The organism is Flavobacterium cupreum (genome assembly GCF_003996965.1).
Taxonomy (GTDB): Bacteria; Bacteroidota; Bacteroidia; order Flavobacteriales; family Flavobacteriaceae; genus Flavobacterium; species Flavobacterium cupreum.
On record NZ_QWDM01000015.1, the window covers coordinates 1 to 57,671 of the forward strand.

Genomic DNA, 57,671 nt, shown 5'->3' on the forward strand with positions numbered 1-57,671 from the left:
CCTCTTCCCATCCCGAACAGAGTAGTTAAGCCCGCCTGCGCAGATGGTACTGCAGTTATGTGGGAGAGTATGTCGTCGCCTTTCTTTTAAAAATCCTCATCATTTATTTGATGGGGATTTTTTGTTTTACCGCTGTTTTTAACCGCAAGGTACGCAAAAGAGTTCTTTGGAATACGGTTAGATCGCAAGGTACGCAAAGCTGTTCGGGAAGTATTGGAATTTGGGGCTTGCCCCGATGGCTATTAGGATTGGAATTTTGTATTTATATTGATGCTTGGATTTAATCGCAAGGGCCGAAAAGGTTTTTTGAAATACGGTTAGATTGCAAGGTACGCAAGGCTGTGCAGGGAGTATTGGAATTTGGATCTTTTTCCGATAGCTATCGGGATTGGAATTTTGTATTTATACCTCAGTGCGTTAGGGATCGCAGCGGTATCCTTTTGCGGGAACCCCCAAAGTCCTGAAGTAACAACCAAACCACTCCCGCAAAAGATTTAGCGAAGAGCCCGGCCCGAAGGGAAACGCCCAGATGTAATAGCTGATAATGTATTAAGAAATTATTTTGTTGGATGAATTTAGCCGCAAGGGCCGCAAAGATTTTTTGAAATATGGTTAGATTTCTAGGTGCGCAAAGGCTGTGCGGGAAGTTTTGGAATTTGGGGCTTGTCCCCATGGCGATCTTAATTGGGATTTTGTATCGATACCTCAGTGCGTTAGGGGTCGCAGCGGTATCCTTTTGCGGGAATCCCAAACCTGTGGAGAAGCCGAACTAAAGCAATCCCGCAAAAGATTTAGCGAAGAGCCCGGCCCAAAGGGAAACGCCCAAATGAAATAGCTGATGCTGTACTAAGAATTGATTTTGCTAAATTAGAATTAGATTTTTTTAGCTATTCCGGGTGTAGTAATTAACGATTTGCAAAGGGATAATAAAAATATTCTTAAAATATAAGTAACCGTAAGTATGTAATAAAAAAAACAGCTACAAAAGTATTGTAACTGTCTCATTATTTTTTTTTCAGATTTTACAACTTATTATCGTTGACATCATTGATAAACTGGATAACTCCGCTCATAAAAACTTTTTGATCGTCCCACATGGCCAAGTGACTTCCGTTTGGACAGTATAAATAACGTCCATTCTGAACTAGCTTACTTTGCTCTTCCATTGCTTTAGGATCCATCGTATCATATTTAGCGCCAATCATGAGCGTGGGAATCGTAATTTCGTGCAGGCGATTCTCAATGTCCCATTTGGCTAATCGACCGCTTATGCCAAATTCGCTTGGCCCCTGCATCAATGTATAGATTTCACCATTAACGTGTTTACTGGCGCGGTTTAATCCGTCTGGCCATTCTTTTAATCTGCACAGGTGTTCTTTGTAGAAATTAGGAATTAAAAGTTCCATATAACGTGGATTGTTAAAGTCTTTTTTAGCTTCCAAAGCCCTGATTTCCGCTAATATCTCCGGTTTCATTTGTTTGGCTAATACTTCATCAGCATATTTGCCATATTCCGGAGCACTGGCTACCATATTGGAAACTAATAGTCCTTTTAGATTTTTTTGGTATTTCAGGGCATACTCCATCGCCAGAATACCTCCCCACGAATTTCCCAATACATAAAAATTATTTTTATCTGCTCCAATAGCTTTTCGAACCTGCTCTACTTCTTCCACAAATCTTTCGGTGGTCCATAAGCTGCTGTCCTTTGGCTGATCACTGTAATAGGATCCCAATTGATCGTACTCGTAAAATTCGAAACCTTCACGCTGAAAAAATGTCTCAAAACATTCCATGTATTCATGGGTCATTGCTGGTCCTCCGTGTAATAATAATACTTTTATTTTTGGATTACTACCGAAACGTTTTGTCCAGACTTTGAATTCTCCAACAGGTGTTTTAATTGGAATCATTTTTACACCGGCTGATTCTACAGCGCCCTCCTGCTTATAGGTGAAATAGTTGGAAAGGGTATCTGATTTGGGTTCGTTTTTGCAGGAACTAAAAACTAAGAGTACTAATAAGAGGAGAGTGGAACGCATATTTTTTGAAATTAAAAGGATTGAGGATTGAATTTCTTTTAAACTAAATTACAAATTAAATTGATAAATAACTGTGCTATTAAGTAGCCATTCTTTTTGTTTGATATAATAAAATCTATATGTTTTCTAAAAAAGTTACCAAGTTAATATCTTCATTTTGGATATTGAGTTTCTTTCTCAACCTTGCCCTTGCCACATTCAGACTGTTATAGGATTGACGTGTCAGTGCGCAGATTTCTTTTGTGGTCATGTTTAACCTTAAAAAAGCACAAATCCTTTTCTCATTGAGTGTCAAGTCCGGATATTTAGTGTTTAATCGTTCATAAAATTCGTTATAAACCTGACTAAATCGAACTTCAAATTCTTTCCAGATATCGTCATCCTGGGCGTTTTTAATGTCTATTATTATCTTTTGAATAACTTCCTGATCATTTTTCTTCATTTGCTTTTTCAACTCCATTAAACGATTTGAAATTTCAGTATTGAACTCGTTCTTTTTTAGGAGGTACATGATGTTTGTTGTAAGCTCTTTATTCTTAAATTCTAATTCTCTTTTTAAAGTGCTTTCCCGTAATGAAAGTTCCTTGTTACTCAATTCTGCACTTTCTTTTGCCAACTGCTGAATTTTGGCTTTGGTTTCCTGAAGCCGATACATAATGATAGCGATAATGATTCCCAGAATTAAAACAATAGCGATAATAGAATACACAAGTTCTTTTTGGCTTTGCGCTATTTTTGCAGTTTGGGTTTCTTTATCAAATTTATACTGCATTTCGGCGCGCGTAATTTTTTTTTGATTTTCTTTATTAAAGAGGCTGTCACTTAAGGACTTATAGGCTAGATGGTACTTGTAGGCATTTTCGTAATCTCCTTTTCCGGCCATTACAAGACTGAGTTCATCTAACACAGATGCTCTTGAAGACGATGAATTCGCTTGTTTACATAGCGTAAGACTTTTAAGCAAATACTCTTGTGCTTTATCGAATTGTTTTTTTTCCTTATAAAGCCTTCCTAAATGGTAATTGGATTTACATAGCCCAAATATATCGGCCTCTTTTTTTCGGATATTAAGTGCTTCTATAAAAATGGCTTCAGCGAGGTCATAGCGTTTTCCTTTGAGATAAATTATTCCCATATTGGAATATAAAGAGGACAGATTTTCATTATCCTTTGCCTTTTTGCTGTGCGTCGAGGCCTGCATAAAATATTCAAGGGCAATATCTGTCTGGTTTTTATTATCATAAATAATCCCAATATTATTGAGTACTTTTCCTTTGATCTGGTGCTCTTTGACTGGATTCTTTATGATTTTTTTATCCAGTAAGTCTTCGACCTGCTTGAATTTTACAAGGGCTTTTTCAAAATCTGTCTGATAAAAATAGACTAAGGCAATGCTGTTATAGACTTTTAGGATGTCTTTTTGAGGAGGGTATTGTTCATAAATTTTCAGTGCTTTTAGCTGGTATTCGAGGCAAATATCAATGTTTCCTTTTAAAAGATTAGCATTTCCAATATTGGAATACACCCTCCCTAAAAGGGTGTCTGTAATTTTTTTTTCAAAGGGTAAAGCCTTTTTATAATAGAACAAGGCAGAATCCAGGTCTTTTTTTTCGACTATATGTCCCATTTGAAGCAGCAGATCCACCTTTTTATCGGGTTCGGTACTTTTCTGATATTGAAGTTTAAGACGATCAATATTTTGTGAAAACAGTACTTCACAACAAAACAGTAATATCCCTATATATATCTGTGAATACTTCAATTTAATTTAGTTTTATTGGCTAAACTATGAATTATTTTCGAGTTTTAGCATTATCATTTATGGGATTTGTAAAAACTTTTTTTTAAAATAACAACATCATCACCTGTAAGGTTTTAAAATATACAGCAGATTATTTGTTCCTTATTATTTAACGGGAGAATACCCATTAAAAATAATAGGACCTTATAAAAATGATGATTTTACTACTACTTCCAATTCTAAAATTTCTATTCCGCTATACCAATGCGTAAAAAAGCTTTGCGCAAATAAACTGATTTTAAATAGGCTGAAGTCCTGTTTTAATTCTATATAAGTGAAAGTTTTTAATCCTGTAAAGTTTTTGTTTACAGTCTCTTACGTTTTATTGTTACACAAATGTAATGGTGGTTTATTCTCTATATATAAGATGTAACTATTCTTTAAAGTCTAACTGTTTGATTTTTCCATATTCTTGTTGCGAAACATTTAATGTTTTGTTTAAATAGCTGACTATTTATAAAAATTTAAGAGTAGTATTTGAATTTAAATAGGAGCTATTGCCAATACATTGAATTATTAACTAACCAAAAAACAACTTTAATGACAAATTATTACAAAAAGGGAAATCGATTATTATGGTTTTTTATTTTTTCGCTTTGGTCTGTTTTTTCTTTTGGTCAGCAAGCGACCTTTAAAGAAGGTGTCAAACAAGGTTCTGTAAAGATTAAATTTTCAGGGCAATTGTCACAAACTTTAAAGAAGATGAATGTGACTACGGGGAAAAAACTGACAACAGGAATTCAGGCTTTTGACAAGGTCTCTGCTAAAGTTGGAGCCCGAAACATGCATAGGCTGTTTCCTGAAAATCCTAATCCGATATTAGAAGCAAAATTGCGAAAGCATAAACTTGATTTATGGTATGTTGTAGATATTGACGCGAACCAGAGCGTTAAAGAAGCAGTTCAGAAGTATAAAGGAATTGCTGAAATTGAGACTGCTGAAACAGAGAAGCAAAAAGTGCTTTCGGATTATAATTTTACACCAGTTAAAGGTATTCCTAAGAAAACTTCAGGAGCAGCTTCTTATTTTAATGATCCAAGTTTGCCGGATCAATGGCATTATAATAATACAGGACAAACGGGATATCCGAATGGTTCTGACATTAATTTATTTAAAGCGTGGGATGTCGTAAAGGGTAATCCAAATATTATAGTTTCAATACACGATCAGGGAGTAGATATAGAGCACCCGGATTTAAAAGCTAATATCTGGACCAATTTAGCGGAGCTTAATGGGGTTTCCGGTGTTGATGATGACGGAAATGGTTACACGGATGATATTCATGGATGGAATTTTGACAAAAATACCGGAGCTATTGAAGCGCAACCGCACGGAACTCACGTAGCGGGTACAATATCAGCTGTAAACAATAATGGCATAGGTGTTTGTGGTGTTGCCGGAGGCAGTGGTAATAATGATGGTACTAAAATAATGTCAGTGCAGACATTAGCAGGCGGAAGCTTTGAGGAAAGTTATATTTATGCAGCAAATAATGGTTCTGTAATTTCTCAAAACAGTTGGGGATATACCAGTCCGGGAAATTTTGATGAATCAATCAAAGAGGCTATAGACTATTTTATCGCTGAGGCGGGAGATTTTCCAAACAGCCCAATGAAAGGCGGAATTGTAATATTTGCAGCCGGAAATAGTAACTCAGATGCTGATTGGTATCCGGGACATTATGAAAATACTTTATGTGTAAGTTCTATCGGACCAAACTGGGAAAGAGCCAGTTATTCTAATTATGGTACCTGGGTTGATATTGCAGCACCGGGAGGGGAAACGGATTTGGGTTCAAAAAATGGCGTTTTAAGTACATTGCCTAAAAATCAGTACGGTTTTTATCAGGGAACGTCTATGGCCTGCCCACACGTTTCGGGTATTGCAGCATTGGCTTTAGCCAATAGAAAAAGCCAATTAACGCCAGAAGTATTAAGAACCAAACTTGTCACAGGTGTTGTTGATATTGATTCGCACAATCCGGATTATGCCGGTAAATTAGGTTCCGGACATATAGATGCATTTTTGGCCATTCAAAACAATGCAGGTGTTGCTCCAAATGCTATTACTGATTTAGCTTTAAAAGGAATCGCACAGGAATTTGCTAATTTATCATGGACCGTTCCAACTGATACAGATGATACAAAACCTGTTGATTTTCGTATTTACTACAGTACTTCGCCTATAACAAAGAACAATATTGCATCGGCACAATATGATATTATTAAAAATACAGCTTTGCCGGGGGAAATTATTACTCATTCGGTTAACGGACTTTTGGGACTTACATCCTATTATTTTACCGTCATTTCGGGCGACAGATGGAATAATTTATCTGAATTATCAAATATTGCTCAGGGGACTACTAACGAAGGACCAAAAATTGCTGTAGATGATAATAGTAAAGACATTGTAATTAATGTGGATGCCAGCACATCCTTTAAGGGATCACATGAAATGACTGTTTTAAACAACGGAGAAGGTGTTTTGAGATGGGAGTTTGCAGCTCGTCATAAAGATGCTTCTCTTTCCTTTTCTGCAAAAAACATACATTATCCTTCTGCAAAAACAACAAAAGTTGCGGCTGCAGGTAAGGTAGGCAGAAGAAAATCTCAGATTGCAGCAGCTTCTAAAACTGCAACTGCTAAAGCTTCTGAATTTACTCCGCAAGAAAAAAGTTTTTGTGATTACCCTACAGATCTTATTGGAGATACCGATGTGAATATTCCAAATTCAGCTGCCACAAAATACGTGGTCAGCGAAACGGATGGTTTCAATCTGACACAAATCGTAAGTTACCTTCAGGTAGATCCTGCATTAGGTCCTGTAGTTTTTGAGGTTTATAAAGGAACTCAGCTTAAGAAAGAAAATCTGATTTATGCACAGGAATATATGCCTGGAAGTGCCGCTCAGGGTTATGCATATGTTACGTTAAAGGAACAATTGTATTTTCAGCAAGGAGATACTTTTTGGGTTGTGATGCATATTCCGGCAGGAAATCTTTACCCTTTAGCTATTGGTTACGAGAATGCACCGGAAGGATCAGATAATTGTTTTATTTCTTTTGACTCAGGGCAAACCTGGGGACCATTAGGCGTTGCACTGGATACCAATGATTTTGCATGGTTCAGTATTGCAAGAAGCCAAAACAAATATTTAGGCGAATATCTGTCGTTGGATCCTGCTAACGGAGAATTAAACGGAAATACAACACAAAAAGCAACTCTTTCAGCTGATGCATCAAAACTGATTAACGGTACTTATCATGCCAATGCTATTTTAAAATCTAATGATGGAAAGAACAGAGCGCTGAAGCTTCCGGTTACTGTTAATGTAACAGGTCAGCAGGCGGTTCTTAAATCTGTTGAAAAACTGGACTTTTCCAGTGTTTTTAAAGGGACTTCCAAAGAAATGGAATTTGTAGTTAAAAATACAGGATTGGGTAATTTCAATGATATTGCAGTAAATATTTCTAATCCAAATTTCCAGCTTACCAGTTCAGCTCCGAATCAGATTACTGCGGATAGTGAAGTGCTCCTGAAAGTTAAATATACACCAAATGCTACAGGAAACGATAATGATTTTGTAACGCTGACTTCTGCCAGCAGCCAGAAAACATTAAGAGTTATTTTATTCGGCGTAAGTGCTGAACCTGCCAAAATAGTGGTGGAGCCAATGACGCAATTGATTGATAATGTTGCATTGGGAAATCAGGTTACTGCTTCGGTTACCGTTAAAAACGAAGGCCAGGCGGCATTGAAATATTTTATTCCAAAATATGACCAATCCGGAACAAGTGATACGTGGGAAGGCGGTTATCATAAATACGGATATAAATACCGTACAAATTACGCTTCTGAAAGTGCTCCATTAGCTTACGAATATCAGGACATTTCAGGTTCCGGAACAGATATCACCAATTATTTTAAAGCAGAGGCTGACAGGTATTTTCCTGTTGAAATGGGATTTGATTTTCCTTACTATGCTGAAAAAATGAAAAAACTGTATGTGAGTTACAGAGGTTTTACAACTTTTGATGATACCGTAAGGCCTATTAATGCTCCGGATTTAGATGGCGCGCCCTATTCTCCAAAAGGATATATTTCCCCTCTAGGAACTTTTGTTGAATTGGCTGCCGGAGGTACTGTTTATTACAAAGTCGAACCGGATAAAGTGATCGTGCAATATACCAATCTTACCGATGGATCCTCCGGAACTTTAACGGCACAAATGGTATTATTTGCAGATGGTAACATTCGTTTCTATTATGACAATATTACTTTTTCCGACCAGGATTTGGCTTATCTGAACATTTTGATCGAAGATTATGCGCAGACAGATGGGATCTTGGTAAATAATTATAATAAAACAACCAAAATTTACTCAGGACTGGCTTTAGGATTTGATTATCCGGGACCGGATATGATTGCTTCTGTCAGTAATGCCGGAGGTATTTTGTTACCGGGGGAATCTGCTAAGATGGATGTTGTTATGGAAACAGCTGCTTTGCATGAAGGGACCATCAACCGATATTTAAATGTTGTTTCTACAGATCCGTTAAATACTCAGGTTAATCCTTTGATTCAAATTAACATCACAAGCGGCGGTAAAGCCGAGCTTGCTGTCTCTCATACAGCGATTAATTTTGGAGATGTCTTTCAGGGAGCCGTTGCTGCACGAAAATTTGATATTAAAAATAACGGTACTGCACCAGTAACCTTAACAGGATTTGCTTTAGACAATGCTAAATTTCAGGTTACCGGCGAAACAACTGCAACTATCGCACCTGGATTTAGTAAAGTGTATGAGGTAATTATGCCGACAAATCTAGTGGCTGATTTAAGTGATGTATTGCGAATTACAGATAATAAAGGGGGTAGTTATACGATCACACTTTCAGGAAAAGTATTAGATCCTCCTGGTATTACTGTTACAGATTTAGATCCGATCACGACGACTTTACAATATGGACAAACGGCTAAGTTTCCATTAAAAATAGAGAATACAGGGATTGCCGATCTTGAAGTAGTGGCTACAGGAACGAGCTGGCTGACTGCCTCTGTGCCGATAAGTCCTGCAGAAGCTATTCCAAATTTTACCTATAGTTATGAAACTTTTAATGACGGAACAAATTATCACTGGATTGATATCCGTAAAACAGGAACTCACCTGCCATTACCGGAAGATATTTTTGATGTCGATCAGTATTGGAATAAAATATCATTACCGTGGTCTTTTAATTTTTATGGTAAAGAGTATACGGATATAAATGTTGGTACTACGGGATTATTGACTTTTGATACACCGGAAGACAGTGCCGCAATGAATGATATGATCCCAACGGATTTGTTTAAAACCCTTATTGCTCCTTATTGGACATTTGGTGCCTTTGATACGACAACATATCCGGCAGATGAAGTAGGCGTTTTCTATTATAGTGATGCTGAAAAGATGATTATCTCATGGGAATATTTTTCAAATTTCTTTGGAGGCTTGGGAGATCCGACTTCGGCAGAAGTTATCTTTTATAAAAACGGGACGATGAAGTTTCAATATAAAGTGAATGGAACTTCAGATCTGACCACTAATTTAACTGCAATCGGACTTCAGAATGGCGATCATTCCGATTTTGTTGTTATGTCTAATCGTGCAAATGTTAATCACGGAAAAGGATTGGCTTATGTCATTAATCCGGCGCAAAAACATGTTATCCCGGCAGGCACTACTTTAAATGCTCAGATTGATATTGATGCACGTAATATCTATGCCGGCGAATATTCATCTAACTTAAAATTGCGTACCAATGTTCCTGGTAAAGAATGGCTTGAAAAACCAATTAAATTAACGGTAACAGGGGCACCAGTTATTACTTCAAATCCTGAAGAAATAAATTACGGTGAAATAATGGTTAATCCTGCTGCGAGCTACGCGCGTGAGTTTTTAATTCAAAATTCAGGTGCTGAAAACCTTTCGATAACTGCTATCGCTATAGAAAGTGGTGCTGCGGAATATACCCTTGAGACCTATGCCTTTTTTGAAGACTGGTTTGGGGGAGGGTACTGGAGCTGGGCCAATATAAATGACCTTGCAGGCAATTACCCGGCAATACTGCCGGGAGAAAACTCTAAATTCAGAATTACATATGCCCCGACGGCAGCTGGTTCTGTAATTGATCATATTGTTATTGAAAGCAATGCAACAGTAGCAAAAATGAGGCTTCCAATAAAAGCGGAAGTGATCTTACCTCCGGCTTTAGCAGTACAAACGAATGAAGTTAATAGTGTTGTTAATTATTTAACGGACACCGATACACAATTTGCGACTTTTAGTAATAGCAATGGTGAAGGGACTTTAAAATATGAATTGAGTATTGACTACTTAAGAAAAGCCGCAGCTGGTATCACTTCACGTCCTGAAACAATGGCAAAAAAGGCAAAAACCGCCAAAGTTTCTTCTATCGTACGATCTTCTCCTGCGCCTAAAGGAGGAACTGCAGTATACGCTGATCCTGCCTTTAACAGAGTTTTGGCTCACGAGGATAAGATGGCTGCAGATACTCATTTTGGTTATGACGGTGGAGAGCCTTTCACAGCGGCAACACGATTTAATGCCGGGAAGGACGGCTTTACTTTATCACATTTCCAGACTTTCATGTTTGCAATAGATAAACCAGCAGGAACAATTGCTTACGAAATACGTGCAGGTGGTTCTTCTGTTGCCGAAGCGACTATAATTGATCAGGGTTATGTGGATTATGTATATGAAGGAGATAAAAACGGGGCATGGGTAACATTGCCTATTAAAGAGCCAAAAGGAATTTATCCGAACGAAGACTTTTACGTTGTCATAACGTATCCTTATGAATTGCCTTTTGTACAAGGTGCGGTCGAAGGAATTACAGACACACCCGGAAGATACACTTTGGTGGATGGTGAAGGTAAATGGTATGATTTGCAGGATGCTGATTTATACCCTGGTCATGGATGGATGGTTAGGGCAGGTGAGGAAAAATACACTTCTAATGCCTGGGTTTCAATTAATGGCCTTCCAGACGGTGCTGTGCTCCGGGTGGGAAAAAAGAGGTGCAATTGGATTTTACTGCTGCTAATGGAGTACGTGGAGACCAGCATGCTGTTTTAAAAGTAAGAACCAACGATCCTGTAAATACAGTGGGTCAGATTCCGGTTAACTTACATATTAATGAAGCGCCTGTTTTCTCTAATGTACCTGAGGAAGTTACAGTGGTTAATGAGGCTTCTGAAGTAATCGTAAACATTGGCCTGACCGATACAGAAAATCATAAAATTACAGTTACATCTCCAAACGCACCTACATGGGCAACATTTGAAGTGACTGGTGGCGAACTTGCAATAAAACTTGCTCCGGGTTATGAAACTGCCGGAACTTATACCTTGAATTATACTGCTATTGATGAGCTTGGAGCAGCTGCAGAAATGGCGTTCGAAGTGAAGGTTTTGAAAACCAACAGGGCACCGGTAGTGATTTCGTCTGAAGAATTGGTTTATTCTAAACTGAACTATTTTGATGTACGTCAGTTTGCGGCTTATTTCTCAGAACCGGATGCCGATAAAATGACTTTCAATGCTACAGTAGCAAATGAAAATATTGTGTCAGTTACAATAGGACAGGAACTTGGTCAATATGTCATTGAAACACATGCTGCGGGTGAAACCCTATTAACGCTGACAGCGACAGATATTTTCGGATTAAGCACTGTACAGCAAATAAAAGTTACCGTAGTAAATAATCGTGCTCCTCTAGCGCTTGGTGCACAATCAATTGTGTTTAACAAATTATCCGTACAGGAAGCCTATAATTTTGATACTTATTTCAAAGATCCCGACGGAGATCAACTGACCTTTATGGCGACTGTGGCAGATCCGGCAATTGCATCAATAGCCACATCAGGAAATGGTTTTACAGTTGAAAGTATTTCAAACGGAGAAACAGAACTGCTTTTAACAGCTACAGATATTTACGGGGCAACTGCAGAACAGCGTGTAACGGTAATTGTGAACCAGTCTGAAGTTATGGAGCTTAATATATTCCCTAATCCTGTCGTAAACATAGTAAATATCAAATGGACAAACCGTTGGGCCGGAGATGTAACTATTGATGTAGTAGCTCTGAACGGTTCAACTGTGCGCCAGTTTAACATTGAAGATGTGCAGCTTAAAACGTACAGCCAGTTAGATTTGAGCACTTTACCAACAGGAGCCTATTTTCTGCATGTGAGCGGAAAAGAGGGAACATCTTCAGTTTTCAAATTTATAAAAAGATAGGGGAAGTAAATAATGAAATGAAATAATGAAATGCGCAGCGATACAAGATGTAATGTTTTATAGAAATTCTTCTTTATTCCATGCAACAGATTTTGTATCGCAGGGCGTATTCCGATTTCAGTCAAAAAATAATTAACAGATACACATGAAAAAAATATTTCTTTTATTTTCACTACTACTTGGAGTTGGAAATTTAGTTGCACAAGGACAAAATAAGGCAATTACTACGGGAGTTCCTTTTTTACAAGTCTCGGCAGATGCCAGAGCATCCGGTATCGGAGATATGGGAGTTGCAACATCAGCAGATGTTTATTCGCAACAATGGAATGCGGCAAAATATCCTTTTTCCGAAAATAAATTTGGTGTTGGACTGAGCTACACGCCGTATCTGTCCTCTTTATCACATGATACAGGGCTGCTGAATTTAAATTTTTTCAATAAGATCAACGAAAGAAGTTCGTATGCCTTCAGTCTGAGGTATTTTGGATTAGGGGAAACCGTATTCAAACAAAATGAAGAGGAGCAGGGCCAGATTATGAAACCAAATGAATTGGCTTTTGATGGATCTTACTCCCTAAAATTAAGTGAAAAATTTGCAATGTCCGTGACGGGTAGATACATCCATTCGAATTTACAAATTCAGGAAGCCAATCCTGATGCGCGTGCTTCGGGTTCATTTGCCGTTGATATTGCAGGATTTTACCAGACACCAGAAATGGCTTTCAAGAGATTCAACGGGATTTGGCGAGGTGGATTTAATATTTCAAATCTTGGACCTAAGCTGAAATACAACGGGGATACCGCATCTGAAAGTTTTTTACCGGCCAATTTGAAATTAGGAGGAGGTTTTGATTTTATTTTTAGTCAGGATCATACGTTAGCCACTTCTGTAGAGTTTAATAAACTGTTGGTCCCGTCTCCACAGGATAACCAGACCAATGCAGTATATCAAAAAGCAGGCTTTGTAAAGGGAGCATTTAACTCGTTTACCGATGCACCGGGAGGTTTTAGCGAAGAAGTAAAGGAAGTAACCTGGGCACTTGGACTTGAATATTTATACCAAAAATCTTTTGCATTACGAACAGGGTATTTTCATGAAAGCAGTGAAAAAGGCAATCGTAAGTACTTTACCCTTGGAACCGGATTTCAATATAAGAAGGTTAAATTTGACTTTTCCTATCTGAGCTCCGCTTCTAAGCAGAATACCGCATTGAATAATGTATTGCGGTTTTCATTATCCTTTGCTATTGGTGACACTATTCTGGAGCATAAGGAAGAAAAGGAAAAAATTAATGACTAAGGCAGTCAGTACTATTTTGTATTGAGGTTGGTATAAATCATCCCTATAGAACAGTTTGTTTAAAAGAAAAGACTGTTTTATAGGGAATTTTCCAAAGACATAATGCCTGGTGTGAATCAATAGCATTATACGATAGTATCGGTCTCCTCCAAAAAAAAGAATAAGGACAAACAAATAAATGTATCAGATGAAAGTAGGTATCATTGGAGTATGCAGCATTACGTTGGATTATGCCGACAAAGCGGCCAGATCGGGACATGAAGTACTGATAAGCCATATTCGCAACAACAGTTGTTTTAAAGAGGTCGTTCAAAGAATCGGCAGCAATGCAAAATTGGTAAGTGTAAACGAAGCGGCGAAATCGGATATTATAATCCTGTTTATTCCCCGCGAAGATATTGATGCTTTAATGCATGATTTACCGGATATGACAGGAAAAATAGTATTGCACACCAATAATCTAATTTTAAATTTAGATGTTCCTGCAGAAAAAACAGGAATAAAATCTTCAAGCGAAACAATAGCTTCCCTATTGCCAACAGCACATGTGGTAAAAATATTTAATGTATTAGAACTACATAAGCAAAACCAAAATAAGTACGAAATCTTTGATACGGCAGCTGATCAGGAAATAAAAGACCGGGTGATTGGTTTTTTAGAATCTTTAAATTTTATCAGACCAGATGTTTCAGAATTATAGTTGTAATTCTTTCCTGAAGTGATGCGAAATGTTATATCGTAAAAGATTAAGGTGTCAAAGCCATCTGCTGAGAACGGATAAATCGTATTCTTTTGTTTTTAGCTCCGGAAGTTACTTTTTTTAAGGGATGCCCCATGTACAATTCATATTGTGGAAGAGAATCTCCTTTGAAAATCAGCCTTTCTACCTGTGTAATTTGATCAGGGATATTAGCCCCGTACCATAACGAATCTGCTTTTTGCCTCCAGATAACTTCATATAATACGGCTCCTTTGGGATAAACACCATTTACGGCTACAGAAGCATGATCAAAGGCTATTTTATTGCCATATAAAGTCGACATCGATGCCTTATCCGGATCAATAGAAAATGTAATAGGGGCCAATAGAAGAGGATTTTCAGGCAGTCCATCCAATGCTGAGACAGATGCTTTTTCATTACTATTATTTTTAGTATTTCTGTTACAACCTGACAATACAAGGACAGCTGCGATGATGATGAAGTGAAGTGGTTTCATATTTATTTACTTTTATTGTAACTATTAAATTTTTTGAGACGCAAGGGAGTGGTAAAAACGTAATCATTATTCTTAACAGGATTATGGCAGGCGATACATTCCTGATCAAAGTTGGCATTATCTCCGTATGGTTTCAGGTCATTTCCTTTCCATCTTGCCCATCCCCATCCTTTTGTAGACTGATATTTTTTTGAATCTTTTATCATGAATTCCACCTGAATAAAGGCTCCGGCAGACACTGTTCCGTCTTTTTCTGTTTTTTGTTTCCAGGCTGTTTTTGCAAAAATGGCACCATCCGGCCAGGGATTCGTTTGATTTTCTTCAATAGCTTTTACCGCGACGCTGTTTCCAAAAATAATGCGCATGCTCCCGTTGTCAAAACGATCCGAAGTACTAACGGCTTTCCAGTTTCTGAAATCCGGTATGTATGAAATTTTATTCAGCGCCGGTTTTACTTTGGTATAATCGGTTATTGTTTTATGGAGTATTATGTTGTCCTGATCTGCAGCACTGGTAAGAGGCGAGATTTCCGGTTTTATTTTTCTTACTGCTTTTGAGCTGACATAATTTTTTAATATGGCTATCGAACGATCATCTAACCGGGCAGAGGGATGTAAAGCAGTGTAACTTTTAAGCGGCATTTCGCCCGATAGTATTTTGTTGAAAGCATAAAAAAGTAGCGAATTTTGCTTTTGTTTATTTAAATTATCCCAATCAGAAAAATTCAGGACCTTTCTGGCATCATTAATATGCGAACTAACTATAAAATTAGCCGGAGTTATTTTGTCAAACCAGCTAAGATTTGTGGTATTAGAATGACAGTCAAAACACGAATTCCTTAAAATGGTATTTACCTCTTCGGGAACATCCGTTAAGTTTTTTGTTGGAGTACTATATTCAATTTCTGCAGGTCTCCAGAACTGTACAGCAATAAATGCTAACAACATAATTGCGGCTATTTTAATTCCCTTTTTCATTCGTTTTATTTTTAGATGTAATACATTAGCAGATCAAAATTAGACGTAATTCCGCTGCTGTAGCTGCTTTAATTAGCTGAAAGGGATTTTTTTGACTTTTAAGCCGAATTTTTAAAGCTAAATAAATTGCTTACTTTAGCCCCGATGTAGATTTCTAAATTAGTTCCATTTAAGGATTATAAAAACACATGAAAAAAGCGCGGCTCTACACTTTGACACTTGCAGGCATTAGTATTGTTGTTCTGATTATTAGTTTGATATCTTCCGGTTATCTTTATTCTTCAGCCAAAGAAAAGTTATGGAATAGTAAATTGGAATCCGGAGAGCGGGAAGCCCGGGAAATTTCGCGTCTTTTAGAACAGCAGCTTCACAGCGGATTGTCTAAAAGCCAGGTGATCCGTAATCTGCAGATAAGCATTGAAAATACCGATATAAAAAGTGATTTTATTTGTATGTACGACCGGAAAGGAATTGAGCTTTGCCATCCTAATCCGGCATTTGTCGGGCAAAAAATTCAGGAGAATAATTCTCAGGTAAGCGGACTATCGGATAAAAAAATAAAAACGTTGAGCGCTGTTTTGGAGCAGGGAAAAAAAACGGGAGGGATGCGCCTATTTCCTAACAATCCAAAAAGAAATTCGGAAATCGTAAATATAAATCCTGTCTCGGGAACTGACTGGATGGTAGCTTCGCACGCCAATTTAGCTGTCCTGGAAGAACAATTATCTGATTTGTACCTGCAATTTGTGCTAAGTTTACTTTTAAGTACACTATTTATCAGTGGTTGCTGCTACACAATGATACGGCTCATATACCGAAAGTACGAAGCAGTTTCAGATCTTGAAAAGAAAGAGCTGAATGACAAAGTCAATGAACTTAAGGTATTAAATTTACAGTTGAACGCTAATCAGCAGAAATTGCAAAATGTGCCCGATACGTTAGTTAATGATACCGCAAAAGAGCCGGAAATCACAAAAAAGAGAATTCTTACCTATCATAAAGATGAGCTCATAAAACTGGATACCGATGATATTGCCTACATTGTGCTGGATACCGGAATTACTTATATCTATACCTTTGACAATCGTCAATTCAACAGTAATAACAGTCTGGACGAGATCATGAAATGGCTGGATCCATCTGCTTTTTACAGGGCCAACAGACAGTTTGTAGTGAATATCAGGGCTATTACGACCATATTGCTTTATGGAAAAAATCAGTTGAAACTAATTATAAAGCCTGATCTGAAGACAGATGTTCTTATCAGTAAAAATAAAGTTTCAGAATTTAAGAATTGGCTGGACCAGTAAAACGAATACGCAATAGCAAGTCCGGTATTCATTAAAGACAGTACTAATTTTTATTGCCGAACGTTGTAGTTTTCTTTTGAAAATTTAAATTTTGGATGTCCCATTTGCCAAAGAGCATAGGCAAATTCATCTGCATAATTATTGTATAGCTGTAAATTGGAGCTGTTTATTCCGTGGCCGGCATCATAGTTTACGGCAAAAAGGATTTCGTTTTTAGAAGATTTAATACTTTCCAGTTTCGCTACAAATTTGGCGGACATCCAGGGAGCTACCCTGGCATCATTCATCCCTACAGAGATAAGGCACGCAGGATAATTTATACCTTCCTGAAGATGATGAAAAGAATCTATTTCGGCCAGCATATCCAGTTCGGCCTTAATGAGAGGATCTCCGAGCTCTTTCATGCTGTTTGGGCCATTAGGCGCTTTGGCAATTCTAAGCGGATTAAGAAAGCCATCATAACAAATCATCACTTTAAATAAATCCGGGCGTTCGGTTACGGCCCTGCCCACGAGAATTCCTCCGGCGCTTCCACTTAAGACAGCTATTCTGTCTTTTGTAGTTATGTCACTTTTGATAAGATATTCGGCGGTAGCAATAAAATCTTTCCAGGTATTTGGTTTATTTTTTTTCATTCCGCTTTCATGCCATTCGTCTCCTTTTTCCCCTCCGCCTCTTACATGTGATATGACGTATATACCGCCATTGAGGACCCAGGTTAGTAATGTTGGCTGAAATCGGGGACTTTTGGAAATTCCGTAAACACCATAACCATCCAGCATGACATAGTTTTTCTTATCCCGTTTTAATTTCTTTTTGTAGATTATACTGACAGGAACCAAAACCCCGTCATAGGAAGGAATTTCAATTTCGGCGACAGTAAAATCATCAAATTCCGGGTAGGACACCACTGGAGCTGTTTTGTATTCAATGAGCTTGTTTTCAGAAGATTTGTAGTTAAAAATTCTGTTTGATTCCAGCCATCCGCTTGTCGTTATGCGTAAGCCAGTACTATATTTATCAGTTGAAGTAAGGTATATATTCCCTGCTTTTACAGGCAGATCAATATTTTTTATTTTACCGTTTTTTACCAAATATAATTTGGCTTCAACTCCATTTTTTTTAGTCGAATAAAATAGGCCGTCGCTATTTACAACGAAATCATCTATAATTTCTTTAGTATTTTCTTTTACGATTACTTCAGGAGCATTAAAATTAATAGTAGAGATTTTAGTACTAATAATTTTAAAATTCGAAGCGTTATTTGCGGAAATGCAATATAGGTCATCATTTATCAATAAAGGATTTAATAAACGATCACTTTTCTTGTATAATGCTTTCCATTCTATTTTTGGTTTTTTTAAATCATTGATATCGGCATAATAATAATCCAGGTATATTGCTGCCCCGCTCAGGGAAGCTAAGATATATTTATCTTTCAAATCTATTTTTTTAATAATCGGAAAGTCAGATCTTACGATTTGTAGCTCAGGATTGTTTTTTTTTGAAAAAAGAACCCTATGTCCGGACGCGTCATCTCCAATTTTATAAAGAACAGCTTCTGTGTCTAAAAGATAATTAGAGGATTTTGTGTCAATATCGGGTATGTTTACGTAGATTATTCCGCTGTCGTCCGGTAGCCAATTAATTCCACCTATTTCAGAGGGCCAGCAATTTGAAATAATTGTTGGTAATAATTTTTTTGTTTTAAGGTCAAGAAAGGCTATTTCTGCAATTTCTTCCCCATTTTTAGTAAAACTTAGTGCAATTTTGGTCGCATTCCAGGATGGTTTAAGATAAGAAATGGTATAAATATTTCCTGTTTCTTTTTTATAGTCTGCGGCATCGAAAAGTAAAACTTCTTCTTTTCCTGTTTCTTTTAAGTAAAGCTTGTCTGATTTGTCTGTAAGGGATCTTTTTAAATAATAAAAAGAATTGTTTTCTGAAATCGTTAATAATGCTACACTAAATGATTTTCTTTTTTCAAATTCAATGAATTTTTCAACCAATTCATTTCTTCCTGAAATATTGTCAAGCACATATCTTGCTCTGTTATTATGATCTTTGAACCATTTTTGGACTGTATCATTTTGTAAATTTTCTAAATATTGAAAATTATCCATAATTTTAGTATTTGAACGGCTGTCTTCATTTAGCTTCTCACTTACAGTTAAATCCTGGGAAAAAACAGGAAATGAGAAACTTAATAAAAACATCAGATGCAGGAGTGCTATTTTTTCTATCATTTAGTGTAACATTGTTTTTTTTAAGGTTAATTTTAAAGTATAGCATTCCCCCTTACGGTAGTTGTAGTAATTGGCGGATCTATGGCACCACCTACAATAACATTTTTATTTTTAATTTCTGCAACTTTGAATTTTTCTAAAGAAATTCCTTTTCCTTCACTTTTTAATCTTTTTTTCATCTTGTTTATATTTTGGTTAATACTTTGGTAAATGTATAATATGAGTTTATTCAAAAATATTACAGTTACTCCATATTTATAAATATAGACAAATTTCTTTTTTTAAATTATTGATTATAAGTGATTTATACCGTTTGACTTTCGTTTTCTTCTATTTTTTTTATAAAATAAGACGGTTGTAAACCCGTATTATTGTAAAATGCCTTAGCAAATGATTCCGAATTACTAAAGCCAACTTCCTCAGAAATAGCTTTAATCGTATACATTCTAAATTTTTTATCGCTTTTTATTTTAGTTATTGCATAAATAATCCGCATATCATTTATATACTGACTGAAATTTTTGCCTTTATAAAAATTAATAATTTTAGATAAATAACTGCTATTGCTTCCAAATTCCTTAGCGAGATCCGTTTGTTTTAAATTTGGCGTGAGGTATCCGTGTTTATTTTCAAACTCCACTAACTTTTTCATTATCTGATTTACTATTTCAAGAGGTAAATCGATTTCATTTTCTTCTTCCTGTGATTTTATTGCTATAACTGCTTCACTGCTTGAGTTATCTAAAAGCGGCGCTTCCATTAGTTCATTAAAACGCTGTTCAAAAAAGATCTTTCTGTTTTTTATTTTTATGGCATAATAAATCGCTAGTACGATTCCAATTAACAATAAAAAGGATAAAATGCTAAAGAAATAGTTTTCATTCCTGATTTGTGAAATTAAATTTTCTTTTTCAGTTAACAAATTGGGTGTGTCGTAGCTTTTATTAATACTTTTTGTTAGAATTATATTGTTGAATTTGAAATAATTATCAACTTCGATCAATCTGTTTAGGTAATAAAGTTCCTTTTTTTCATTATTTTGAATTTTACTAATTTCTATCATACGGATATAATTGTCTCTTATATCGCAGGAATATTGTTTCGTTTTAACCAGGATCGAATCGACCTTTTCATAATAAACAATCGCACTGTCAATATTTTTATCTTTTTTAAAAATATTTTCTCCCTGGTAAAAATAACATACAGCCAAGTTTAAGGGGTCATTCGTCTGGTTGATTAAACCAATAGCTTTTTCTAAATACTGCTTACTTTGGTTAAAATCACCTTTAATATTTAAGCATAATCCTTTATACATTATATAATAAGGATAGTAGCGATTTGATTTGTCAAGCGTTTTCAATTCATTATTGAGGTATGAGAATGCAATATCAACCTTATTTAGTCTGATATAAATATCTGATAATACCCACTTTATGAAAATAACATCTAATGTTTTGTTTGGTTTCTTCTTGAAATAATTTAAATTTTCCAGAAATAAAGGCAAAGCTTCGTCGGATCTTCCCAATTCGATTTTTATTAATCCGATATACCTCTTAATTAATAATGTTTGTTCAAAATTCCCCTGGCTTTTGGAAAATTTTTCAGCGATCAGCACATTTTTTAATGCCTGATTTAAATTCATATTCAGTAGAAAATAATTCGCTTTAAGCATATATCCTTTTGCCGGATAAACAGAATCAGGTTTTCTTTTAGTCAGTGAAATGATGGAATCTGCATATTTTAGCTGATTTATCTTTCCTGCATGAATTATTGCTTTGGAATACATTGCATCTGAAATTCTGAAAATATTACCCGACGCTTTAGCCTTTTCATAATAAATATTAGAATAGGCAATTTTTTCGTTTGGATTTAAGCTCGAATTATTAATTTTTTCATCTAACTCTGCGAAACTTAAATTTTTATTTAATACTTTTTTTTCAGAATTATTTTGTTGGGAGAAAATTATTCCGGTAACAAAAAAGAAAATTAATAGATAATAATTTTTCATTTTTTATATATAATATATTTATAATATTTGTTCATAAAATCGTAGCATATAAGTTCATACTCCCTCTGCTTAGATCGAAATGTTCTATTAATATTCATATGAACGAATGATGCAATTAATTCTAAAGTATAATTCCTGTCATCGCTGGGGACATTGTTTAAGATTTTTTTTATTGTTTTTACTTCGTCTGTTTTAAATTTTATTATTTCACTAAGGCCCTCCAGATATTCGGGATCACGTCCTTCTGTTAGAAACAGTAAAATTTCGGACTTATAATTTGAATATAATTGGGTCATTTTCGTTATGTTTTCTTTTTGAATATTATGCTCTTGTTTAAATCCCAAATATTTATCTTCTACAAATTCCTGACGTGCTTCCATAGGTATTTCAAAATATTTTAATAAATTATTAATCATGTGCAATGAACTGAAAATTCTGGCAATCTCATCAAATTCGGGTGTGGTGTTACTGATTAAGGCAATAATTTTTCTGCTGTTATAATAAAATAATTTTTCGGAATCAAGTATTGTATTTTCTCCATATCGTTCTATTTCTCTTTTATAAGTCGGAAGAATAATGTCATAAATAGTATCATTCTGAAGCAATTTAGATAAATGCAATGTTATTAATTCAATTACATCCCTGATAACATTCACATTAGTGAGATGAAAACGTATTCTCAGGTGGTCATCCGGATCGTTATATCGTATAAAAAACCACTGATCAATAAGATTCTGCTTCAATAATTTTTTGACTATCAGTTGAATTTCATTAATCAGAATTTTATCGGCAGTATGGTTACCACAATAAATTTTATAGTAGAGCCACTCTTCACCCACGATAAAATTTCTTTTTATTTTGCTCATTTTTTAATCCATATTATAAGATTTAAGGCCCACTAAAAATTGATTTGAAAAATGGTCATTTTTAGCTGTAATAACTTTTTCTGAAGGAAACAGGAATTCTTCTAAAATAAATTTTTTCCGATTTTTAATAGTGGCGAATAACATTTCCAGGCTTGTTGTATTTTGCATATTTACTAATAAAGTGTTATCCCCATCTAGTAATGAGACATATTGAGGCAATGGTTTCTGTTTTACAGAAGAAAGCATGTTATGCGCAAGACCCACTGCCTCTTCATTATCAATTTTATACTCTTTATTCAGATAGTTAAAAAAGTGAGGGTTTCGTTCTTCAGTAAATATCCATGTTGCTTTTGACACGATACAGCTGCCTGTGGTTATTCTTGGCAGAAAATCATACAGCAATTCTAAATTATTTTTATTGATTCCTATATCAGCCTTGCAATTTTCAAATTGCATGTCGCACAAAAAATGGTAGATAGGTAATGCTTTGTTAGAAAAATTATGGGCGTTGGTTAACCTTGGAATAATTTCCCTGTTATGTTTTTTGCTCCATAAAGTAAGACGGCCATAATTCATCTTCAGCATAATATCTTCAATACTAATTTGATTTGCCGCAGCGACATTGGATTGCGCTAAATACGGAATCTCATATTCCCTGAAAGTTGGCCTTCTTAGTACATTTCCTGTCCTTGCTTCAGGCAAATGAATAATTTCGGCAATAATTTTATCACCGCAATTTTCTGATTCATATGTCGTGATTTCATTGGCAAAATCGTTGATATCGGAATTACCGTAACAAAACCGGGCCATTATATTGGCAGCGCCAGAGCCTCCAATGCTTTGAATGACAAGCCATTCTTTTTCATTCTCCTGAACAATTTCAAAAATACATGAAAATGTGATTGGGAGGTTTTCATTAGAGAAATCAGTGTCAGCAAAATCATTAAAAGTTATTGCAAAGCTATTTTTATTATTGATCAGTGCGTTTTTAATTTTTTCATGTATTATTTTTTCTACATCGTCTAAAATAATGTTTGGGATGTTAGATTTTCTTTTTAAATCTATGCTGTCCAATAAAGGTGATACATCATAATTTTCACTCTCTGAGCCGTATCGTATTCCTGTTTCAAAATCTAATGCTTTAACTAAGGGTATCGCTTCATCTTCATACCGCCTGATAAATGCTTTTTTAAAATTTTCAAGGGATGTCTTTTTTGGTTTTGCTGAGATTTTGTTTAAAAGCTTTATCGCATTCAATAATTCATTTTTGTACTTCTCATCTAACTGGAATTCATTTGAGTTTAAAAACAAATCGGTCTGAAATAAATATTTCTCGTTAACTGTAACTTTTTTATTTCTTAAAGTTTCAGAAATATTTTGATAATGGTTTTGTTGAAATTCTTTCAGTTTGTCAATTTTAGACAGTTTTCCGGATAAGGTTTTAAGATCTAAACACAAATCGGTATCCTCTTTACGAAGCATGGTTTTATTCTTTTTTGCCAAAGCGGCATTTTTTGGATATTTTTTAAAATCCTGTACATTCACCAGTCTATTCGTGAAATCATCACCGGTAAGTGTGATTTCGAGCTCTGAAACCAATATTTGATTACTGATTAATTCAAATATAAAGGCTGCTGCTTCAGGCTCTTTTATTTTTTTTGATTCTAAAACTTTGACTAAATCCAGTTTTGATATTCCAAAAGCCGATTTATCGAGAACCAAATCTAAATAGGTACTCCGCTTCACTGCCTGAAGGGAATATTTTCTAGTATCCAGATTCAGATCGTACTGAACATACCGGTAATAATCGCCTAATTTGTATAAGGTTGTATTGGGATAAAAAAGTAATTCATTTTGAAGTACTGAATTGGTTTGTAGTTCATTTCCCAGATTTGCGAGGAACTGCATATCAAAACGTGTTTTCCGATAGAAAGATTTTTCAGGATCAATATTAATTTTTGTCTGATGCCCGAAGGTTCCGAAACCTGTACCTGAAAAAAGGCCAAATGGTGTACTTCTGGTTGACATACGAATAAGATACTTTAAAATCGAAAGTTTAATTTTATTATGTTTTTTACTATTGTAATCCTCAAATGTGATCCATTTTAGCACTTCATTATAAAAATCAGGTGAAGCTAAAAACAAAGCCTCACAAATATTCTGGTCTTTTAGGGTTTCAATTATGGTATCACGCTCAATAATAGATGCTTCAGTAAGTTTAGTATAAAAATTAATAGGATAGGATGGAGTTCTTACTACAAAAGAAGAAAAAAAACTATAACCTATTTCTGATTTACACATAAATTTAATATAAGAATCGGATGTCAAAAATAAATATTTAATTTATCAATTTAACATTATTTATAGAAATAAAGTTATTATTTCTGTAAACATTTTTCCATTTCCAATAATATATGGTAATTTGAGATTATAAAACCATCTTTTTTAACATTATCGGAAAAGCAAAACTTTTCAGAACAATCATTAAGTGATTTATAAATGTCGACTCCAGATTTATAAATCCGGCCTAACGGTGCTTGTTTCCTGTCTTTTCATGATCTAGTTTTGGCTGCAGGAGAATAATTTTCACGCACCGCCTCAGTTTTAGAATAAACGAACAGTCCTTAAAAAATCAAATAATTTTCAGCTCACTATTTAAATATAATTATGGATTCCATTTTTATAATTAAATCAATACAATCAAATTTAGCCTTCCGGGAAAAACGAGATATAAATGAAATATAATTTCAGTACAAAAACATTTAAATGAAAATGAAAATGAAATATAAATTATCAAATTATTTAGTTTTTTCCCAGCCTATCATAACAAACAAATATGTCTTAGTTTATTCTACTGTTTCGACTACAATGATATTGATACAGCTTGATTTATATCATATTTTAATGACGAATGTATTAGATGAAATTGAACATGATCTTATAGAAAATTTAGTAAAAAATAAAATAATAGTAGCAAACGATTTTGATGAGTTGGATGCTATCATTAAGGATAACAAAGAGGCTATTCACAATGAAACATTACTCTATCAGGTTATCTCGCCCTCTGCCAATTGCCAGCTCGGTTGTGGCTATTGCGGACAGGTTCATACCAAAAATGGTTTGGATGAGAACTTAAACAAAAAAATTGTTGAAAGAATTGCCAAGAATCTAAAAGCAAAAAATTATAAAGAATTAGGGATTAGCTGGTTTGGCGCTGAGCCTTTGATGGGTTTGCTCAATATTAAGAAATTGTCTAAGGAGTTAATCGAACTGGCTTCGAAAAACAATTGCGGTTATTCGGCTAAAATGATTACAAACGGACTGAGTTTAAAAAAAGATATTTTTTTTGATTTAGTTGAAAATTATAAAGTAAAAGATTTCGAGATAACTCTCGACGGTACTGCAGAAAATCACGACTTAAGAAGGCATACTAAACTTAATGAAAAAACATTCGGACTGATCTTTAAAAATCTGAAAGATATCGTCAGTGATCCGAAATTTGATCAGTTAACGTGTTTTATACGAATACGCTGTAATGTTGACGGCTCCAACTACAAAAGTGCATTGGATTTAATTGAATTGCTGGATAAAGAAAAAATCCTTACTAAAATATCATTTTATACGGCACCTATACATTCCTGGGGAAATGATGCGTATTTAAGTTCCTTGTCGCAAAGGGACTATTCTAAGTTTCAGATTGAAGAATATTTGATGTTGATGAAAAAAAATCATTCTATTGCAATTCTTCCCGGAAAGAAAACCAATATTGTGTGTACCAGTTTGCATGAAAATGCCGAAGTATTTGATGCAGACGGTAATGTCTATAATTGTACAGAAATCTCGCAAGTTGAGGTATATAAAGAGGTTGAAGCATACAAAATTGCTAAACTGAATAACGAATCCTACAGTAATACGGAAAGGTCATTCTCTTCCTGGAATGATGATATTTTAAATGGAGAAGTTCCGTGTACGACCTGTCGGATACTACCCATTTGCGGTGGTGCCTGCCCGAAATTATGGAAAGAAGGGATTTCGCCATGTCCTCCTATTAAGTACAATATCGAAGACAGGCTGTTGTTGGAATTTAGTAAAAGAAAAAACGAGTATTTACAAATTAAAGATATTGTTGGCCAAACACTAGGGGGAAGTCGAAAAACCTAAAAAGAGTAGACAAATATTTAAATCATATAAACATGAACGAATTAGAAGATTTGAAAAAAGAGTTAGAAGTAATTGAACTTGAAGAAAGACTGGAAATGGTTCAGCTATTTGCTGCTGATGGTCCGCAAAGCCCAAATGGCAACTCTAGCTGTTGCTTTTCATCAGGCCACTAGAAGTTAAATCTAAACACCTAAGAAACATAATTGTTTCGTAGGTGTTTTTTAGTTCATGCATCCTTTTTTTTAACGATGATCTGAAAATACAGTATAAGGATACGATTCAAAAATGTTGGTTTAAATAAATGGTAATAAAATAGTATATGGAGGATTATTTAAATTTAATTGAGCAAAAAGTAAATGCATTACGATGGGAAGAGGAATCTTCAGAAGACAGGATAGAGTTTTTAAAAGTAGCTGCGAATGGCAAAAAGATAAAAAATATAGAAGACGATTTATTTTTTAAAAACTATTCGATACAAAAAAGATTGACCATTAATGAAATTAATAATTTTTCAATTTTATATAACGCAGGAAAAATTAAGATTTACGGAGAGGAAAATTTGATTTTAAACGGTCCGGCTTTTTACAGCTCATTTCATATTGGTGCCTACATGACGATCCCCATTTTACTGGCTTTGAAAAAAATTACTTTTTCGGTGGTCATGGACGACTATTCTTTTCAGAGAAAGCTTCGATATGAGAACCCCAATATCAATCCTGAAACATCGGGAATTGACTTAAACTTAAAAATAAATCCGGATTTCTTAAATGCTGAAGATACCAGGTCAATTTTTAAGATGATGCGAAACATTAAAGAAAATAAGAGCCTGTTTTCTTATCTCGATGGGAATACTACCACGATCAATGATCAAAAACATTCTTTGAAAGTAAAATTCATGAACAATGAAATCAGTACTCAAAAAGGAATTCCTTATTTATGTCATTTACTCAAAATACCCTTAATTCCAATTTTCGCTTACAGGGAAGATAATCTCATTAAAGTGGTGATAGAAAAACCCATTTATCCTGTAGAAGACAAAGATGTATTTTGTGAACAGTCTTTACATCAGTGCTGGAGCATGTTCGAAAAAGTGCTGGCTAAGTTTACGGAACAGTATGAGTTTTTAAATAAAAATATTTTTATTTCAAATCAGGAACATACAAAAGCAAAGGAATTGGAATCCAGAGCAGCTGATTATGCTTACCAATTTAATTCGCAACGCTATAATTTTTATATAAAAGGCGAGGATTATCTTTTGTTTAATTACGATTCAATGCATTCACTAAAAATCAATAAGGGATTGTATACTTTATTACGAAAATTAGAAAGTAAAAAATTAAATCTTACGAAGGCGGAACTCATTCAGTTTATTCCGGACCAAAACTTTGTGGAATCCCTGATTCAGAATCAAATTTTAGTGTAAAGAAAATTTTTCAACATAAAAGCCCTATTTTGATAGATAATGATAAAATATATGAGATTGAATTAATAAGAAATAACGAAAGTTATTTGGTATTATTCAGGGAAAATTATTTTTCTGTCAGTAAGTTATTTTATGAATTATTGGAGGAGTTGAAAAATAATAGTCACCAAAAAGAAAAATTTATTGCAGCAAAGAAAATCAGCAGTGCGAATTACGACGAGTTATCCCGTATCGTTTCCGGTAAACTTGACTATATCGTCAGGGAGAAAAAAAGAAAAAAAAGTTATATTAAGCTGGCCATAACTATATTGTCTGGAAAAAGAGTACTGCAGATTTCCCGGTATTTATCGTTTTTCTTTCATAAATCCATTTTCAGGGTATTGTTTCCGATTGTTATTTTCACCGGAATTGCCTCTCAGCTTATTTTAAATTTAAATTATCGAAACCATTCCTTGTTTGCTATGTCATGGCTCGACTATGTATTTGTTTATTTTACTTTGCTGGCCATTATGCTTTTTCATGAACTCGGACATTCATCTGCCAGCCATCATTTTAAAGTTGCGCCCAAAGAGATTGGTTTTGGTTTTTACATCATATTTCCGGTTTTGTATTCGAATGTAACACGCATCTGGAAATTAAATAAAAATGAAAAGGTCATTGTTAATTTAGGCGGAATTTATTTTCAGGGTCTGATCAATTGTTTTTTATTGTTTTTTCTGATCATAAATGAAAACAACAATTCATTTACTTATTTGATGCTGATAATAATAAAAACAAATCTTTTCGTAATGGCTTATTCCCTAATTCCATTCATCAGAAATGATGGCTACTGGATTTTTTCGGATTATTTTAATATCATTGATTTAAATAAAAAATCGTACACCTATATTTTTGATCTGATCAGAGGAAAGGTAAAACTCAAATATTCTTTATTAATTTTTAGTATGGGTCAGTATGCATTTGTTCTTTATGTATGCTCTCACTTTTTACTAGCTATCCCACTTACAATGTCAAAGTTTATATTTTATGTTTTGAATAATGGTTTTTTGAAGTTACTTTCATCAAATACCACGTTATTATTTCAGATGTTATTTTCGCTATTTATTGCAATTATGGCGGTCGTTGCATTTTATAAATTTATTAAACTTCTATTTGAGAAAAAAAAGGAAAGGATTTCATTAAAACTATAATCGCCGAAAGTTTTTTTGATCGATACGGCTTTTCCCCTGATGTTTTAGGCATTAAATTTCCTCAATCCATTCTTTAACTTTTCCACTTCTGCTTTAAGTTTGCATTACAGCAGACAATTCTCTTAAAGTATCTACTGTTTTTTCACGCCGTAAAGGATAGCCCTGAAGAGTTGCTTTAAATTGTCAGTTTTCTGAAATTTAAAACTTTTATTTTCTTCCGTATTTTCAATCCGTCCGACAACTTGATTTTGATTTGTGTTTTGTCATAAATAAGAGACTTCCTGACCTTGAATAATTTCTAAATTTCTGACGTTGTTTTTATTTTTTTAAGAAGAATTAATAGCAGCTTCCCTTCAAAAAAAAGACTCTTACCGTATTTAAAAATTGTAAAATTCATCGCAAGTTTCAATTGTAGTTATCCCGAACTGTCATAAGTCCAAAGATTGTTCTTTCCAGGATCAAAATAAAGGGTGTATTTCTCTATTTACAGGAAGAATAAAGGCTTTTTTATACGAATTATGACGATTTTATTTTTGTTATAATGTATTGATAATTAAACACTTATAATTAATTTATTGCTCATTTTATAAATATCGACACTACATTTATAAATGTCGATTGCTACCATTTGTTTTGAACGACTCCTTCATCTAGTTTTGGATTCAGGTAATAAGAAAACAGCATTTACATGTTTATTTCAAATTAGTACCGGAAAAGAATTTCATCAATATTGAGTATTAAAAATATCCCATAAGTAAAACGACATTCCATTTATCATGATAAATAATATTTTAAACAAAGTAGGCAATACACCGTTAATTTCTCTCCCAATGGAAGAGAATTCAAACCTGAATATTTTCGCCAAATTAGAATTTTATAATCCTACGGGAAGTGTAAAGGACAGAGCTGCCTGTTACATTATTAGTCGTTTATTAAACGAAGGCATCATCAATAAAGACACTATCCTTATTGAATCCTCTTCGGGTAATTTTGGGGTTGCTCTTTCGGCATATGCAAAGCTTAATGGCTTAAAATTTATCTGCGTCATAGACAAGACCACCTTACCGGTTAATGAAATGCTTATTCGTCTTCAGGGTGCTGAAGTAATCTGTATCACAGAGCCGGATCAGCATGGAGGCTACTTAATGAACAGAATTAAAAAAATACAGGAAATACTAAGTACCACAGATAATATTTACTGGATTAATCAATATGGCAATCCACTAAATGCCCAGGCGTATTACAATTCTTTAGGGAAAGAAATTTGTTTTGAAGCGCCCCGACAAAAATTGGATTATTTATTTATGGGAATAAGTTCTGGCGGAACCATTACAGGCGTCTCGCGAAAAGTTAAAGAAATGTATCCTAATGTAAATATTATAGCCGTAGATGTTTACGGATCTGTAATATTTGGCGGAAAAGCACGTAAAAGATTTATTCCCGGCATTGGTTCCAGCATGAGACCTGACATATTAAACGATGCCAGGATAGATGATGTTGTCTATGTAAACGAAGAGGAAACGATAAACTCCTGCAGAGAATTACTGGAAGTACACAATTTATATGCAGGCGGATCTTCGGGCTCCGTTTATGCTGCAATAAAAAAATATTTTGTACAAAACGAAGTTGATTCACAGGTTAATATAATGTGTGTTTTCGCCGACAGAGGCGAAAGATACATCACCACGATCTATGATGACAACTGGTGTGAAATGGTGAAACAGTACAGTTTAAGTACTTCCCTTGAACCAGTTATTGAATAAAACATTAATCCACTACTAAATAAATAAAAATGATATACTTAGGAGATAAAGATGTAAAGCATATTCGTCTTAATTGGGAACAAAACATAGATGTGATTGCCACAGCAACTCAATGTATAAAATCGAAAGATATTGCGCAGCCCGTAAAACCATATTTAAGATATGGCGATCCTAAAAACAGAATTATAGCAATGCCTGCTTTTATTGGAGGGGATATAAACAGATCCGGGATCAAGTGGATTGCCAGTTTTCCTGATAATATTAAAAAAGACATACCACGTGCTCACGGTGTTATAATTCTGAATGAGGCAGAAACAGGACAACCCTTATGTGTCATAAACAGCGGGTCCATATCGGCCATCAGAACAGCTTCAGTAAGTGGTTTGATTGTTCGAAAATTTATGGAGCTTAAAAGACATCATAACCTGAAAATAGGAATCATTGGTTTTGGCCCTATTGGCCAGTATCATCTGAATATGTGCAGTGAGGTATTGGGAGAAAATATTGGCGAAGTGCTGTTGTACGATCTAAATGGTATTGTCCCTCAAAATATTCCTGATGCCATAAAAGATAAGGTAAGAGTGGTAGAAAGCTGGGAAAAAGCATACGTCAATGCAGATATTTTTATTACCTGTACCGTTTCAAAAGAACCTTACATCAACTTAAAACCAAAATTGGGTTCCCTTCATTTAAATGTTTCCTTAAGGGATTATAAAACAGATGTTTTTCCCTGGTTTGTAAAAGGAATGATAGTCGATGACTGGCAGGAAGTGTGTCGGGAAAATACCGACGTTGAAAATTTTAATAAGGTAAATGGATTGCAGGAAAATGATGTCAGGCTTATTCAGGATGTCTTAAATGATTTTCTCTTCACTTTAGATAAAGATCAGCCCATTATGTTTAATCCGATGGGAATGGCAGTCTTCGATATCGCAATCGCCAATCATTATATGGGATTGGCAACGAGAGATAATGTAGGTGTTGTACTGGATGACAGCGTACCACATTTAAATTAAAACAGGATAGCTTTTTATGGTAAGGTATTCACTAAAAAAAAGCTCAGGAATAGTTATCGAATTTTTAATATAACGGGCATTAATTAAAATTTAAACATCATAATTTTTAAACAATGGAGACTTCTTTAAAATCAAAATCTACTCAGGAATTTCAATTTGGTGAAGGAATTATTATAAAAACCGCTTCAAAAGAGAATCCTTTTACGATAAGTTCTACTACACAAAGAGATACTTTAGAATGGGCCGAAGAGCATAAAGACCAGATAAACAGCCTGCTTCTTGAACATGGGGCAATACTTTTAAGGGGATTTAAAATTGACGGCGCAGAAAATTTCAATGAATTATTTTCAACTTTTTCCGGCCAGGCAATAGAGTACAAGAACAGGACTTCACCGAGAGATCAGGTGTATAGCAATGTTTATACCTCGACCAATCACCCAAAGAATCAAACGATTCATATGCATACCGAAAATTCATATTCGAATATCTATAATCGAATAATTGCATTTTACTGTCTGGTACCTGCTCCAATAGGGGGAGAAACCCCAATTGCCGATGAGAGAAAACTTTTGGCCAGTCTGAAAAAAGAAACGATCGAAGAATTTAAGGCAAAAGGCATTCAGTATGTCAGAAATACCATTCCGGGAATAGGATTAAGCTGGGAAACTATTTATCAGACAGAAGATAAGGAGCAGGTCGCTAAAGTCCTTCAGGAAAACGGTCATGATTTTGCCTGGGTAAACAACGATCATTTAAGAATCAAATGGACGCTTCCTGCTTTTCAGGACCATCCTCTTACCGGTCAGGAAATGTGGTTTAACCATATGTTTTTTGGGCACAAAAGCCTTTATGATCCCTCTGTTCTGGAATATTTTGACGAAGAAGATTTGCCATTTGCGACTTATTATGGCGATGGAAGCGAAATCAAACCGGAAGTAATAGAAGAGTTCGTAAACTTTTATAAAGAGCACTCCATCATTTATACCTGGGAAAAAGACGACTTCCTGTTACTGGATAATCTAATGTTTTCACACGGAAGACAGCCATTCAAAGGAGACCGTACCATTTTGACTGCTATGGGACAGCCCCAGCACATGAAAATTTAAGGAAATAAATAAAGAACCAATAAACAGATAATTTTCTTTACTAAAAGCAATCGATAAAAAAAATTAATCAATTAAACAGTAAGATCTAATTCAGGTTAAAATATAAATAAATAATATGGAAAATATAGTTTACAAATTGTATTTGATTAATAGCATAATCGCTTTTATAGGATTGTTATTTTTTGGAGTAGTAATTTTTCAAAAAATAAAGAAGGACAGAACATTGGACTTTTCTTCTAAAAAAGTGTACAGCTATTTTACAGGATTCTTAGTACTCAGCCCGGTGATCCTTGCGCTTTACTATATTCCGGTAGCGCTTTATGACGAAGATTTTTGGCTGGACAATAAATATCAGTATTTACAGGAGCAAAATGCAGTAATGCTTTTAGGGATTATTATTGTGGCTTTTTACGCCTTAGTAAGGATTTCAATGTTCCTTCCGCATAAGAATCAATATTATGATATTGGCTCGCAGTTATTGTTGCTGAGTTTGTTTCCCGGTGTAGCAAGTGCTGTCAATGTTATGATTATCAGTAAGTTTATTACCGACGATATAAAGGCCGGATATTTACTGTTATTCTTTGCGGTAACGACCTTTATTTATATTGTGACCGTTAGGATCAGTAAAAGAAAAACGGCAAGCCTGGGAATTTTATTAGCACATAAATTTAACATAATTATTGCCAGTAAAATATTTAAGATCCCTTTCAGAAAATATGAAAAACTGGCCAAGGGAAAGATTTACACGATCCTAAATGATGATATTAATGCCATTTTTGCTTTTTCGCAAAATGTAGTGAACATCTATACCACGTTTATAACCACGGTAATGGTACTGATCTACATGTTTACTTTAAACATCATCAGCTCACTATTGCTTATAGGAGTAACTATTGTAATCATGGGACTTCTTTTCTTAATGTCCGGACGACTGAAAAGAACAGGACATACAGCAAGAAGAAAAAGAGAACACTACACTAATCTGATCTCCGGCTTGCTTAACGGATTTAAGGAACTTGTTTTGCATAAAGTAAAAAGAGATCGCTTTCAATCCGATTTAGCTAAAGTAAGCAAGGACTATTACGATGCCAGTCAGGCAAATATTAATGTTGGAATTGATGCGGCATTATTTTCAGAACTTTCATTCACAATCGCTGTAGGGGTCTCCTGCCTGCTTTTCCCTGTGATTTTTGATTTCAACAAAGAATTAGTTACGGCTTATGTAATAGCGGTCCTGTTTTTATGGGGTCCTGTGGGAGCTTTGATTAACGGAGTGCCACAAATAATAAATGTACAGGTTTCATGGAAAAGAATTAAGGACTTTCTGGAAAACGCAGACACAGACGAAATATCCTATAATGATACTGCAGAAAATTATGAAACCGTAAAAGTTGAAAAGATAAGTGTCAACAAAGTTTATTTCCAGTATCAGAGTGAAACTGAAAACCAAGACATCACATATGGTATCGGACCCATAAGCTTTGAGGCAGACCGTGGCGAGTTAGTCTTTATAATTGGCGGAAACGGCAGCGGTAAAACGACCTTTTTAAAGTTACTGATCGGTCTTTACGAGCCGGATTCCGGAGAAATCCTGATTAATGGAAAAGCGGTGACTTCAAAAGAATTAAGCGAGTGTTTCTCAGTTATTTATAGCGACTTCTACCTGTTTAAAAAGTTATACGATATACAGGAACACCGATTAGATCAGGTCTATGAGTGGCTGGAAGTACTTCAGCTCTCCGACAAAGTTAAGATTGAAGACGGTGTATTCAGCACCATAGATTTATCTAAAGGGCAATGCAAACGTCTGGCGATCTTAAAATCATATTTAGAAGACAGACCTGTTTATTTCTTCGATGAGGTTGCAGCAGATCTGGATCCTGAATTCAGAAATTTCTTCTATAACGATTTGTTGACAAAAATGAGAAATGAAGGAAAGATATTAATCATAATTACGCATGACGAAAACTATTTTGACATCGCTGATAATATCTACAAAATGGAAATGGGCAACATTGTGCATTTAAATAAAGAAGCTTTCAAACTATCAGAACACATTTAAATTACTAAATATATTAAACATGTTAAAACTTAATTTTTTATTAGTATTAAGACAATTAAAAAAGGATAAAAAGACGTTTTTTATTAATCTTTTAGGAACATCTTTTGGTTTTACAGCTATCCTTTTGATGGCATTATACATATCATATGAAAATAATTATGATTCGTTTAATGAAAATAGTGAAAACCTGTTTAGAGTCGAAAGAACTGTAAATGATAAAAGCCAGAGTCAGATTTTTGATTCTACACCGTATGAACTGGCCAAAGAATTAAAGACGTCATTTCCTGAAATAGCGAACGCTTCCGGTGCCAGAACAGTAAGTAATTATTTATCGGCAAATGAGGAAATATTCCCAAGAAATGAAGGGCTGATTACAGACAGCAATTTCCTGTCTATGTTTAGTTTTGATTTTTTAGAAGGAGACAAGAACAGTGCCCTCAGCCAGCCAATGAGTATTGCACTTTCCAAATCACTGGCAGATAAACTATTCCCAAACGGCACTGCCATTGGAAAAACAGTTTTCGTAAACAAAAAATACAATTTTACGGTGACAGGCGTTTTTGCTGACTATCCAAAAGATTCCCATATGAATATGGAATACATGATTTCGTCCAGTTCATACGAAGGAATTTATGGAATTAAACCTGAAAAAGGATGGGCAGAAAGTTATATGTGCACGTATATATTAGTGAAAGATAAAACGCAGGCTGAACCATTGTCACAAAAAATGGCAAATGTATTAGCGAGTCATGTGGAGGAACAAGAGGGTACTACCGAATTGTTAAGCCTGAGACCAATTACAGATATTTACCTTAAAACATTAGATGTAAGAAGTGATGCGATGGGCGGAATACGAAATAATGTAATTGTTATTTATCTTTTTATAGCTGTAGCATTTTTTACAGGATTTATAACAACTGTAAATTATATTAATCTTACCACTACCCAGTTAGTAAACAGGGAGTTGGAAATAGGAATGAAAAAAGTGCTGGGGATTTCCAAAGCACAGCTGAGGTATCAGTTTATTATCGAATCATTATTGATGGTGTTTGGGGTTATAATCGTGTCCACCATATTAGTGTTTTCTATATTACCTCTTTTTAGCCTGGTGGTAGACAGAAACCTGTCTTTGGGCTTTAGTGGCAATTGGCTGTTCTTTTTAAAGGTATTTGTTATCATTTTATCACTGGGTCTTTTAAGCGGATTGTATCCGGTGCTCTACCTGTCGTCATTAAAAATCAATTCTATTCTGCAGGGAGTTACCTCTATTAAAAGACGTAGTTTTTTGAGAAAAGGGTTAGTGCTTTTTCAACTGCTGATCGCCTTTCCCCTGATATTTCTTTCCGTATTTATCATATCACAAATAACTTATTTAAATAATAAAGATACCGGATTTGAGAAGGAAGATGTTTTGCTGGCCTGGATTAAAACGCCTAAACCGGAAGACAGAGAACTGCTTAAAGTCATAAAAGATAAATTACTCCAAAATCCAAATATTACAGATTATTCGATATCTACAGGCGCTCCCTTTTTTGCTTCCGGTGATGAAATTAAATTAAACTGGGAAGGCGGTGAAGCAAACGACAAGATTTTAATGTCCTCTTATACGGTTGATTACGATTTTCAAAAAACCTTTAAGATAGCAATGCTCAAAGGAAGATGGTTTTCTGAAGATTTTTCTACCGATGCCCAAAATTCCTGCATTATTAATGAGACGGCAGCTTCAATCCTCGGATGGAAAAATCCAATTGGGAAAAAGTTAGACGACGGACGGTTAACAGTGATTGGTGTTGTTAAAGATTTTAACCAATTCTCTTTATTTCAGAAAATACCACCCATGATGCTGTCAATGAACAGTGAGGATCTGGCTTATTCACTGGTGAGTATTAAGACAAGAGCAGAGAACAGATCCGATACTCAGAAGTTTATAAATGAAACTTTTAATACGAATTTCATCGACGTACCTGTAGAATTTAAATTTTTGGACGTTGGATTTGATGAAGGTTTTATGACCGCGCTGCAAAATGTGATGAAAATCTTTATTTTATTCTCAGTCATTTCTATTTTATTGGTAATCATTGGTTTGTATAGCCTGATATCATTTTCATTAACCATGCAGAAGAAAATGATTGCCATAAGAAAAGTATTGGGAGCAAGTACTAAAAGTCTCTTCTTACTTATTTTAAGAGAGTATATGATTTTATACAGTATAGCATTATCGATCAGTCTGCTATTGACCTATTTCACGGTGATACAGGTTTCGAAGGTATTTGCCTATAGCGTAGGGATCACATGGCTTAATTTTCTAAGTGTAATCTTAATGACCCTCATTATTGTACTCTTTACAATATGTGGTAAAATCTGGACGACATCAAGAGAAAATCCTCTAAATGCTATTAGCCGTTCCTAAATAGTTATAGCAGGTTTAAAAAAAAACAGGTTCAGTTAAAAAGTAAAAAAAATGATAATTAATATTTCTGTTCAGGTATCCCCATGGATTACCGATAGTTATACCTATGTCAAAACATTTAGTTGAATTTTAATCTAAACAACTAGTGGTTAGCGGTATAATGAAATGAATTTCAACAAATTTATTACCTACTGACAATATAAAAAAAGTGCAACATTTTCAAAATAAATTATGAAAGATCAAAATAAACCCATCGCAATTGTTGGTATCGGATGTCGATTTCCAGGTTCAGGTTCTTCTCCGGAAAAATTTTGGGAGATGCTATTAAACAGAACAGATGCCATAATAGATGTTCCGTCAAACAGATGGGATAACAGACGTTTTTATGATGATAACGAAAAGAAACCCGGAAAACTGCGCGCTAAGCAAGGTGGATTTTTAAAAGAGGACATCGAGTATTTTGATCCCATGTTTTTTGGAATTTCACCTGTTGAAGCAGAATCTTTGGATCCGCAGGAAAGAATACTGCTCGAAGTGGCTTATGAAGCGCTTGAAGATGCAGGAATGACTCTGGAAGACTTAAAAGGTTCTGATACAGGCGTTTTTGTGGGGGGATTTACGTTTGATAATTACCTGCTAAAAACAGCAAATGAAAACAAGCATCTGGTAAACTCACATACTGCATTAGGAATATCATTAACCATGCTTTCTAATAGATTATCCTACTTCATGGATTTAAAAGGACCATCTATCACTATAGATACAGCATGCTCATCATCTTTAGTAGCAACACATTATGCCTGCCAGAGTATCTGGAGAGGAGAGTCTTCTATGGCTTTGGTCGGAGGGGTTAATTTGCTGCTAAAACCAGAAGTTTCATTAGTCATGAGTAAAGGCCAGTTTCTTTCCAAACATTCCCGTTGTAAAACATTTGATAGTGACGCAGCCGGATATGTAAGAGGAGAAGGGGGCGGAATAGTGGTTTTGAAACCTTACGAGCAAGCTGTAAAAGATGGTGACCAGATCTATGCTTTAATAAACGGAACCGGTGTAAACCAGGACGGGAATACCAATGGTATAACCGTACCAAGTAAAGATTCCCAGAAAAAACTAATAGAAAAAGTATACAAAGAGAGCGGCATAAACAATAAAGACATTCACTATGTGGAAGCGCATGGAACAGGAACTGCCGTAGGCGATGTGATCGAATTCAGCGCGCTTAATGAATCTTTATTAGAGGAAAGAAATAAATGCCTTGTGGGCTCCGTAAAGACTAATATTGGTCATTTGGAGGCCGCTTCAGGGGTTGCAGGATTAATTAAAACGGCATTGTGCCTTAACAAAAATTCGGTTCCTGCCAATTTGCATTTTAACATTCCAAACCCTGCTTTGAATTACGAAAACAGTATTTTAAAAGTACCTACTTCGCTGGAAAAACTTCCTGAAGGTGTAGATTCCTATGCGTCTATAAATTCATTTGGTTATGGCGGTACAAATGCCCATGCCGTTCTAAAACAGTTTTCTTCCGGCAGGGAAGCAGTAGATTATACATTAGAAAAAGAGGATCATTTTATTTTTCCGGTAAGCGCCAGAAGCAAAAATGCTTTAAAAGAACTGGTAACGAAATACAGATTGTTTCTTCAGGACAAAGACAAAAATTTTGCCCAGGTACTTAGTAACGCCATTTACAGACGATCTTTTCATTCCGACCGACTGGCCTTTATCGCCTCTTCAAAAGAGGAGTTAATAGAGAAAATGGAAGCATTTGAAGAAGACATCGTAGTAAAAGGCGTGTCTGAAGGAAATAGTATGGACAAGAAACCAAACGTAGTTTTTGTTTATACAGGAATGGGACCACAGTGGTGGAAAATGGGCAGGGAACTGCTGGAAAAAGAACCAGTTTTTTACAATGCAGTCAAAGAATGCGATGATTGTTTTAAGACCATTTCAGGCTGGTCCATTTTAGAAGAACTTTTAAAACCGGAAGAAACATCCAATATCAAAGAAACGTACATAGCGCAGCCTGCCAACTTTGTAGTTCAGGTTGGGTTGACAAGATTACTGGAGCATTATGGCATTAAAGCAGATGCAGTAGTAGGGCATAGTGTAGGAGAAGTGGCATCTTCTTATATCTCAGGTGCTTTGTCCCTTAAAGATGCCTTATTTGTAAGCTATCACAGAAGTCGTTTACAGCATACAACAGCGGGTAAAGGAACTATGCTGGCCGTTGGACTTTCTGAAAAAGAAGTTAATGAAACTTTCAGGGAGTTTACAGATGTGTCTATAGCAGCCATAAACAGTGTAGAGTCAGTAACATTGGCGGGTAACCAGGAAAGTATTGAAAGACTAATAGAAAAATATGAATCTGCCGGTATATTCCACCGCCAGCTCGATGTTGTGGTTCCTTACCACAGCCCTGTCATGGACCTTATCGAGGAAGAGCTTCTGGAATCTCTTAAAAATATCAAAGGCCAAAAAACGACCACAGATCTTTATTCAACGGTTACCACAAACAAAATTTCCGGTGAACAGATGGATAATTATTACTGGTGGAAAAACGTTCGCGAACCTGTTCTTTTTGCTAAAACAATGGATTCCCTGATCAGCGATAAATACACTGTATTTATTGAAGTTGGACCGCATCCGGTGCTTAAAAACGCAATGATGGATTCCGTTAAGAACAATGAAGTTTGCCATTTTTTACAAACTCTAAATCGTAAAGAATCAGAGCAATTGAACTTTTTCGAAAATATTGCGGGCCTGTTTACGCTTGGACTCCCTTTAAACTGGGAAAGATGGGTCAATAAACTGCCACACCTTTCTTTACCGTCTTACCCATGGCAAAAAGAGCATTATTGGGAAGAGTCTGATGCTTCTATAGAAAACAGACTGGGGCGTAAAGGAAATGTTTTCCTGAACCAACTGGTAAACTCACCACAGTTAACCTACAAAGTAGAGCTGAACAAATATTTTTTCCCTTTTTTAAATGATCACGTGGTTCAGGATAGAATTGTTTTTCCGGGCGCCGGTTATGTGGCTGCCGGTATTGCATTTTACCAGCATGAAATAAGCCAGAAAATCCCTTTCGGACTGGAGAATATAAAGTTTCATCAAATGCTTGTCATCGATAATATGAAAGTACAGGATTTGTATACTTCCTATAATTCCAAAAACGATAATTTTAGTATTGACAGTAAAGACGTTGGTGATGATAATGAATGGATACAACGTGCCACAGGAAAATTCATAATCGGAGATTATAACAAAAGCCCTTTGTCACATGATTTAAAAGCAATATCCGGCCGTTTGGATCAAGTATATTCAGAAGAAAAGTTATATGAAAGACTGAGTAAATCCAAACTCGATTACGGCCCTTACTTCAGAACTATAAAAAATATTGAATTTGGGGAAGATGAGGTAATTGCTCACATAAAAGCGCACGCTGCTATTGAAGATTACAGCAAAGAATTTTTTATTCACCCTACTTTATTAGACGCCTGTTTTCAATCGGTTGTTGTTTTCGATAATTCAGAATTTGTACCCGTTTCGATAGGAAAAATGAACTGTTATTTCTCTCCGGGAACCGAGTTTGTGTGTTATTCTAAATTAATATCCCGTTTGGATAGTTCAGTACTGATCGATCTTTCAATTTGTGATGCGGAAGGTAATGTGGCTATTGAGTTGAAAGATTTCAAATGCCAGGCACTGGGTACAAAAGTAATTGAAGAAGACTCTTATATTGACGATTGCCTTTTTGAAAATAACTGGCTGGAAGAAAAAGTTAGTTTAGATGTAATTCCTGATACTTCAGGTGTAACCTATATTTTCACCGATGATTATTCGTTATGTGCTCCTCTTTTAAAACAATTAGTTGGCCGTGCTGTAGTCATACAAACGGGAACCAGTTTTAAAGAATTAGGTGAAAATTATTATACGGCAAATCCTGAAGATTTAGAAAGTATCCTGGAGATCACAAAAGATGATTTCCAATCCGATATCACGCTAATATACCTGTCCACTACTACAGAAATTAACGATAGCTACATGGTAACGGAGGAATGCATACAGCAGATAAAACCTCTTTTAAGTATTGTTCGTTTTTTCTCTTCAAAATCACAAAACAAACTTACGTTAAATGTAATAACGCAGGGAAGTCAGATTGTTTACGACGAAGACAAAATAGGATCAATAACCGCTACGGTATCACATGGTTTAGGAAGATTAATTGTCAATGAATTACCAAAATGGCAGATTCGATTAATTGATTTTGAGAGAACCTATGTTTCCACTATTTCTAAAGAAGAATGGAAAATTGCACTAAATAAAATGTACAATTCAACAAAATCTTTTGAAGAAATTGCCATCAGACAGGATAAGATTTTTAGAAAAGGCATGAAAAAAAGGGAAGCCAAAGATGCAGAGCTTTCCATGGAAACGGTGTTTTTTAAAGATAGCGCCCTTCAGCTGATTAATCCAAAATCGAACAGAGTAGAAGATTTATGCTTTGAAAATTCGGAAAGAATAGCGCCTAAGAGCGGAGAAATTGAAATTTTAGTCGAAAACACGACTATCAATTTTAAAGATTATTTAAAAGTATCCGGCAAAATCTATCAGGATGCACTGGAAGGAACCCACGGTAAAAATTCAATCGGACATGACTGCGTTGGGATTATTACCCAGGTCGGTAGTGATGTAACCAAGTTTAAAGTGGGTGATAAAGTCATTGCTTTTGCACCGGGTACCTTTCAATCGTACACAACGACTTCTCAACATCTTGCGGTACTGTGCCCTGATAATTTAGTAGAGGCAGAATCGAATGTAGGGTTAAGTTACCTTACTGCGGTATATTGTTTAAGAGACAAGGCAAAACTTGAAAGAGGACAAAGAGTCCTGATACACAATGCCACCGGAGGAGTAGGACTGGCGGCTATTAATTATGCCAATCTGGTAGGTGCAGAAATTTATGCTACTGTTGGTAGTGAAGAAAAAATGAATTATCTGAAATCTATAGGAATCAAACATGTATATAGTTCCAGAACCCTTGACTTTGCAAATGAAATTCTGGAAGTGACCCAGGGCAAAGGGGTCGATGTTGTTTTAAGTGCGTTACCAAAAGAAGCCATGTATCAAAGTATGTCGATCCTGAATTCCTATGGAACGTACCTGGAAATAGGAAAAAAAGATATAACGGACAATTTTTCGCTTTCCATGCATTTTTTCAATAAAAATATCTCCTACGTTGCTGTAGATATGGATAAAATGTTGAGTGAGAGACCGGAGAAAATTGCTTTATTACTGGAAGATATAGCGGCTTACCTAAAATCTGGAGAATTAAATTCCTTACCAGTCACTGTTTACACACCAAACAAAATAGCGGAAGCATTTAAGCTGATAGATGAAGGAAAACACATTGGTAAAATAATTATAGACTTTAAAGATCAGGCAGTAGACGTTCATAAACAAACAGACAGTCTGTTTAAAAACGATAAAACCTATGTCATTACTGGCGGGACAAAAGGTTTAGGTTTTGAAATCGCAAAATGGTTGGTTGAAAATGGGGTTAAAAATCTGGCACTTCTTAGCAGAAGCGGTTTTAGTAACCAGACAGAGAAAGATGCCGTTAGCCAAATGCAAAATGAAGGTGTAAATGTTAAAGTATATGCTGTCGATGTTGCAGAGCTAGACCAGATCACTCATGTGTTTTCTCATATACAAAATGACCTTCCGGATATTGCCAGCATTTTTCACTGTGCCATGGTTCTTGATGACGGTTTCTTAATAGATATGAATGAGGAAAGATTTAGAAAAGTATTAAGCCCGAAAGTCAACGGGGCCATAAATCTTCATCATCTGACTAAAAAAATGGAACTCGATAATTTTGTACTGTTTTCTTCCATATCCTCACTTATTGGAAATGTAGGCCAGGCCAATTACATCGTGGCCAATGCCTTACTGGATTCCTTTGCCCATGTGCGAAAAAGTTCCGGCTTACCGGCAACAACAATTAATCTTGGTGTCCTTTCAGAATCCGGCGTTGTATCCAGAAGCGAGAACCTCGAAATGGTGCTTCAGGGAGTGGGAATCAGAAGTTTTACAAATGATCAGGTTTTGTCCGGATTAGAAAAAATACTTCGTGAAAAACCAGCGCAAATAGGCTTTTTTGACCTGAACTGGGAACTATTAAGTATCAACCTGAAGGACAGCGGACAATATATCTTCGAGGATCTGATAGAAAGTAATATGGGATCTGCTAATGGTCTTAGCCAGGAACAGGGAGCCTGCCTGAATGATTTGCTTTCTTTATCAAGAATTGCACAACAGGAATTTGTGGTGTCATTTTTAAAAGATGAATTATCTAAAATATTGAAAATGCCTAAAGACAGGATCCAATCGGATAAAGGAATAGGTTTCTTAGGAATCGACTCGATTTTATCAATTGAATTACTAAGAGTGATCAATAACAAATTTGCTTTAAAAATGTCTTCGATGGAAATCCTTGCTTTACCTTCTGTAAACGGATTATCCACCATAATAATTGAAATGATTTTGAAATCAGTGAATTTGAAAGTACAAGCTTAAAACGACGAAAATTTTATGGAAATGAACGGACAAACGATACAAAGTATTTTTCTTGACAATATTAAATCAGGGAAAGAAGCCGGAATTACTTTTATTGACGGACCTGACGGACTTGAGTACTTATCTTATAAAAAACTATATCTCGAGGCGGGTTATATATTACATGCTTTACAGGAAAGAGGACTCAATCCCGGCGACGAAGTAATATTTCAATTTCAGTCCAACAGAAGTTTTGTAATTACTTTTTGGGCGTGTGTATTGGGGAATTTTATACCGGTTCCGATCGTGTTGGGAACGACTTCCGATATTGTTCAGAAACTTAATAAAGTATGGCAAAAACTTAAAAATCCGTACCTGATAACCGATGCTCCTTTTTTAGCATCATTAATAGAGGATTTTAATTTTGAAAATGACGGCGAGGCAGAAGAAATTTTATCAAATTTTATCTACTATGCTGAGTTGCCGTATACCCAAAAGGCTGCCGCTGTTCCGGCCACATCTTCTGATCTGGTGTTCATTCAGTTTTCTTCGGGATCTACAGGTTCGCCTAAAGGCGTTATGAACAGACAGGACGGTATTTTGTATAACATCAATATGTCACTGGAAAAGTGTGCCATTCAGGCTTCAGACAAGTTTCTGGGCTGGATGCCGCTTACGCATGACATGGGTTTGGTTTTCTTCCATATTCTACCATTGTTAGCGAATGCGAATCAATATTTAATGCCGCCCATGTTGTTTCTTTCCAGCCCTGAATTATGGCTGAAAAATTTATCGGAACAACAGATCACTATTTCAGGGTCACCAAATTTTGGATATGTACATGTTCTCGAAAATATCGGAAAAGCAAAACTGGACGATCTTTCTTTTGAACCACTGCGATTAATGATTAACAGTGCTGAACCGGTGTCTATTGAAACCTGTAGAAAATTTGCAGAAGCACTTAAACATTACGGGTTCAAAAAAGATTCCATAAGCCCAAGTTATGGCCTTGCCGAAGCAGTATTGGGAGTCTCCTTATATAATGAAGAAGATGGCTTTAAGGAATATTTTTTAAACAGGCATAACTTAAATATCGGAGATAAAGTTGAGTTTCTGGAATCCAATTCTAATGCTTCTGCTTCTTTTGCTGATTTGGGTACATACAATCGTACGGAGATAAAAATCACTAATGAAATTGGCGAAATCTTAGCAGACGATACGCTTGGTATCATCCAGCTAAAAAGTCCTGCCATGACTTTGGGATATTACAATGACGATGAAGCGACCCGCAATGTGATTTCACATGACGGATGGTTCAATACAGGCGATGTAGGGTTTATTCACAACAATCGACTGGTTATAACAGGTCGAAAAAAAGAAATGATAATCATTAACGGGCAGAATTATTTCCCAAATGATTTAGATAATTTAATAGAAGAATTGCCTGAGATAAAATTTCAGCAGGCGGCTTCCTGTAGCGTTTTTAGCGAAGAAAAGCATCAGGACGAGCTGTTCGTATTTGTTCATTATTCAGGATCGGTAAAGGATTTTGTTGTTCTGGCCGATGAGGTTAAAAAATTAATAAGTGAACGCATTGGTGTTACCGTAAAAAATGTAATCGCTGTAGAAAAAATACATAAGACAACAAGCGGAAAAATTCAGCGCTATGTGTTGCGTGATAAGTACCTGAATGGCGAATATAATATGTTTTTACAGGAATTCGAACAGGCGAGAAAAAGTTTCGAAGATGAATCATATGTAGCTCCGGGTACTGATTTGGAGAAAAAATTAGCTAAGGTTTGGGAAGATTTTTTTGGAATGGAGCGAATCGGGATAAAAGATAATTTTTTTCATCTTGGCGGAAATTCTTTGGGTATAGGTATTTTGGCCTTAAAAATCCAGGAGGCATTTGACGTACGTTTAGATGTTAGTGAATTGTTCCGGAATACCAATTTTTCAGATCAGCTGGAAGTTATTAAAAATTCGCTGGGGAAAACTATTGTCGCAATTGAAGCTGCTCCTGTAAAGCCTTTTTATCCTTTATTCAGTACACAAAAAAGATTATTTATTCTGAATCAGATGGACCCGGAATCGATTTCCTATAATACTCCGGTAGTATTGCAGGTAGAAGGCAATCTGGATGTTGCATTATGTGAGGATGTTTTCAAAAAAATAATCAAAAGACATGAAATACTAAGAACTTCTTTTCATGATGTAGATGGAGAAGCAATTCAGAAAATCCATGAGAATGTTGATTTCAGCATTCAATATACAGAAGATGCAGAAGGAGATGTTCAGGAATTGCTAAAAAAGCATATCAAACCTTTTAATTTAAGTGAGCCGCCATTAATCAGAGTACTGATTATTAAGGAAAACGATGCGACTACTAAAATCATATTAGACATTCATCATATTGTTATAGATGCAGCTTCCTTTGAAGTATTGATAGCGGAATTTCAATCCTTATATGGAAAAGGAGAATTAAAAGACTTAACTATTCAGTACAGGGATTTTGTAGTGTGGCAGGAAAATAAGCTTAGGGATAAACAATTAACGACTGAAAGAGAGTTCTGGTTAAGCGAATATAACGTGGTACCTGAACCTTTAAACATGCCCTTCGACTTTCCTAAATCTAATGTAAAAAATGCCGAGGGAAGCACAGTTTCTTTCGAAATCAGCACCGCTAAAAGAGAAAAATTAGAGAACATCTGCAAGCAGCACGGAGTAACGATGTCAGGAATGACACTAACGATTTTTTACGTGCTGTTATCCAAATTAACCAATCAGGAAGATATTATAATTGGTACTTCAACAATTGGTCGCTGGCATAGCGAATTTAAAAATTTAATAGGTTTGTTTATTAATACACTGCCGCTGCGCTGCGCTCCAAAAGGAGATTTGGAATTTTCGGAGTTTCTTGGAAATGTAAAAACGCATGTCCTGGATTGCCTTGCCAATGAAGAATATTCATTTGACCGATTGCTGAATCATTTGGAATTAAAACCGAATGCCAATAGTAATGCCTTATTTAATGTCACATTTGAATACCACAATTTTAACTGGACCGGAGTTGAACTGCCAGATTTACGGCTATCTAAAATAGATCATCCCAATATGTTTTCCAAATTTGATTTGGTATTACGAGTGGTTGAAAAAGAAACCGGCAGTATTTTTAATCTGGATTATCAAACCAATTTATTCAAAAAAGAAACTGTAGAGCGTTTTGCATCCTATTATAACAGAATTATTGACTGGGTTTTAAAAGGTGAAAATAAGCATCTTAAGGATATTGAAATTGTATCGGAAGAAGAGATTTTTCAACTGGTAAAAGAATTTAATGATACCAGTGAAGAATATGAAAAAGAAAAGTCTGTTTTAGAGGTATTTGCAGCGCAGGTTTCAGCAAAGCCGGAATCCACTGCTGTTGTTTTTGGAGAAAAAAGTATTTCTTATCAGGAGCTTGACCAGCAATCTGACTGCTGGGCCGGTTACCTTATTGAAAATAATGTGAAACCCGGAGACGTTGTCGGCCTTATCCTTACGCGATCTGTTGAGATGATTATTGCCATGTTTGCCATCATGAAGGCAGGTGCGTCTTACGTGCCAATAGATCCGGGCCAGCGTATTTCGCGCATCGTTTTTATGCTTGAAGAATGTAAGGCTAAAATGGTTATTTCGAACAGTATAGAAAAACCGGAAGAATTAGCATCCCATACTTATATAACGATTGAAGAATTAAATAATGTAATAACACCTGATTATAAAGCAGCACTACCTAAAATAACAGCGGAAGATTTGATGTACATCATCTTTACTTCGGGATCTACAGGAAAACCAAAAGGCGTAATGATGCGACACAGTAGTGTCATCAATCTCGTAAAAGGATTAAAAAGCCGTGTTTACGGTTCTTACGGAGAAAAACCATTGCATGTAGCATTACTGGCATCATATGCTTTTGATGCTTCTGTTCAGCAAATATATGGAAGTTTGTTACAAGGGCATAGTCTGTATATAACCGATGACGAAACCCGTAAAGACGGTGTTAAACTGCTGTCTTTTTACAATGACAACAAAATAGACTTATCAGACGGAACCCCGACGCATCTTCGATTTTTTGTAGATGCCCTGACAGAAGACAGCACCTTAAATACTTTATCCGGCTGGATACTGGCTGGTGAAATCCTGCAAAAGGAGTTGGTCAGAAGTTTTTATTCAAAACTGGGAACCGGAGTCCAATTATACAATTTTTACGGGCCTACTGAGACTTGTGTAGACTCTACAGGATATAAAATAGATCCCGAGCAATTAGATGTTTATGATTTCATTCCAATTGGAAAACCTTTGCCTAATGAAAGAATCTATATCACAGATCAGTATGGCAACCTGGCTCCAATAGGAACCATAGGCGAATTATGCATAGCCGGAGACGGATTAGCCATAGGTTATGTTGGAGACGCGGAGCTTACTTCTAAAAAATTCGACTCCGAATGGATGTTCAATAAAGAAAGGGTATACCGCACCGGCGACATGGCAAAATGGTTAAGTGATGGTAACTTAGAGTATCACGGCAGAAATGACGACCATGTAAAAATAAGAGGCTATCGTATACACCTTGGAGAAATTGAATCTGCTTTAAATAATTTGGCAGAAATCCAGCAATCGGTAGTGATCGTAAACGAAGATTCCAGTCACAGTAAACAGTTAGTTGCCTATGTAGTTTGCAACGAAGAGGCGGACAGCAAAAAAGTTCAGGAGTTATTAGAGGTTCATTTGCCTGAATATATGGTACCAAGAGTGTATGTTTACCTAACCGCTTTTCCAATGACAGATGGTGGTAAGATTGATAAAAAAGCACTTCCGGTACCGGAAACGGCCACTACTTATGTTGCTCCGACGGGAACATTAGAAATGCAGTTTGCTGAACTTTGGCAAGACCTTTTAGGGGTAGATCAGGTTGGTGTTCATGATAATTTTTATGAACTTGGAGGGGATTCAATTAAAGCCATCCAGTTAGCGAGCCGCAGCAAAGCAATAGGAATCCATTTTCAGGTTAAGGATATATTTAATTACCAGACTATTTATGAGATCGTACTCCATTTAAAAAGTGTGAAAACTGCGATACAGGAAACTGGACTTTTGCTGGGCGAAGTGCCGCTGCATCCCATTCAGAAACTGTTTTTTGAAAGAGGCCATCCGGTAATCAATCACCACAATCAGTCTATATTACTAAAAGTTTCAAAATCTGTTAGCAGTGAAAGTCTTGTGTATGCCTTATCAGAACTGGTGAAACACCATGATGCCCTGCGCCTGCATTTTTCTACAAAAGAGAACGAAGCGTACCCTTCACAACACTATGGTTCTTTTGTTCCAAAACTAATCACAGAGCAGGTAATTTCATTAAATGATATTGCCGCAATATCTTCAAAGTATCAGGCAGGCCTTGATATTTTTAATGGTGACCTGGTGCGTTTTGTATTGTTGGAAACAGCAGAAGCGGAAACCGAAAACAGGCTGTTTATTGCCATACACCATTTGGCTGTAGATGGGGTTTCTTTTAGAATTATAACAGAAGACCTGACAAATCTTATAGAAAATCATTCGTCCGGAAACAGGTTTTCGTTACCTGCCAAAGAGACTTCCTATCGTCAGTGGATCGCACAGGTAAGTGCATATGCCGCTACAGCTGCCCTTGAAAGTGAATACATCTACTGGAAAGAAGTACTGTCGAACTATACACCATTGCCAGTCGATAAAACATACGATAATAAAATCAGCTATCAGGAGACCGGGAATATCAGAGTGTCTTTAGCATCTCCTTTGACTTACTTGCTTGTGCATGAGACAAATAATATGTACGGCACAGAGATTAACGATATTTTAATAAGTGCCTTATCAATGACACTATCAGGGTGGATCGATGCTCCTAAAGTTGTGATTGCTATGGAAGGCCACGGAAGAGAAGAGTTATTTGAAGATGTGGATATTAACAGAACGGTAGGATGGTTTACCAGTGTATATCCGGTTTGTCTGGATATCAGTGAAGCAGACGATATAGGTATTTTGATTGCAGATACAAAAGATATGCTAAGAAGTATCCCGAACAAGGGAATCGGTTATAATCTGCTGCAATTCGAATCGGGCTCCGATAAAATTAAATCTGATTTATCAGTGTTTTATGAAGACCTGATTTTTAATTACCTGGGTGATTTTGATACTAGTTTCTCCAGAGAAAAGGAAAACAAAGTTAGTCTGGCTTTCGAAGCTGCAGGGCCAAATATCGCAACGGACAACGTAAATCCATACAAGATTTCCATCGACAGTATAATCATGGACGGAAGTCTTTACCTGGACTGGAATTATGATGCGAAGCTTTACAAAAAAGAAACCATTCAGACATTAGCAGATAATTATATCGCTGCACTGGAAGATATCCTTTCGCATAGTACTAAAATTTTCAATCAGGATGAAATTCAAACAAAAGATCAGGATTTTGAAATTATCTCTTTATAAATCATAAGATGAAAAGTAAAAATATTTATAAAATTATCGAGCTTCTTACAAGTAATGGAATTACATTATTTGTGAAGGAGAATGAACTCAGGGTGATGAAAAGAACAGATAATAAACTATCTGAAGAGCTTTTGGCTGTAATCAAATCAAATAAGGAGGAATTAATTACTTTTTTAAGTAGTCAGAAAAACAGTCCGGCCAATAAAGTGAAAACAGTTAGTGATTATGGTTTGCCAGCCGGCATCACCAATAAAAAGTTACAGGATTTCTTTGAGTTACCCCTGCATGAAGGCAGGATATCCAACATATATCCATTAACGCCTTTACAAAAAGGGTTTTTATTTCATAATTTATATGATGACAGCAAATCGGCTTACATATGCCAGTTTCACTGTGATTTAAAAGGTACGGTTTCCATGGCGTCTTTCTATAAAAGCTGGACGTACTTAATGCAGCAGCATACCACCTTGCGAACAGCTGTTTTCGGTGAGGATCTGGACGTACCTGTTCAGTGTGTTTATGACCAGGTGCCGTTGCCGGTAAACGAAATGGATTACAGTATATTATCCAAAGAAGATTCCGAACTAGCGTTTGACAGGTTTTTGGCAGAAGATAAAGAAGCCGGATTCCGTTTGGCGGAGGCCCCATTATTCCGAATGACCTTAATTAAGCTTGAGAATGAACTTACAAGGTTTGTATTCACGCACCACCATATTATATTAGACGGTTGGTCTGTTCAGAATATAATGCGAAATTTCCATGATATTTATGTACAGTTAGAAAGAGGCGGAGCATTGCCAGAACTGGCCTTGGATGATTTCGGTTCACATCTTCGTCACATTGCAAATGTAAATGAGGGCAAAGGCCTGTTGTTTTGGAAAACCTATTTAGCAGAATTGCTATTACCAAGTTATGTTCCGTTTGTAAATGATATTTCTTTGCGAAACAAATTATTTGGAAACAAAAAAACAGAGTTTACCGTTAGCGGAGCCATCAAAGCATTTACGAAAAAACACCGCATCACGGAAAATACTTTATTTCAGGCCGCATGGACGTACCTGTTGTCTAAATATACCGGTAATGAAACGGTTGTTTTTGGTGCGATAATCTCAGGAAGAGATTCCAAACAGGAAAGTGTAGAAGAAAAAATAGGGTTGTACATGAATACCATTCCGGTATGCAGCACGCTGAAAAAAGATATCAAAATAGCCGACTGGTTACAGGAGCTACAAAAGGGACATACCACTGCAAGGGAAGAATATGGCGATTTAGCATTAAGCGATACAGAATCTCAAAGTAACCTGAAAGGAGGATTGTTTGATACCATAATTTCTTTTCAAAACTATCTTGAACAGGAAGATTCCTTAAGTGATGCGAATGAACTGAAAATGCAAAATTTAAAGGGTGATACCGACACCAATTATGCCCTTACATTAGATGTTTATGCTGCGGCAGATCAGCTGAAAATTATCATACAATATAATGATACGCTTATTTCAGACGAAAACATAGTAAAGATCAAAGGACATTTAGAAACCGTACTAGAGAGTCTTTTAAGCGATGCCGAATACCTGAAAGACTTAAACTACCTGACTACAGAGGAAGAAGAAGAATTAGTCAGATTCAATAGTACCGAAAAAGAATATGAAACGAGTAAAACGGTTTTAGATTTAATAGCAGAGCAGGTTGCAGCAAAACCCGAAGCAATAGCACTTGTCTTTGAAGACGAACAGCTTACTTATAAAGAGCTCGATTTAAGATCTAAACTTTGGGCGGTGAAGCTTATTGATTTAGGTGTAACACCTGGATCGGTTGTTGCCCTCCGAATGACACGATCTTTAGACATGATCATGGCTATTCTTTCGGTAATGAAAGCAGGAGCTTCCTACATGGTAATTGATCAGAATCTGCCGGACTCCCGCGCAGCCTATATGATGGAAGAAAGTGACTCAAAAATTATTATTACCAACATTGAGGAGCAGCCAGCAGCATTTGAATCGTATTCCTGGATAACGGCCAAAGAATTAAGACAGCAAAAAGAAGCGAATAACGAGGTAAAATTACCCGAAATAACGTCGGAGAGCCAGGCTTATTTGCTCTACACATCCGGTTCTACGGGCAGGCCGAAAGGATGTATGATTTCCCACGGTAATTTATTCAATTTTATTTTTTGGGGAAATACCTTCTACTTTGAAAATTTAGAAGAAGGAAACTGGGGGCTAATAAGTTCCATGTCTTTTGATTTATCCGTAACGGTAATTTTCACAAGTCTTACCAGAGGAAAAAAACTATTTATAGGCAGTGAGGCAAAGAGCATGGACGTATTGTTAGAAGACTGTTTTAACAATCCGGATATCGATACCCTGATGTTAACGCCCACTCACGTAACGATTCTTGATGGCCTGAACATTCAGGACACCAATATCAAAACCATCATTTGTGGAGGAGAAGAATTAAAAAAGAGCCACATTGAGATTATAAAAAATATCAATCCTGATTGCAGAATCTTTAATGAATACGGACCAACTGAAACCACCGTTGGATGTACTGCCATTGAAGTTTCGCCGGAAGATGAAAAAATAACGATAGGACGCCCCATAGCCAATACAAAAATATACATTCTGGATGCCGACTGTAAAGCAGTACCTGTAGGGGTTGCCGGTGAAATTTATATAAATAGTCCGGGCGTATCCAAAGGATATATAGGCAATCCTGTCTTAACAGCAGAGAAATTTGTACCTGTAAACAATTCAAGATGTTACAGAACAGGAGATTTAGCAAGGTGGGATTCCGAAGGAAGAATTGAATATCTGGGAAGAATAGACGATCAGGTTAAAATTAGAGGCCATCGTATCCAGCTCAAAGAAATTGAATCGGTTTTAGATAGTCTGGAAGGCATTCAGGAATCGACAGTTATCACCAGGGAAGATCATGCAAATAGTAAACACTTAGTAGCCTATGTGGTTTCTAAAGAAGAGATTAGTAACAATCTGATCCAAAAATTTCTGGAAACCAAGCTGCCGGAATATATGGTTCCGCGAATATATGTTCGTTTGGATTTCTTTCCAACCACCAGTGCCGGTAAGATAGATCGAAACGCATTGCCAGTGCCCGAAATTGACAGCAATTATGCAGCACCGGAGTCCGATTTGGAAAAACAACTGGTTGCGGTATGGCAAAAACTTTTAGGAATAGAGCAGGTAGGCGTTCATGATAATTTTTATGAACTTGGAGGAGATTCCATTAAGGCGATTCAGTTAGCCAGCCGCAGCAAATCAATCGGTATCCATTTTCAGGTAAAAGATATTTTTAATTACCAGACCATTTCTGAGATCGTACTGCATTTAAAGAGTGCCGATACAGCGATAAAAGAAACCGGACTTTTAGAAGGAGAATTACCCTTACATCCAATTCAGAAAATGTTCTTTAAAAGAGGTTATGAAGCCATTAATCATAGCAATCAGTCGGTATTGCTTAAAGTTTCAAAATCCATTACCAATGAAGCTCTTGTTTTTGCCTTAGCTGAGTTAGTAAAACATCATGATGTTTTGAGAATGAGTTTTTCTAAGAAGGAAGACAGTTTATATCCGTTGCAGCAATACGATTCCTTTATGCCAAAACTACTCATAGATCAGGTAGTTTCTCTAAGTGATATTGATGCAATATGTACAGGGTACCAGGCTGATCTGGACATTTTCAAAGGCGATCTGGTTCGTTTTGTATTGCTTGAAACATCCGAAGAAGAAGTAGAAAATCGTTTGTTTATTGCAATCCATCATCTGGCCGTAGACGGGGTTTCCTGGAGAATCTTAACCGAAGACCTGATAAACCTTATCGAAAACCATTCGTCCGGGAATACATTTTCCCTGCCGGAAAAAGCGACTTCCTACCGTCAATGGGTGGCCCAGCTTAATGCCTACGCCTCTTCGGCTGCTCTGGAAAGCGAATATACTTACTGGAAGGAAATAGTATCTAATTATTCACCATTACCGGTAGACGTAGCCTACAATAAAAAAATCAGTTATTATGAGACAGAGAATATCAGAGTCTCTTTGCCATCGTCTTTAACCCACCTGCTGGTACATGACATGCATACTATGTACGGGACAGAAATCAATGACATTCTCATCAGTGCCTTATCAATAGCCTTATCAGAATGGATCGATGCGCCGAAAGTGGTTATTGCCTTAGAAGGACACGGCAGGGAAGAGTTGTTTGACGATGTAGATATCAACAGAACAACAGGTTGGTTTACCAGTGTATACCCGGTCTGTTTAGATTTAACCGAAGTAGACGATATCGGTATTCTGATTGCAGATACAAAGGATATGCTAAGAAGTATTCCTAATAAGGGAATCGGGTATAATATTTTGCAATTCGAATCGAATTCTGAGAAGATTAAATCTGATTTTTCAATATTCTACGAGGATATAACTTTCAATTATTTAGGAAGTTTTACAAATGTGCTGGATACAAAAAATGGAAGTACAGTTGATTTAGCTTCCGAATCTACAGGATTAAACGTAGCAAAGCAGAACGTAAATCCCCATAAAATTTCCATAGACAGTATCATCATAGATGGAAGCCTGCAGGTAGACTGGAACTACGATGCAAAACGTTACAAAAAAGAAACGATTCAAAAACTGGCCAATGCTTACATAATGGCACTGGAAGATATCCTCTCCCACAGTAATGGGTTTATGGATCAGGAAGAAGATGAAATGGAAGAAGATGATTATAAAATCTCCATTTTATAAATCGCAATTAGTTAAGTCATAATTTATTTAAAGAAATATAAAATGAAAAGTAAAAATATTCACGAAATTATTGAGCTTCTAAAGAGTGACGACATCACGTTATTTGTAAAAGATAATCAGTTAGGCATTAAAAGTAAAAAAACGACCCAATTACCTGAAGCGCTTTTAGCAATGATAAAAGCGAATAAAGAGGAATTGATTACTTTTTTAAACAGTCAGAAAAACACTCCAGTCAGTAAAGTCAGAACCGTTAGTGATTATGGCCTGCCTACCACTATAACCAATAAAAGGCTGAAGGAATTCCTCGAACTTCCTGTACATGAAAGTAAGGTATCCAATATCTATCCGTTAACGCCTTTACAAAAGGGATTTTTATTTCACAATTTATATGACGATAATAAATCAGATTACATATGCCAGTTTCATTGTGATTTAAAAGGAGCAATTTCCAAAGCATCTTTCGATAAGACCTGGACGTACCTGATACAGCAGCATACCATTTTAAGAACAGCTGTTTTCGGACAGGATCTTGATATTCCCGTTCAGTGTGTTTACGATGAGGTGCAGCTGCCTGTCAGAGAAATCGATTACAGTACATTATCCAATGCGGATTTTGAATCGGCATTTGATACATTTTTGACCGAAGATAAAGAAGCCGGTTTCAATTTTGAAAAAGCACCCTTATTTCGAATGACCCTGATTAATCGTGGCGCTGAAAGTACCCGTTTTGTATTTACACATCATCACATTATACTGGACGGATGGTCGGTTCAGAACATAATGAAAAATTTTCATGCAGCTTACCTGCAATTAGAAACAACAGGAACATTACCCGAAGTGGCAGTAGATGATTTTGGATCACATCTTCGTCATATCTCAGGCCTGAATGAGGCCAAAGGAATGTCATACTGGAAAAACTATTTAGCAGCACTTTCATTACCCGGTTATATCCCGTTTGTTAAAGATATTTCCCTTCGTAATAAATTATTTGGAAACAAAAAGATAGAATTTACGATCAACGGTGCCATAAAAGAGTTTACAAAAAAACACCGTATCACCGAAAATACTTTGTTACAAGGCGCATGGGCGTACCTTTTATCTAAATACACAGGAAATGAAACCGTTGCTTTTGGAGCAACTATCCTGGGCAGGGATTCTAAGGAAGAAAATATAGAAACAAAAATAGGTTTATATATCAATACGATTCCCGTATGCAGTACCGTAAAGAATGATACCAAAATAGCCGACTGGTTACAGGAATTACAGAAGGAACATACAATTGGAAGGGAAGAATACGGGCATTTGGCACTAAACGATATCGAATCGCAAAGTAATTTAAGAGGATCATTGTTTGATACTTTAATTTCCTTTCAAAATTATCCGGAAGCAGCGTCTCCGGCAGAAACTGATGCAAAACTAAGCGTAGAGAATATAGAAGGAATCGAAAGTACAAATTACACCATTTCACTAATTGTATATTCTTCTTTAGATAAGCTAAACATCACATTGAAATATAATAACGAATTTATTTCAGATGAGATGGTCCTGAAAATTAAAGGACATTTAGAAATCGTAATACAAAGTCTTTTAAGTGACGTCGGGTACATAAAAGGGCTACATTATCTAACCAAACAGGAAGAGCACCAATTATTGACGGAGTTCAATAATACAAAAAGAGAATACAATAAGAATCAGTCTATTATTGATATTTTTTCTCAAAAAGCAGCACTTTACCCGGAACGTACCGCCCTGGTTTTTGGATCCGAAGAAATCAGTTACCAAGAGCTGGATATGCGTTCGAATCAGGTGGCGCATTACTTAGTATCAGAAGGAGTAATTCCGGGCACTATAGTTGGTTTGCTGTTTGATCGTTCCTGGGAGATGATCGTGGGAATTCTTGGGGTTTTAAAAACAGGATCCGGATATTTACCATTAGACCCAAATTTACCCGAAAAGCGTATCGAGTATATGCTGGATCAGAGCAGGGCAACATTTTTATTGTCCCAACAACACTATCTGGAGGAATATGCAGCGTACCTTCCGGTGCAGGCCATGGATTCCCATAAAATCAGTTCTCAGAAAACCTCAAACATAGCGGTTAAAACATTAGCCACAGATCTGGCCTATTGCATTTTCACTTCAGGATCGACCGGAAAACCTAAAGGCGTGATGATGAATCACGGGAGTGTCATTAATTTGGTAAACGGTTTAAACGAGCTGGTGTATCACCCGTATGAGGATAAAGTGCTGCGTGTAGCGTTATTGGCTTCGTATGTATTTGATGCTTCCGTGCAACAAATATTCGGATCTTTATTACAAGGACACAGTCTGTACATTTTAGATGATGAAAGCAGAAAAGACGGGGTTAAATTATTGTCTTTCTATAATGAAAACAGCATCGACTTGTCTGACGGGACCCCAACGCATCTTCGTTTATTAGTCAATTCTTTAGAGGAAAAATCAACTTTAACCAGTTTGTCAAGCTGGATATTAGCCGGGGAAGTTTTAGCTAAGGATCTGGTAAACATGTTTCATCAGAAATTAGGCTTACAGACACAATTATACAATTTTTACGGGCCTACAGAGACCTGTGTCGATTCTACATCATTTAAGGTAGATCCTAAAAAACTAGATTATTATACCAC

Annotated in this window: 27 protein-coding genes and 1 rRNA gene (1 of these 28 running past the window's edge); 19 read left to right on the forward strand and 9 right to left on the reverse strand. The window is 35.9% G+C overall.

What is annotated here, in order from left to right:
- A 5S ribosomal RNA gene (rrf, locus tag D0817_RS19525) occupies positions 1-84 on the forward strand; the annotation flags it as partial.
- A 938-nt stretch (positions 85-1,022) separates the two neighbouring features.
- Here the strand turns inward: rrf and D0817_RS19530 are convergent.
- Both D0817_RS19530 and D0817_RS19535 read right to left on the reverse strand, forming a co-directional pair.
- Positions 1,023-2,042: a proline-specific peptidase family protein gene (locus D0817_RS19530; RefSeq protein WP_127340043.1), complete on the reverse strand. Its 1,020-nt coding sequence runs from the start codon at positions 2,040-2,042 to the stop codon at positions 1,023-1,025.
- Between the two features lie 115 nt (positions 2,043-2,157).
- On the reverse strand, positions 2,158-3,804 hold the full coding sequence (locus tag D0817_RS19535; RefSeq protein WP_127340044.1) for a tetratricopeptide repeat protein: 1,647 nt from the start codon (positions 3,802-3,804) through the stop codon (positions 2,158-2,160).
- 579 nt (positions 3,805-4,383) lie between these two features.
- Here D0817_RS19535 and D0817_RS19540 point away from each other — a divergent pair.
- From D0817_RS19540 to D0817_RS19555, 4 genes are all read left to right on the forward strand, one after another.
- Positions 4,384-10,983 (forward strand): S8 family serine peptidase, encoded by a 6,600-nt coding sequence (locus tag D0817_RS19540; RefSeq protein ID WP_127340045.1) that lies wholly within the window; start codon positions 4,384-4,386, stop codon positions 10,981-10,983.
- The gene (locus D0817_RS19545) at positions 10,932-12,146 is read left to right on the forward strand and encodes a T9SS type A sorting domain-containing protein (RefSeq protein ID WP_127340046.1); all 1,215 of its coding nucleotides are present in this window, start codon (positions 10,932-10,934) and stop codon (positions 12,144-12,146) included. Before D0817_RS19540 ends, D0817_RS19545 begins: the two co-directional genes overlap by 52 nt.
- A 145-nt stretch (positions 12,147-12,291) precedes the next feature.
- Positions 12,292-13,446: a type IX secretion system outer membrane channel protein PorV gene (gene porV / locus D0817_RS19550; RefSeq protein WP_127340047.1), complete on the forward strand. Its 1,155-nt coding sequence runs from the start codon at positions 12,292-12,294 to the stop codon at positions 13,444-13,446.
- Between the two features lie 187 nt (positions 13,447-13,633).
- A complete protein-coding gene (locus D0817_RS19555; RefSeq protein WP_161568447.1) occupies positions 13,634-14,146 on the forward strand; it encodes an NAD(P)-binding domain-containing protein in 513 nt (170 codons plus the stop codon).
- Between the two features lie 46 nt (positions 14,147-14,192).
- On the opposite strand, the gene D0817_RS19560 is transcribed toward D0817_RS19555, so the two are convergent.
- Positions 14,193-14,663, reverse strand: coding sequence for a hypothetical protein (locus D0817_RS19560; RefSeq protein WP_127340049.1), 471 nt, complete (start codon positions 14,661-14,663; stop codon positions 14,193-14,195).
- Positions 14,664-14,665: 2 nt separating this feature from the next.
- Positions 14,666-15,640 (reverse strand): heme-binding domain-containing protein, encoded by a 975-nt coding sequence (locus D0817_RS19565; RefSeq protein ID WP_127340050.1) that lies wholly within the window; start codon positions 15,638-15,640, stop codon positions 14,666-14,668.
- A gap of 188 nt (positions 15,641-15,828) precedes the next feature.
- Between D0817_RS19565 and D0817_RS19570 the strand changes: the two genes are divergently transcribed.
- Positions 15,829-16,950 (forward strand): LytR/AlgR family response regulator transcription factor, encoded by a 1,122-nt coding sequence (locus D0817_RS19570; protein ID WP_127340051.1) that lies wholly within the window; start codon positions 15,829-15,831, stop codon positions 16,948-16,950.
- A gap of 50 nt (positions 16,951-17,000) precedes the next feature.
- Here the strand turns inward: D0817_RS19570 and D0817_RS19575 are convergent, their stop codons facing one another.
- The 5 genes from D0817_RS19575 to D0817_RS19590 all read right to left on the reverse strand — a co-directional run bounded on the left by D0817_RS19575 (position 17,001) and on the right by D0817_RS19590 (position 24,371).
- The gene (locus D0817_RS19575) at positions 17,001-19,196 is read right to left on the reverse strand and encodes a prolyl oligopeptidase family serine peptidase (RefSeq protein WP_127340052.1); all 2,196 of its coding nucleotides are present in this window, start codon (positions 19,194-19,196) and stop codon (positions 17,001-17,003) included.
- A gap of 32 nt (positions 19,197-19,228) precedes the next feature.
- Positions 19,229-19,375 carry a hypothetical protein gene (locus D0817_RS25720; RefSeq protein ID WP_161568448.1) on the reverse strand — a complete coding sequence of 49 codons (147 nt, stop codon included), beginning with the start codon at positions 19,373-19,375 and terminating at the stop codon, positions 19,229-19,231.
- Between the two features lie 125 nt (positions 19,376-19,500).
- Complete coding sequence (locus D0817_RS19580; protein ID WP_127340053.1) at positions 19,501-21,204, reverse strand: helix-turn-helix domain-containing protein; 1,704 nt, start codon at positions 21,202-21,204, stop codon at positions 19,501-19,503.
- Positions 21,201-22,070 carry a thiopeptide-type bacteriocin biosynthesis protein gene (locus D0817_RS19585; protein ID WP_127340054.1) on the reverse strand — a complete coding sequence of 290 codons (870 nt, stop codon included), beginning with the start codon at positions 22,068-22,070 and terminating at the stop codon, positions 21,201-21,203. Before D0817_RS19585 ends, D0817_RS19580 begins: the two co-directional genes overlap by 4 nt.
- A gap of 3 nt (positions 22,071-22,073) precedes the next feature.
- Positions 22,074-24,371 carry a lantibiotic dehydratase family protein gene (locus D0817_RS19590; RefSeq protein WP_127340055.1) on the reverse strand — a complete coding sequence of 766 codons (2,298 nt, stop codon included), beginning with the start codon at positions 24,369-24,371 and terminating at the stop codon, positions 22,074-22,076.
- Between the two features lie 477 nt (positions 24,372-24,848).
- Here D0817_RS19590 and D0817_RS19595 point away from each other — a divergent pair, with 477 nt between their 5' ends.
- The 13 genes from D0817_RS19595 to D0817_RS19650 all read left to right on the forward strand — a co-directional run.
- The gene (locus D0817_RS19595; RefSeq protein ID WP_161568449.1) at positions 24,849-26,231 is read left to right on the forward strand and encodes a radical SAM/SPASM domain-containing protein; all 1,383 of its coding nucleotides are present in this window, start codon (positions 24,849-24,851) and stop codon (positions 26,229-26,231) included.
- Between the two features lie 32 nt (positions 26,232-26,263).
- Positions 26,264-26,404 (forward strand): hypothetical protein, encoded by a 141-nt coding sequence (locus D0817_RS25725; protein ID WP_158286326.1) that lies wholly within the window; start codon positions 26,264-26,266, stop codon positions 26,402-26,404.
- 146 nt (positions 26,405-26,550) lie between these two features.
- Positions 26,551-27,654: a lysophospholipid acyltransferase family protein gene (locus tag D0817_RS19600; RefSeq protein ID WP_127340057.1), complete on the forward strand. Its 1,104-nt coding sequence runs from the start codon at positions 26,551-26,553 to the stop codon at positions 27,652-27,654.
- A gap of 29 nt (positions 27,655-27,683) precedes the next feature.
- Positions 27,684-28,844 carry a hypothetical protein gene (locus D0817_RS19605; RefSeq protein ID WP_127340058.1) on the forward strand — a complete coding sequence of 387 codons (1,161 nt, stop codon included), beginning with the start codon at positions 27,684-27,686 and terminating at the stop codon, positions 28,842-28,844.
- Between the two features lie 776 nt (positions 28,845-29,620).
- Positions 29,621-30,607, forward strand: a complete 987-nt coding sequence (sbnA, locus tag D0817_RS19610; RefSeq protein ID WP_127340059.1) for a 2,3-diaminopropionate biosynthesis protein SbnA — start codon at positions 29,621-29,623, stop codon at positions 30,605-30,607.
- A 29-nt stretch (positions 30,608-30,636) separates the two neighbouring features.
- Entirely contained in the window at positions 30,637-31,623 is a 987-nt protein-coding gene (locus tag D0817_RS19615) for a 2,3-diaminopropionate biosynthesis protein SbnB (protein WP_127340060.1), read from the forward strand.
- 113 nt (positions 31,624-31,736) lie between these two features.
- Positions 31,737-32,729 (forward strand): TauD/TfdA family dioxygenase, encoded by a 993-nt coding sequence (locus D0817_RS19620; RefSeq protein ID WP_127340061.1) that lies wholly within the window; start codon positions 31,737-31,739, stop codon positions 32,727-32,729.
- Between the two features lie 115 nt (positions 32,730-32,844).
- The gene (locus tag D0817_RS19625) at positions 32,845-34,791 is read left to right on the forward strand and encodes a cyclic peptide export ABC transporter (RefSeq protein WP_127340062.1); all 1,947 of its coding nucleotides are present in this window, start codon (positions 32,845-32,847) and stop codon (positions 34,789-34,791) included.
- Between the two features lie 19 nt (positions 34,792-34,810).
- Complete coding sequence (locus tag D0817_RS19630) at positions 34,811-37,201, forward strand: ABC transporter permease (protein WP_127340063.1); 2,391 nt, start codon at positions 34,811-34,813, stop codon at positions 37,199-37,201.
- A 231-nt stretch (positions 37,202-37,432) separates the two neighbouring features.
- Positions 37,433-43,780: a type I polyketide synthase gene (locus tag D0817_RS19635; RefSeq protein ID WP_127340064.1), complete on the forward strand. Its 6,348-nt coding sequence runs from the start codon at positions 37,433-37,435 to the stop codon at positions 43,778-43,780.
- A 15-nt stretch (positions 43,781-43,795) separates the two neighbouring features.
- Entirely contained in the window at positions 43,796-50,269 is a 6,474-nt protein-coding gene (locus D0817_RS19640; protein WP_127340065.1) for a non-ribosomal peptide synthetase, read from the forward strand.
- Between the two features lie 8 nt (positions 50,270-50,277).
- On the forward strand, positions 50,278-55,026 hold the full coding sequence (locus tag D0817_RS19645) for a non-ribosomal peptide synthetase (RefSeq protein ID WP_127340066.1): 4,749 nt from the start codon (positions 50,278-50,280) through the stop codon (positions 55,024-55,026).
- Positions 55,027-55,068: 42 nt separating this feature from the next.
- Positions 55,069-57,671: the beginning of a non-ribosomal peptide synthetase gene (locus tag D0817_RS19650; protein ID WP_127340067.1), read on the forward strand. The gene runs 3,949 nt beyond the window's last position; 2,603 of the gene's 6,552 nt are visible here — the first part of the coding sequence; its start codon is at positions 55,069-55,071; its stop codon lies beyond the right edge, outside the window.

Coding starts and splice junctions, on each gene's coding strand:
- D0817_RS19530 (WP_127340043.1), bottom strand. CDS start 2,042: ATGCGTTCCACTCTCCTCTTATTAGTACTCTTAGTTTTTAGTTCCTGC.
- D0817_RS19540 (WP_127340045.1), top strand. CDS start 4,384: ATGACAAATTATTACAAAAAGGGAAATCGATTATTATGGTTTTTTATT.
- porV (WP_127340047.1), top strand. CDS start 12,292: ATGAAAAAAATATTTCTTTTATTTTCACTACTACTTGGAGTTGGAAAT.
- D0817_RS19555 (WP_161568447.1), top strand. CDS start 13,634: ATGAAAGTAGGTATCATTGGAGTATGCAGCATTACGTTGGATTATGCC.
- D0817_RS19560 (WP_127340049.1), bottom strand. CDS start 14,663: ATGAAACCACTTCACTTCATCATCATCGCAGCTGTCCTTGTATTGTCA.
- D0817_RS19565 (WP_127340050.1), bottom strand. CDS start 15,640: ATGAAAAAGGGAATTAAAATAGCCGCAATTATGTTGTTAGCATTTATT.
- D0817_RS19570 (WP_127340051.1), top strand. CDS start 15,829: ATGAAAAAAGCGCGGCTCTACACTTTGACACTTGCAGGCATTAGTATT.
- D0817_RS19575 (WP_127340052.1), bottom strand. CDS start 19,196: ATGATAGAAAAAATAGCACTCCTGCATCTGATGTTTTTATTAAGTTTC.
- D0817_RS25720 (WP_161568448.1), bottom strand. CDS start 19,375: ATGAAAAAAAGATTAAAAAGTGAAGGAAAAGGAATTTCTTTAGAAAAA.
- D0817_RS19580 (WP_127340053.1), bottom strand. CDS start 21,204: ATGAAAAATTATTATCTATTAATTTTCTTTTTTGTTACCGGAATAATT.
- D0817_RS19585 (WP_127340054.1), bottom strand. CDS start 22,070: ATGAGCAAAATAAAAAGAAATTTTATCGTGGGTGAAGAGTGGCTCTAC.
- D0817_RS19590 (WP_127340055.1), bottom strand. CDS start 24,371: ATGTGTAAATCAGAAATAGGTTATAGTTTTTTTTCTTCTTTTGTAGTA.
- D0817_RS19595 (WP_161568449.1), top strand. CDS start 24,849: ATGAAATATAAATTATCAAATTATTTAGTTTTTTCCCAGCCTATCATA.
- D0817_RS25725 (WP_158286326.1), top strand. CDS start 26,264: ATGAACGAATTAGAAGATTTGAAAAAAGAGTTAGAAGTAATTGAACTT.
- D0817_RS19600 (WP_127340057.1), top strand. CDS start 26,551: ATGGAGGATTATTTAAATTTAATTGAGCAAAAAGTAAATGCATTACGA.
- sbnA (WP_127340059.1), top strand. CDS start 29,621: ATGATAAATAATATTTTAAACAAAGTAGGCAATACACCGTTAATTTCT.
- D0817_RS19615 (WP_127340060.1), top strand. CDS start 30,637: ATGATATACTTAGGAGATAAAGATGTAAAGCATATTCGTCTTAATTGG.
- D0817_RS19620 (WP_127340061.1), top strand. CDS start 31,737: ATGGAGACTTCTTTAAAATCAAAATCTACTCAGGAATTTCAATTTGGT.
- D0817_RS19625 (WP_127340062.1), top strand. CDS start 32,845: ATGGAAAATATAGTTTACAAATTGTATTTGATTAATAGCATAATCGCT.
- D0817_RS19630 (WP_127340063.1), top strand. CDS start 34,811: ATGTTAAAACTTAATTTTTTATTAGTATTAAGACAATTAAAAAAGGAT.
- D0817_RS19635 (WP_127340064.1), top strand. CDS start 37,433: ATGAAAGATCAAAATAAACCCATCGCAATTGTTGGTATCGGATGTCGA.
- D0817_RS19640 (WP_127340065.1), top strand. CDS start 43,796: ATGGAAATGAACGGACAAACGATACAAAGTATTTTTCTTGACAATATT.
- D0817_RS19645 (WP_127340066.1), top strand. CDS start 50,278: ATGAAAAGTAAAAATATTTATAAAATTATCGAGCTTCTTACAAGTAAT.